This window comes from Tistrella mobilis, from assembly GCF_039634785.1.
Classification (GTDB): Bacteria; Pseudomonadota; Alphaproteobacteria; order Tistrellales; family Tistrellaceae; genus Tistrella; species Tistrella mobilis.
The window spans coordinates 1-57,488 of record NZ_JBBIAB010000028.1; the positions used below are offsets into that span (position 1 = coordinate 1).

52 protein-coding genes and 2 pseudogenes (1 of these 54 running past the window's edge) are annotated in these 57,488 nt (G+C 62.9%); 45 read left to right on the forward strand and 9 right to left on the reverse strand.

The features are described from left to right. Positions 1-162: pseudogene (locus WI697_RS24295) on the reverse strand (IS630 family transposase); the annotation flags it as partial. A gap of 282 nt (positions 163-444) precedes the next feature. Between WI697_RS24295 and WI697_RS24300 the strand changes: the two are divergent. The 6 genes from WI697_RS24300 (at position 445) to WI697_RS24325 (ending at position 8,600) form a co-directional block, all read left to right on the forward strand. Next, positions 445-1,026 carry a hypothetical protein gene (locus WI697_RS24300; RefSeq protein ID WP_345960237.1) on the forward strand — a complete coding sequence of 194 codons (582 nt, stop codon included), beginning with the start codon at positions 445-447 and terminating at the stop codon, positions 1,024-1,026. A gap of 78 nt (positions 1,027-1,104) precedes the next feature. Further along, entirely contained in the window at positions 1,105-2,136 is a 1,032-nt protein-coding gene (locus WI697_RS24305) for a hypothetical protein (RefSeq protein WP_345960238.1), read from the forward strand. 44 nt (positions 2,137-2,180) lie between these two features. Further along, a complete protein-coding gene (locus tag WI697_RS24310; RefSeq protein ID WP_345960239.1) occupies positions 2,181-4,127 on the forward strand; it encodes a dynamin family protein in 1,947 nt (648 codons plus the stop codon). Between the two features lie 34 nt (positions 4,128-4,161). Next, positions 4,162-6,093, forward strand: coding sequence for an SUMF1/EgtB/PvdO family nonheme iron enzyme (locus tag WI697_RS24315; RefSeq protein WP_345960240.1), 1,932 nt, complete (start codon positions 4,162-4,164; stop codon positions 6,091-6,093). Positions 6,094-6,197: 104 nt separating this feature from the next. Continuing rightward, positions 6,198-6,563: a diversity-generating retroelement protein Avd gene (gene avd, locus WI697_RS24320; RefSeq protein WP_345960279.1), complete on the forward strand. Its 366-nt coding sequence runs from the start codon at positions 6,198-6,200 to the stop codon at positions 6,561-6,563. Between the two features lie 345 nt (positions 6,564-6,908). Further along, positions 6,909-8,600: a dynamin family protein gene (locus tag WI697_RS24325; protein WP_345960241.1), complete on the forward strand. Its 1,692-nt coding sequence runs from the start codon at positions 6,909-6,911 to the stop codon at positions 8,598-8,600. Between the two features lie 35 nt (positions 8,601-8,635). Here WI697_RS24325 and WI697_RS24330 read toward each other — a convergent pair whose 3' ends face one another. Further along, on the reverse strand, positions 8,636-9,103 hold the full coding sequence (locus WI697_RS24330; RefSeq protein WP_345960242.1) for a helix-turn-helix domain-containing protein: 468 nt from the start codon (positions 9,101-9,103) through the stop codon (positions 8,636-8,638). 128 nt (positions 9,104-9,231) lie between these two features. Between WI697_RS24330 and WI697_RS24335 the strand changes: the two genes are divergently transcribed. From WI697_RS24335 to WI697_RS24360, 6 genes are all read left to right on the forward strand, one after another. Continuing rightward, positions 9,232-11,472, forward strand: a complete 2,241-nt coding sequence (locus WI697_RS24335; RefSeq protein ID WP_345960243.1) for a hypothetical protein — start codon at positions 9,232-9,234, stop codon at positions 11,470-11,472. A gap of 29 nt (positions 11,473-11,501) precedes the next feature. Continuing rightward, the gene (locus WI697_RS24340; RefSeq protein ID WP_345960244.1) at positions 11,502-13,565 is read left to right on the forward strand and encodes a dynamin family protein; all 2,064 of its coding nucleotides are present in this window, start codon (positions 11,502-11,504) and stop codon (positions 13,563-13,565) included. Further along, complete coding sequence (locus WI697_RS24345) at positions 13,562-14,143, forward strand: hypothetical protein (protein WP_345960245.1); 582 nt, start codon at positions 13,562-13,564, stop codon at positions 14,141-14,143. Before WI697_RS24340 ends, WI697_RS24345 begins: the two co-directional genes overlap by 4 nt. 77 nt (positions 14,144-14,220) lie before the next feature. Then, on the forward strand, positions 14,221-16,134 hold the full coding sequence (locus WI697_RS24350; protein ID WP_345960246.1) for an Hsp70 family protein: 1,914 nt from the start codon (positions 14,221-14,223) through the stop codon (positions 16,132-16,134). Between the two features lie 247 nt (positions 16,135-16,381). Beyond that, the gene (locus tag WI697_RS24355) at positions 16,382-16,570 is read left to right on the forward strand and encodes a type II toxin-antitoxin system HicA family toxin (protein ID WP_345960280.1); all 189 of its coding nucleotides are present in this window, start codon (positions 16,382-16,384) and stop codon (positions 16,568-16,570) included. Then, entirely contained in the window at positions 16,567-16,917 is a 351-nt protein-coding gene (locus tag WI697_RS24360) for a type II toxin-antitoxin system HicB family antitoxin (RefSeq protein ID WP_345960247.1), read from the forward strand. The genes WI697_RS24355 and WI697_RS24360 overlap by 4 nt, the downstream gene beginning before the upstream one ends. Before the next feature lie 444 nt (positions 16,918-17,361). On the opposite strand, the gene WI697_RS24365 is transcribed toward WI697_RS24360, so the two are convergent. After that, positions 17,362-17,742 (reverse strand): helix-turn-helix domain-containing protein, encoded by a 381-nt coding sequence (locus WI697_RS24365; RefSeq protein ID WP_062762591.1) that lies wholly within the window; start codon positions 17,740-17,742, stop codon positions 17,362-17,364. A 405-nt stretch (positions 17,743-18,147) separates the two neighbouring features. Between WI697_RS24365 and WI697_RS24370 the strand changes: the two genes are divergently transcribed. Further along, the gene (locus WI697_RS24370; RefSeq protein ID WP_345960248.1) at positions 18,148-18,444 is read left to right on the forward strand and encodes a type II toxin-antitoxin system RelE/ParE family toxin; all 297 of its coding nucleotides are present in this window, start codon (positions 18,148-18,150) and stop codon (positions 18,442-18,444) included. Positions 18,445-18,448: 4 nt separating this feature from the next. Further along, the gene (locus tag WI697_RS24375) at positions 18,449-18,769 is read left to right on the forward strand and encodes an addiction module antidote protein (protein WP_345960249.1); all 321 of its coding nucleotides are present in this window, start codon (positions 18,449-18,451) and stop codon (positions 18,767-18,769) included. 424 nt (positions 18,770-19,193) lie between these two features. On the opposite strand, the gene WI697_RS24380 is transcribed toward WI697_RS24375, so the two are convergent. Together WI697_RS24380 and WI697_RS24385 are read right to left on the reverse strand one after the other, a co-directional pair. Then, complete coding sequence (locus WI697_RS24380; RefSeq protein WP_062762587.1) at positions 19,194-19,463, reverse strand: type II toxin-antitoxin system Phd/YefM family antitoxin; 270 nt, start codon at positions 19,461-19,463, stop codon at positions 19,194-19,196. A gap of 106 nt (positions 19,464-19,569) precedes the next feature. Then, entirely contained in the window at positions 19,570-21,294 is a 1,725-nt protein-coding gene (locus tag WI697_RS24385; RefSeq protein ID WP_345960250.1) for a type IV secretory system conjugative DNA transfer family protein, read from the reverse strand. Between the two features lie 1,706 nt (positions 21,295-23,000). On the opposite strand from WI697_RS24385, the gene WI697_RS24390 reads away from it, so the two are divergent. Genes WI697_RS24390 through WI697_RS24405 form a run of 4 tightly spaced genes read left to right on the forward strand, consistent with a single transcriptional unit; the run spans position 23,001 to position 25,568 of the window. After that, complete coding sequence (locus WI697_RS24390; protein ID WP_345960251.1) at positions 23,001-23,735, forward strand: hypothetical protein; 735 nt, start codon at positions 23,001-23,003, stop codon at positions 23,733-23,735. Beyond that, a complete protein-coding gene (locus tag WI697_RS24395; RefSeq protein WP_345960252.1) occupies positions 23,732-24,010 on the forward strand; it encodes a hypothetical protein in 279 nt (92 codons plus the stop codon). The genes WI697_RS24390 and WI697_RS24395 overlap by 4 nt, the downstream gene beginning before the upstream one ends. Beyond that, complete coding sequence (locus WI697_RS24400) at positions 24,007-25,026, forward strand: CpaF family protein (RefSeq protein WP_345960253.1); 1,020 nt, start codon at positions 24,007-24,009, stop codon at positions 25,024-25,026. The genes WI697_RS24395 and WI697_RS24400 overlap by 4 nt, the downstream gene beginning before the upstream one ends. Next, positions 25,014-25,568: a lytic transglycosylase domain-containing protein gene (locus WI697_RS24405; RefSeq protein WP_345960254.1), complete on the forward strand. Its 555-nt coding sequence runs from the start codon at positions 25,014-25,016 to the stop codon at positions 25,566-25,568. The genes WI697_RS24400 and WI697_RS24405 overlap by 13 nt, the downstream gene beginning before the upstream one ends. Here the strand turns inward: WI697_RS24405 and WI697_RS24410 are convergent. Continuing rightward, on the reverse strand, positions 25,554-25,829 hold the full coding sequence (locus WI697_RS24410; protein ID WP_062765963.1) for a hypothetical protein: 276 nt from the start codon (positions 25,827-25,829) through the stop codon (positions 25,554-25,556). The genes WI697_RS24405 and WI697_RS24410 overlap by 15 nt on opposite strands. A 217-nt stretch (positions 25,830-26,046) precedes the next feature. Here WI697_RS24410 and WI697_RS24415 point away from each other — a divergent pair, with 217 nt between their 5' ends. The 13 genes from WI697_RS24415 to WI697_RS24475 are packed head-to-tail and all read left to right on the forward strand — an operon-like array spanning position 26,047 to position 35,701. Further along, positions 26,047-26,319, forward strand: a complete 273-nt coding sequence (locus WI697_RS24415; protein ID WP_296709020.1) for a hypothetical protein — start codon at positions 26,047-26,049, stop codon at positions 26,317-26,319. A gap of 14 nt (positions 26,320-26,333) precedes the next feature. Next, positions 26,334-26,693, forward strand: coding sequence for a hypothetical protein (locus WI697_RS24420; protein WP_062765969.1), 360 nt, complete (start codon positions 26,334-26,336; stop codon positions 26,691-26,693). A 25-nt stretch (positions 26,694-26,718) separates the two neighbouring features. Then, positions 26,719-29,235, forward strand: coding sequence for a VirB4 family type IV secretion system protein (locus tag WI697_RS24425; RefSeq protein WP_345960255.1), 2,517 nt, complete (start codon positions 26,719-26,721; stop codon positions 29,233-29,235). Further along, on the forward strand, positions 29,232-30,053 hold the full coding sequence (locus tag WI697_RS24430) for a hypothetical protein (protein WP_345960256.1): 822 nt from the start codon (positions 29,232-29,234) through the stop codon (positions 30,051-30,053). Before WI697_RS24425 ends, WI697_RS24430 begins: the two co-directional genes overlap by 4 nt. Before the next feature lie 11 nt (positions 30,054-30,064). Further along, entirely contained in the window at positions 30,065-30,661 is a 597-nt protein-coding gene (locus WI697_RS24435; protein WP_345960257.1) for a hypothetical protein, read from the forward strand. Next, positions 30,627-31,619 carry a type IV secretion system protein gene (locus WI697_RS24440; protein WP_345960258.1) on the forward strand — a complete coding sequence of 331 codons (993 nt, stop codon included), beginning with the start codon at positions 30,627-30,629 and terminating at the stop codon, positions 31,617-31,619. The genes WI697_RS24435 and WI697_RS24440 overlap by 35 nt, the downstream gene beginning before the upstream one ends. Then, the gene (locus tag WI697_RS24445) at positions 31,616-32,332 is read left to right on the forward strand and encodes a hypothetical protein (protein WP_062765984.1); all 717 of its coding nucleotides are present in this window, start codon (positions 31,616-31,618) and stop codon (positions 32,330-32,332) included. Before WI697_RS24440 ends, WI697_RS24445 begins: the two co-directional genes overlap by 4 nt. A gap of 5 nt (positions 32,333-32,337) precedes the next feature. After that, a complete protein-coding gene (locus WI697_RS24450) occupies positions 32,338-33,249 on the forward strand; it encodes a TrbG/VirB9 family P-type conjugative transfer protein (protein ID WP_345960259.1) in 912 nt (303 codons plus the stop codon). Next, positions 33,246-33,728 (forward strand): hypothetical protein, encoded by a 483-nt coding sequence (locus WI697_RS24455; protein WP_345960260.1) that lies wholly within the window; start codon positions 33,246-33,248, stop codon positions 33,726-33,728. The genes WI697_RS24450 and WI697_RS24455 overlap by 4 nt, the downstream gene beginning before the upstream one ends. Then, positions 33,725-34,600 (forward strand): TrbI/VirB10 family protein, encoded by an 876-nt coding sequence (locus WI697_RS24460; RefSeq protein ID WP_345960261.1) that lies wholly within the window; start codon positions 33,725-33,727, stop codon positions 34,598-34,600. Before WI697_RS24455 ends, WI697_RS24460 begins: the two co-directional genes overlap by 4 nt. Then, the gene (locus WI697_RS24465; protein WP_345960262.1) at positions 34,597-35,013 is read left to right on the forward strand and encodes a hypothetical protein; all 417 of its coding nucleotides are present in this window, start codon (positions 34,597-34,599) and stop codon (positions 35,011-35,013) included. The genes WI697_RS24460 and WI697_RS24465 overlap by 4 nt, the downstream gene beginning before the upstream one ends. After that, the gene (locus WI697_RS24470; protein WP_345960263.1) at positions 35,013-35,234 is read left to right on the forward strand and encodes a hypothetical protein; all 222 of its coding nucleotides are present in this window, start codon (positions 35,013-35,015) and stop codon (positions 35,232-35,234) included. The genes WI697_RS24465 and WI697_RS24470 overlap by 1 nt, the downstream gene beginning before the upstream one ends. Beyond that, on the forward strand, positions 35,231-35,701 hold the full coding sequence (locus WI697_RS24475) for a hypothetical protein (protein WP_345960264.1): 471 nt from the start codon (positions 35,231-35,233) through the stop codon (positions 35,699-35,701). The genes WI697_RS24470 and WI697_RS24475 overlap by 4 nt, the downstream gene beginning before the upstream one ends. 329 nt (positions 35,702-36,030) lie before the next feature. Here the strand turns inward: WI697_RS24475 and WI697_RS24480 are convergent. The 3 genes and pseudogenes from WI697_RS24480 to WI697_RS24490 all read right to left on the reverse strand — a co-directional run bounded on the left by WI697_RS24480 (position 36,031) and on the right by WI697_RS24490 (position 38,373). Further along, positions 36,031-36,955: pseudogene (locus tag WI697_RS24480) on the reverse strand (nucleotidyl transferase AbiEii/AbiGii toxin family protein). Then, complete coding sequence (locus tag WI697_RS24485; protein ID WP_345960265.1) at positions 36,952-37,740, reverse strand: type IV toxin-antitoxin system AbiEi family antitoxin domain-containing protein; 789 nt, start codon at positions 37,738-37,740, stop codon at positions 36,952-36,954. Before WI697_RS24485 ends, WI697_RS24480 begins: the two are co-directional and overlap by 4 nt. Before the next feature lie 219 nt (positions 37,741-37,959). After that, on the reverse strand, positions 37,960-38,373 hold the full coding sequence (locus WI697_RS24490; protein ID WP_345960266.1) for a DUF2442 domain-containing protein: 414 nt from the start codon (positions 38,371-38,373) through the stop codon (positions 37,960-37,962). Positions 38,374-38,483: 110 nt separating this feature from the next. Here WI697_RS24490 and WI697_RS24495 point away from each other — a divergent pair, with 110 nt between their 5' ends. The 14 genes from WI697_RS24495 to WI697_RS24555 all read left to right on the forward strand — a co-directional run. Further along, on the forward strand, positions 38,484-39,188 hold the full coding sequence (locus WI697_RS24495; RefSeq protein ID WP_386000155.1) for an XRE family transcriptional regulator: 705 nt from the start codon (positions 38,484-38,486) through the stop codon (positions 39,186-39,188). Next, complete coding sequence (locus WI697_RS24500) at positions 39,189-39,806, forward strand: RES family NAD+ phosphorylase (RefSeq protein ID WP_345960267.1); 618 nt, start codon at positions 39,189-39,191, stop codon at positions 39,804-39,806. 166 nt (positions 39,807-39,972) lie between these two features. Further along, the gene (locus WI697_RS24505) at positions 39,973-40,935 is read left to right on the forward strand and encodes a tyrosine-type recombinase/integrase (RefSeq protein WP_345960268.1); all 963 of its coding nucleotides are present in this window, start codon (positions 39,973-39,975) and stop codon (positions 40,933-40,935) included. Between the two features lie 272 nt (positions 40,936-41,207). After that, the gene (locus WI697_RS24510; protein WP_345960269.1) at positions 41,208-42,146 is read left to right on the forward strand and encodes an ArdC family protein; all 939 of its coding nucleotides are present in this window, start codon (positions 41,208-41,210) and stop codon (positions 42,144-42,146) included. An 846-nt stretch (positions 42,147-42,992) separates the two neighbouring features. Further along, positions 42,993-43,328, forward strand: a complete 336-nt coding sequence (locus WI697_RS24515) for a HigA family addiction module antitoxin (RefSeq protein ID WP_345960270.1) — start codon at positions 42,993-42,995, stop codon at positions 43,326-43,328. A gap of 63 nt (positions 43,329-43,391) precedes the next feature. Then, positions 43,392-46,904 carry a helicase-related protein gene (locus tag WI697_RS24520; protein WP_345960271.1) on the forward strand — a complete coding sequence of 1,171 codons (3,513 nt, stop codon included), beginning with the start codon at positions 43,392-43,394 and terminating at the stop codon, positions 46,902-46,904. Then, positions 46,901-48,232, forward strand: coding sequence for an AAA family ATPase (locus WI697_RS24525; protein WP_345960272.1), 1,332 nt, complete (start codon positions 46,901-46,903; stop codon positions 48,230-48,232). The genes WI697_RS24520 and WI697_RS24525 overlap by 4 nt, the downstream gene beginning before the upstream one ends. Position 48,233: 1 nt before the next feature. Then, positions 48,234-48,875 carry a retron Ec78 anti-phage system effector HNH endonuclease PtuB gene (gene ptuB / locus WI697_RS24530; protein ID WP_345960273.1) on the forward strand — a complete coding sequence of 214 codons (642 nt, stop codon included), beginning with the start codon at positions 48,234-48,236 and terminating at the stop codon, positions 48,873-48,875. Positions 48,876-48,878: 3 nt separating this feature from the next. Next, entirely contained in the window at positions 48,879-51,785 is a 2,907-nt protein-coding gene (locus WI697_RS24535; RefSeq protein WP_345960274.1) for a DUF1156 domain-containing protein, read from the forward strand. A gap of 14 nt (positions 51,786-51,799) precedes the next feature. Next, on the forward strand, positions 51,800-54,634 hold the full coding sequence (locus WI697_RS24540) for an ATP-binding protein (RefSeq protein ID WP_345960275.1): 2,835 nt from the start codon (positions 51,800-51,802) through the stop codon (positions 54,632-54,634). A 321-nt stretch (positions 54,635-54,955) separates the two neighbouring features. Then, entirely contained in the window at positions 54,956-55,642 is a 687-nt protein-coding gene (locus WI697_RS24545) for a ParA family protein (protein WP_296708594.1), read from the forward strand. Next, on the forward strand, positions 55,639-55,998 hold the full coding sequence (locus tag WI697_RS24550; protein WP_345960276.1) for a hypothetical protein: 360 nt from the start codon (positions 55,639-55,641) through the stop codon (positions 55,996-55,998). The genes WI697_RS24545 and WI697_RS24550 overlap by 4 nt, the downstream gene beginning before the upstream one ends. Positions 55,999-56,304: 306 nt before the next feature. After that, positions 56,305-56,511: a CopG family ribbon-helix-helix protein gene (locus WI697_RS27500; protein WP_372014602.1), complete on the forward strand. Its 207-nt coding sequence runs from the start codon at positions 56,305-56,307 to the stop codon at positions 56,509-56,511. A gap of 189 nt (positions 56,512-56,700) precedes the next feature. Next, positions 56,701-57,488, forward strand: the 5' portion of a protein-coding gene (locus WI697_RS24555) for a helix-turn-helix domain-containing protein (protein ID WP_345960277.1). The gene runs 601 nt beyond the window's last position; the window shows 788 of its 1,389 coding nt (coding positions 1-788); it begins with the start codon at positions 56,701-56,703; its stop codon lies beyond the right edge, outside the window.

Here is a 57,488-nt window from a genome sequence, read left to right on the forward strand (position 1 = left end):
CCCCACGCCGCCCAGGCTGGCCGCTGAACGTCGGCTGCCGCCATCATAGATCAAGGCAAGCGCCAGCAGGCGGCGTGTCTGATCGGCATCTTTCGACCGTCGGGCCAGGGCACGAAGGCCGGCGCCGTCATAATCGGGGCGAAGGGGGATCGGTGCTGCCATGGGGATCGCTCCGGCTGTTTGCCAGAGTGACTCACAATCCGCGGGTCTTGGGAATCCCCTATCGTGAGTCGGGGTCAGCGCTCTTTGGTATTACTCCCCTTGGGAGAAATCAGGCGAATCATATCTGAAGAGCAGCAGACCCGCGTCGACGTTCACCTCTCCAGTGCGTCAGCAGCGCAAAATGGGCCACTGTCGACCTCGTCTTATTCGCGCCGGACCTGCCGCTTGATGTCCCGGAGTTATCCATATATGATTTCCGAGGTAAAAATGTGAGTTGGTGCCATGCTGCAACGCATCCTCTCCAGGGTTATAGATCGGTTCCGAAGCGGCTTCGTGCTGCGGGGTTTCCGGCGTGAGCCATTGTCACGCAATGAGGTCACGCCCGCGTTGATCATGACGCCGGAGCCGGCGCCGGAGCCGGAGCCCATTCCGATTCCGCTTGAGCAAAACCTTCCGGCCATAGCGGTCCCGGAAACGATGGCAGAAGAGCCGCCTGTCGAAGATAAGATACAGGCTGCTCCGGAATACCAACCCGACTTGCGAGAACTGACAGAAGTTCTGGAGGATTGCGTCAGTTTATTCGACGAGATAGACGGTCAGATCCCCCTGCTGGATCCGTCGGCTGAAGAGATCGCCAGACATGTCTGTGATCGGTTACAGGAAATCCTGGAGCGCGCCGGGATGACCGTCATTGCCGAGGATGCCAAATTCGATCGAAGATTTCATAAACCTGAGAAAAAAACAGCCGGAGTGACGGGGGGTGACACCCGTTGGCACGCGCAGATCCTCAGTCCCGGCTTCCAGCTGAACCGCCGGGTCTATCGCCGGGCTCGTGTCCGTCTGACGTCGATCGAAGACGACTGACAACCCGAAGAAACACCGCCGACATGACCGTCATTAGATCTTGAAACCGGCAGAAACTTCCAAGCGGAGAAAGGTTCCATGATGATGTCTGACACACCTCGTGACCCCGCATCGTTGTGGTCTTCTCCCTTCGATCTGGTGACGGCACCCGCGTCGACGGTACAGTCTAAGGTGCCGGCAGCTGAACCGGTGATCGGTACGCCCCAGGCCGACGCTGTCGCCTGGAGCGGACGACAGGAGCACGACGACACCTGTGCCATCCGCTGCCAGGAATTCATCCTGCATCTGTTCACCGGCAATGATCCGGGCGAGGGCGCCTTGCTCAAGGAAGCCATGGACCATGGCTGGTATCGTCCCGGGCATGGAACCACGATCACTGATCTTGGCAAACTGCTGGAACAGCATGGCATTGCCGTCAACAGCTTTCATCATGCCAATGTCTTTCACCTCAGCAACGAGTTGGCCCAGGGGCACAAGGTTATGGTGGGGGTTCATGCCAATCACCTGTGGCGCGCTGACCCGCTACTCGACGACCTGTTCACCCGTTTGGGTTTAACCGACGCCAATCACGCCGTTGTCGTCTCCGGTATCGACACCTCCGACCCGCAGCATGTGGGCGTGATCATTGCCGATCCCGGTACGGGTGAACCGGTGGCCCGCTATCCGCTGGAACAGTTTGTCAACGCCTGGAGTGGCAGCGACTTCTTCATGGTGGCGACAAAAGATCCGGTGCCGCCATCGGCCCATCTCCCGGAGATGGCCAACTTCGACTACGCCAAGGGGCATGTCGATCATGTCTGGGGGCTGCCCTATGACATCTTCTCGACGCTCCGCGACGACGTTTCTCATTGGCTCCACACGATTCGCGACATCCTGGCCCATATGCCGGAGCCGTTTCCCGGTTTGCCCCCGAGCCATCCGGTGGAATTTCCTCTGCACGTCGGCTCGGGTCACGGTAGTTCTGCGGCCCACCACGCTGACGGTCAGGATGACCATGCCCAGGCGGGCCTGCTGCATCATATCCACCAGATCCTCGACGTGATCGCCCACCCCGGCTATCCGCATCCGCATGATCATCACCAGAACGGTCTTTCGGACGAAGCCGGCTGAGCGCGGCGGCGCGACCCTCTATTCTCCATGGAAAGAAAGATGTCATGACCAGTCTTATGGACCGGATCGGCGGTCTGCGCGCCGATACCAAGACCCTGATCGACCGCATTCGGGCGGTCAGTCAGACCTGCGACCTGCCGCCGCTGCCCGAGGCGGTGGAGGGCATTGTCGAAAAGCTTGATCAGCACCAGTATTCGGTTCCGGTCATAGGCGAGGTCAAGCACGGTAAATCCTCGTTCCTGAACGCTGTGGTCGGAAAATCGTTGTTGCCGGTGGGAGAAAAGGTCGCCACCAATCAGATCTTCCGCATCGGTAAGGCAGGTGCGTTCGCCTGCCGTCTGCGTTTCGAGGATGGTAGTGAAGAGCCGATCACCGAGAAGGACCTGGAGACCTTTGGTTCCGAGGTCTATGCGAACAGTCCGCGTGCGCGTGCAGCGGCTCGGGGCAAACTTCTGAGGTGGATTGAGATCGACGTTCCCGCCGAGGCGGCGAAATTTCTCCCGGACAACATCGTGCTGTTCGACACGCCCGGGCTCGGCTCGATCCACGTCGCCCATGGCCGCATCACTCGGCGTCTCCTTCCCTATGCAGATGGCGTCATCTTCGTTCTTACGTCTGAGCGGCCGATAACCGAGGATGAAATCGCCTGGCTCCAGGAGATCTTCGACATTACCCGGAACGTGTTCTTTATCCAGACGGGCATTGATAAAGGAACCAAACTGTACAAGGAGACCCTGAGCCGCAATCGTGAGATTCTGGTCCAGCGGTTCGGTGAGAACCTGCCCGAACCCCAGATCTGGCCGGTTTCCAGCACCAACCTGATGAAGGCGACCGAGACCAGCGATATGAGCTATCTGCAGGTCAGCCGCTTCGATGCTCTGAGCGAGGCCTTGCAGATCTTTCTGTTCCGGTCCGCCGGTGTCGAAAAGCTCGACGAAGCGACGACGATGATCGCGGCGCAGCTGCACCAGGGGCGCGAAATCCTGGATACGCGCCTGCGTAGTCTGCTGAATGAAACGCGCCAGGAACAGGCGACGATCCAGCGCCAGATCGAGGACAAGCGGCGTGCCTTCGATCAGAACTGGGGTATCCAGGGCGAGGAACGGACGCGGCTCCTGGCCGATCTTCGGCAGACCCTCCAACGTGGCCGTCGACAGTTTGAGCAGGCCCTGTATCCCTCCGGCAGTGTGGCACGGGTCATCGGCAGGGAGATCGACCAGATCGACTCCGTCAAGGCGGCTCGCATATTCGCCGAGTCGCTCAATACCAATATCCTCGAATGGGCCGAGATCGAATGGCGCAAGGCGGGCCGGGACACCCAGACGGCCTGTACCGCCCGGTTGGCACCGCTGCTCGCCGATATCAGCGATTTTGCCGCCGGCCTGGAGGAACCCGGTGGCGCCAGCATTTCCCGTACCGCCACGGTGTCGGCGCGTGGCGATCTGTGGACACGGATTGTGGGCGGTCGGGTTGCTTCTATCCAGGCAGTGATGACGACGGGGGTCGGAGCTACGCTGTTGGGCACCATCATCACCGCCGCCTGGTTTCCACCGCTCTCGCTGAGCGCGGTCGCCGCCACGGCGGTCTGGAGCTTTTTTCGCTCTTTCCGCGAAACCGGCGAGCGTGAATTGAAGAATGCCAGGGAGGAGCTGCGCCGGCATCTGATGGAGGCGTTGAATGAAGTGCGTGACCATTTCCTGCATGTCTCGGCCGGCGAGCCGAGCCCGGTCGACCGATGTTTCGGTGGCCTGGAAACACATGTCTTCAAGCAGGTCGATGATCTGATTCAGAGCAAATCCTCTCAGATGAAGGAGGAGGTGGAGCGGCTGGAAGCCGACGCCAGGCTGGACAAGGCTGCCCGCGAGACCCGGCTGGCGTCCTTGCGGGACCAGATCCGGGAATGGGGCGGGTTGATCGAGTCCGGTGATGCGCTCATCGCCGCCATTACCGGCCTGATCGAGGATCTGACCCCTCGGAAAGCCGCCCTGTAACCACCCTCGCCCATTCCGATCATGGAGGAGCCTCATGTCCAGGCACATTCTGGCGATCGATCTTGGAACCACCTATAGCAGTATGGCGACGCTCGACCCGGTCGGCGGGCGTGCGGTGGTGTTGCGGAATGCGGAGGATGAGGAAAAAACACCGTCCGTGGTGTATTTCGGTGCTGACGGCACAATGGTCGGTACGCCGGCTGAGCACATGCTGGAGGATGAGGAAGAGTCCAGGGCCGTTTTTATGGCGCCGAAGCGCTATCTGAGCGATAGCGATTTCCTGCTGGCACTTCCGGATGGTCGCATGGTGACGGCGGTGGACGCAGTGACGGCGATTCTGACCAAATTGCGGGAAGATGCCGAGGCGCTGCATTTCGGCGGTCCGGTGGGGCCGGTGGTTCTGACCTGCCCGGCAAGCTTCGGGCCTTCGGCGCGTGACGCGCTTCGCGAAGCGGCAGCACGGGCGGGGCTGGGAGATGTCCGGCTGGTGGATGAGCCCGTCGCCGCCGCGCTTGCCGGATTGCGAGACAGCCAGGGGCAGCTGGGGCAGAGCGTGCTGGCCTACGATCTTGGCGGCGGAACCTTCGATGCAGCGGTGCTGCGGCGCGACGGAAATGGCTACCGTCTGGCCGCCGAGCCTGGCGGATTGGAGTGGTGCGGCGGAAATGATTTTGATCGGGCGATCTATGATTGGTTCGACACTGCGGCTTTGAGCGAATGCGGGCAATCATTCGACAGAGCCGCAGGGGGCATCGATCTGAGCCTTCTGCGGGCCTGCCGCAGGGCGAAGGAGACCCTGTCGGCCAGGCCGACCGTGCTGTTGCGGGGATTGCTGGCCGGGCAGCAGTATAAACAGTCCCTGGATCAAATGGTGCTGGAAGAGCTGATCGGCAGGCGGATCGAACAAACGGTCGGGCTGAGCGTCGATCTGGTACAGACTGCACGCCGTCGCGGCCATGCGGTGGACAGTGTGTTGCTGGTTGGTGGTTCCTCGCGGATTCCCCTGGTCCAGAGGCGGCTCCAGGAGGAACTGGCGCCTCTTTTTGAACGGTCAAATCCGATCCGGCTGGGCGCCACCGGCTTTGCGGTGGTGTTGGGCGCAGTCTATTGCCTGGTCTCGGCGGAGGAGCCCCTGGCGCCGGTATGCTTCCAGACGGCGATGCGCGCGCCTGGCACCGTGTTCCGTGACGTTAATGCGCCGTGGTGCCCGGCGATGGTGGTTCTGCCGCGCGGCCGGTTTCAGATGGGATCGCCGGAGAATGAGCCGGGGCGGAGTAACGACGAAGGTCCGCGCCACTGGGTGGAGATCGGCTACGATCTGGCGATCGGGACCTGTGCGGTGAGTTTTGCCGAATGGGATGCTTACGCGCCATGGGGATCGGGCCGGTATTATCCCTTCGATGAAGGCTGGGGACGGGATGACCGTCCGGTGATCAATGTGTCGTATGAGGATGTGCAACATTACCTGCGATGGTTGAACGATCGCCTTGGCCTGACGGGTCGTGAGGATCGTTATCGCCTGCCGAGCGAGGCGGAATGGGAATATGCGTGCCGGGGGGGGACGGTAACACCGTTCTGGTGGGGTGAGAGGATGACGATGTTCTCGCCCTGGTGGGTGTCCCGGAACATCACGACGCGGCAGGCGAACTATCGTGGCGATGGATCGAGCGGAGACTACCGGAAGAAGACGGTTCCTGTGCGCAGTTTCGCTCCGAATCCCTTTGGCCTTTATCAAATGCATGGGAATGTCTGGGAGTTGTGTGAGGATACGTGGCATGGAAATTATGAGGGGGCACCGGCGGACGGTTCCGCCCGGGCAAAGGCTGACACCTCATCCCGCGTCCTGCGCGGCGGTTCCTGGGACAACATTCAGCGGTTCCTCCGCGCCGCGTACCACAGCAGGTACGCCTCCGGCACCCGGAGCAGCACAATCGGGTTTCGTGTGGCCAGGACACTCACCTCATAAATCTTTACATCTTTACCGTTTGTCGCCAGGAAGTGAGTCCAGAGGGCTCCGCCCTCTGGAGAAAATTTTCAGAGGAGATATTCAGGAACAGGTCATTGGATCCGATGACAGCGGACCATTCCCGCCAGACCGGGGCGGCATTGGAGGCGATGTATCAGTTTCATCTTTGGCTGGTGCCTGCGGTGGCGCGTTTCCCCCGTTCGCAGAAGTTTCTTCTGGGGGACCGGATACAGGTGACGGCGCTTGACGCGCTGGAACGGCTGATCGAGGCGACCTATACACGCAACCGGATGAAGCTGCTCAGCGAGGCTAATCTGGGGGTGGAGACGCTGCGTTTCCTGTTCCGTCTGGCCCATGATATGGCCTGTCTTGATATGCGCCGCTACGAATATGCGGCCAGACAGATCGATGGGGTTGGCCGTTTGATCGGGGGTTGGATGAGGGCACACCGTGGCTCCACCTCGGCATGACCGCCTTTTCGACGCCTCCTTTCAGGCACTGCACGCTGCCGCTTGCCGCGCCATTCGCGGCAAGCGCAGGAAACCTGGCGCCGCCGCATTCATGGCGTCTCGGGAAAAGGCGTTGTTGCGGCTGGAGCGGGCATTGTGCGACGGATCAAGGCGTCCGGGCCGCTATGTCGAGATCGAGCTGTTCGATCCCAAGCACCGCATCGTCTCTGCCGCACCGTTCCCGGACCGGGTGGTGCATCACTCCTTCGGGTTTCGTGCGGCCAGTACACTCCGCTGCCGGAGCCGGCACCGCGGCTGCCCGTGAGTCCCTTCGGAACCTACGCCATCAGACCCAGGGAGGCGCACATGATACAGAACACCGTCCGTGACGGCCTGGAGCAGGCCGCCCGGGTGCTGGAGCCTGTGGATCCGGCTGCGGCATTGGATCTGCGCCGCTTGGCCGGGGAAGTCGACAAGCCCTGCACGGTTGCCGTGGTCGGTCGGGTCAAGCAGGGCAAGAGCAGCGTCGTCAATGCCCTGCTGGACGCCGACGTGGCGATGGAGGGGACAACGGAGACCACGGCGACGATCAACCACATGGTCTATGGCGTTCCTGACACGCCGGACCGTCCGGTTCTCTGCGTCTGGCGGGACGGCTCGATCGACGCCTGCGGCCGGGATTTTCTCGACAGTCTGCAAGGGCATGATCTCGCGACGCTTCAGCGTGCCAATGGCATCAGCCGGCTTGAATACCGGCTTCCCAACCCGTTCCTGCGCCAGGCGACCCTGGTCGACACACCGGGTACAGGGGCTGCCGTCGATGAGCACCAGAACCGCACGGCAGAGTATCTGGCCCTGGAAAATGAGCTGCGCCAGCGCCATGACGCGGAAACGCGGGCGATCGAGGGGCGGGCGGATGCCATCATCTATGTCACTGGTCATGTTCCTAAGAGCAACGATCTGCGATTCCTGGAGGCATTCGGCCGTGGAACCGACGAGCCGTCGCGGGCCCTGAAAGCCGTTGCCGTCATCACCAAAATCGATTCCCGGCCCGACGTCCTGTCCAACCCGGACGAGTTCGCTGCTGAATACGCTGAGGCGCTGAAGGGGCATATGAGCGCCGTGATCCCCGTATCCGCCAGTCTGTGCCGTGCTGCACGACGCCTGCAGGCTGATGAATGGGCCGGCATGGCCCGGCTCATCGACGGTGTGCGGCGCATTCCTCCGGCGACCCTGGAGCGTCTCCTCACCAGCGAGGAGTGGCTGACCGACGACGATGTTTCCAGTGGGTTGGATTTCGCGCCGCTGTCGCGGTCCGAGGTGCTGGATCTGCGCAGCATGGTCGAGCACTGGTCGGTTTTCGTCATCATCGCCGGCATCGCCGTCAACGACCGGGGGCTCGATCCGGCCGGGGTGGGCGCGCGCCTTACTGCGCTGTCCGGCTTCGAGCGGCTGCGTATGGTGCTGGACCGGCAGTTCTTCGCGCGTGGCCACATCCTGCGCTGTTTCCGTATCATGGACGACGCCATGGCGATGTTGCGCACGCTGCGCTACGACCGTATCACGGCGCTGCATGACGCGGCGGCGGCCGCGCAGCTTCGCCATCGGCGCTTCTCTGCTCTCCTGGCCGGTGCATTCGGCGACGCCGCGGTTCGGGCGGAATTGGCCGCGTTCCTGGAAGACGCTCTCGCCGACGACGCGGCAGCCCCGGGTCGCATGGAACACGCCCTCGACAAGGCCCAGCGTCTGCTGGAGCGCGTGTACGGAACCCTGGTGAAAAACAATCACGATTTTAACGCATTGCAAACGATGATGGCGAGCGTCGATCTGTTCAGCCCGGAGGAATGGGACGAACTCGAACCCCTGTTCGGGCGCTATGGCCTGGAGCGCAGCGCCCGTCTGCCGGGCAAGGGCAAGGACCGCGCCTATTGCGCGGCGCGCCAGTCCCATTGGAGCCAGCGCGCCCACCGCGAGCGCAATCCGGAGCGCCGGCTGGTCGCACAGGCGGCCGTGGAGCGGTACGGGGTGTTGATCCGTGAAGAAGGAAGCGGACGATAGGCGCCGTTTGACGACCGGCAGGCAGCCATCGGGGGTCAGTGCCTGTCCTTGCTGTTGGACAGGATTATGGTGCTGAGCAGGGTGCCGATGACAAAGCCGACGGGCCCCCCCGTCAACAGGGCGCCGCTCACCGGCAGGCCCGATCCGGTTCTGGAGATGGCTGTCTTGGCGCCTGTGGCCTTCGGTGCGACCTCAATCTGCCGTTCGCGCAGCATCTCGCGCAGCATGTCCGCGAGGTCGAGGAATAAGCCGGGCCGGCAGTCCAGCGCCCTTGCAAGGGCATCGAGCTGCGGTACGGTGATGTCTGCCTCGCCGAGTTCGATGCGGGACAGGGTCGGCTGGGATATTTCGGACTGCTTCGCCAGCTGGTTCTGTGACCAGCCCTTTTCCCGGCGCAGCACGGCAACGATCAGCCCGACCAGGCCGGTGTAGGTAGCCTCCAGGACCTTACCTTGCTGCCGCAAGGACGCCAGCGCGCCGGCAAGGCTGCGGATGTCGTTCATTTTCACTCTTGATCTTATTCATATCTAGATTTAAATCTGTACATCAGAATAAATAGGAATGCAAGGAACAACCCCCTGCGCCTCCCCGGCAGGCGCCGGACCGCCTCCTGTCATGAGGAGATCGTAGTGTGAGTCAGTCGCTGTTTGGCGATGATCTGCCGGATCTCTCCACCGTCCGCCTGGCGGCCGGGCTTTCGGAGGCCGCTCTGGCGTACAGCGTCAACGGTATCCTGGGCGAGGATTGGTTGTCCGCCGACCAGGTCGCCGTGATCGAGCGGAGGGACCCTGCGGGTGAGGGGCTGACCCGCAGGCAGCACCGGGCCTGGTATCAGGCATGCGGGTACGGCGACAAAATGCCCCCGCTCGACCTCGGCAATCCCTATGCACCGCTGCTCCATCGCCGAGAGACCATTATCGCACAGGTTCTGGGCTGGCCAGATCCGGCGTTCGGAGAAGAGGACGCGCAGGCGGGCTTCGACAAGGCCGGAATTCTGGCTGCCATGGCGATGTGGGTGCGCTTGCCGCGGCTTCTGGTGTCGGGCGGTTTCGATGCGGGCAAGACCTTCCTGTGTAAGGCGCTGATCGGTGATCCGCCGCACGAGCAGGGCGGGCTTCTGCGCTCCAACTATGCGCCGGAGACCAGGATGATCACGGTGATCATACATGTCGATCATCGCCCGCCCTGGCTCACCCAGCCGGTCGCCCTGATGTCCGCCGCCTTCGATCTCGACCGGCTGTACGACCGGCGGCATGTCGAGGCTGAGCTGATACTGGCGGGGGATCGCGCGCTGATCGAGCGGTTCGCCGTCCATCGTAAGGAAAGGCCGGGTGGTGCTGCGACCGACCAGCCGTGGGCCAGCGATGGCGGGGGCAGTACGGCCGATGCCGATACGCGGGTGGCTGAAAACGCCGCCTACTGTCTGGTTTTTATGGCAGCCCCTTTGCTGCGATCGCTCATCCTCATCGATCCGCCAGGCTTCGACAGCGGAATGGTACTCGACCAGGAGCGGGCCCGCAAAATGGCCGGGCTGGCGGACATTGTGGTGTTCCTGTCGCAATTCGTCGGCTTTCTGAACGTCCGCGATTTCAGTCTGCTGGCCGAACAGCTGCGTGCCCTGCAACTTTATCCGCGGCGTGTCTATCCCGGCATGGGCGCCTTCCGGAACCTCTTCGTGGTTGCCACCCACGCCCGCCAGAGCCCGGCGGATATCGACCATGTCCTGTCAGAAGGCGCGCGCCGTCTGTGGGCCGATTCAGAGCGATCCTCGAAGCTGTTCCAGCGGCGCGCCGCCGAGGCGGGAGAAGCGGATGGTGCCCCGGCGCGGCTGCTGGAGCGCTTCTTCGCTTTCTATCCGAACTACCCTTTCGCTCGCGAACCGCTACAGGAAGATCTGGCCGACCTGCTGGCCGGCCCGTTTCCGCGGGCATTTAATCGCCAGGCGAAGACCGTGACGGAGAGGATCCTTGAGTCAGCCCGGCAGTATTACGCCCGTCGCGTCACCCGGTTCGACGACCTCCTCAGCGGCCGGTTCCGTCCCGCAGACGAGGTGCGCGCTGCGGAAGCCGCCCGGGACGAAGTCGACCGCAGCATCGTCGATCATCGCCGCCGGATGGAAGCCATCATCGCTGAGGCGCGCCGCGCAGGTCTTGAAGCCGCCAATAATGTGACCGACGAACTGTATGATCCGGTCCGCACCGAACAGATGCTGCGCAGCAACTTCGAGCGCTATGACGACGCGCAACGGCATCTGAGCGCCTTCATCACGGAGACCATCCATGGACGCCTGGAGGATGCGCTCAACCAGCCCCTGCAATCTTACCAATCCCTGGTCCTGGGCTTCGCGCGCAAGGTGGTGTCTGTGGACCTCTCTAAGGCCAGCGTAGACGTCGACATAGCGCAGAACGATCTGCTGACACGGCTGGCCACAGTGTTCTTCAACAATGCACCGACCACGCGAGCCATCCTGCAGGCTATCTCCCCTCGCCGTGATCCGGCTCTCTTCTTCAACCTGCTGTGGCCCGTGGCGCCGACGGTGGCTGCGGCTCTGGCGATGATGTCCATTGGCAACTACGTGACCCGGTGGCCGGACCTGGCGAAAGCCGTTGTCGGCAAGCTCAGGGATACCAATCTGCGCGTTGCCCTGACGGAAGGTGTTGAAGCGACCTGCGCGTCGCTTCGCAAAGAGTTCGATACGCTCACCGCCAAGGCGCGGGCGGATCGCCTGGCAGATCTGGCACGCAAACAGCATCGCGCACGACAGTCCGGCGACGAGGCGATGGCATGCTTCCAACGCGACCGCGCGTGTGCAGAGACAAACCGCCGACGCATCGAGACGCTGCAACGAACGCTGCGCGACAGCGATCGCTGATTTCCTTTCTTCCTCAAGGAGACGTCGCCATGGATGGCAGTCCCTACTCCCATGATCTCAGAGGCATGCGGGAGGCCGCCGGCCTGACCACCGAGGATATGGCAGAACGCCTTGGCGTTTCCCCGGAGGTGGTGACCGCTCAGGAAGCCGACCCCGATAATGTCGTCATGGAACAGATCCGCCGCTGGATGGAAGCGACCGGACATGCGGGAGGTGGCGAAGCCATCAATCCCGGCACGCCCTACGCGCTGTTCACCGGTGAAGTATTGACCACCACTCGCTACCTCCAGGGCTGGACGGAGGAGGTGCCGGGTCTGGCCGCGCGGCTTCCCTCGGCGGCGGAGCTGGCGGCGAAGCTGCGCCGTTCGGTGCGCAAGCCCCGGGTCGTGTTGTGCGGAAGCTTCGATGCGGCGAAGACAACACTGGCGTCCCGGCTCCTCGGCCTGGCACCGGGAACCCTGCCGGCGTCCTTTTCTCCGACGACTAGTCTGATGGTTGAACTGCGCCATCTCGACGACCGCCCCGACTGGCTGGATGGCGAGGTTGCATATTTCAGGGCGGGGATCGACCTGGATCGGGTCGACGAGAGCGACCATGCGACATCCTGCCTGGTGCGGCAGGATACGCTCCAGTCGCTTGGCCGTTATGCGACGCATAGGGGCGAGACCTCCGATGCCGAGGAAGCCGAATTCGCGGTGGTCTATCTGGCGGCCGAGGCATTGAAGGCGTTCCGGGTCATCGACCTGCCCGGCCTCGGTTCAGGCAACCAGGGTGACGAGGACAAGGTGGCGCGCGCCATCGGCCTGGCCGATGTCCTGCTATACCTCAGCCCAGCCATCCGGTTTCTGACCGAAATCGATTTCCTCGTCCTGCCGCTGCTGCTGCGTGCCTTGCCGCAGGTACCGGGTCTTGATCCGCTTGAGACCGTCTTCATCGTCGCCAGCCATGCCGATGGTCCGGGTGCGGGGCTGGAGGCCATTCTCGACAGTGGCGCCGTCCGCTTGCACCGTCAGTTGATCGATAGCGTGTCGCCGGAGGAGGGCGGCACCGCCATGCCGACCGAGGCGGATCTGCGTCGGCGCTTTTTCACCTTCTCGGCGCAGCAGCCGGTGCTCGCCGCAGAGCTGTCTGCGTCCCTTGAGACGCTGCTGGGCAGGACCCTGCCGGCACCGTTCATGGCACAGCTTCGCCATACAGCCGCCGATATGTTCGACAGCGCCGTTCAGAGCTGCGAAGCACAGGAGAAGGCACTTCTGGCCCTGAAGGCCGATCGCGAGGAGGCGCATCGGGAGCTTGATCGGCTGAAGGCGACGGAGATGGAACGCGATGACCTGGTCCGGCAGGGGCAATCGCGGATCACCGAACTTATCACGAACGAGTTTGCCGCGGCCAAGGAGGACGTCGATGACATCCTGGAGCGCGGGTTGACCATCGAGAGCATTGAAGAACGCATCCGGCAGAGTTTTGCCGACAACGAGAAGGATGACGCCAGAGAACGGGCCCTGCCTCTGATCGTCGGCCTGCTCCAGGCGGAGGTTTCCGGGGCAGCCATGGCCAGAATGGAGCGCATCGAGGGCGAGGTCCGGCAGTTTATCGGCGACTATAACGCCTATTTCGATCCTGGCGAGGCCATGGCCCGGCTGGAGTTGCCTCGCCTGGATACGGCCCGGATGTTCCGCGTCGGCACGGCCAGTGCCGGGTTGGTGCTTGGCACGCTGAGCACGATGGGGATCACCGTGTTGTTCCCCATCGCACCTCTGCTGGGGATGGCGCTGGCAATCTTCAGCACCTACAGTCTTATCAGAACACTGCGGCAGGGCTGGCAGCGGGTGATGGCCCAGCGTATCCGGCAACGGCTGCACGAGGCTGCGTTCGGCCCCGCCCTGCAGAAGGCTGTGCGGCGGATGTTCCGCGAGGTCGGGGAACGATTCGACCTTGGCGTCCGCGATATGGAGGTCGGTGCGAAGTCGTATCAGTCGCGTCTGGACGCGGTGCTGGATGGCGAGAGCTCGGACGAGGCCATCGACGCGATGCTGGATCTCACGCGCCGCTTCACCGTGTTCCTCCGCCTCATTCCGTGGAGCCGGTCATGAATCAGCCCGCGAGCCTACCCCATGATCTTGTGCGTGGATTCAACGCTGCTCTGGTCATTCCCGCCACGGCCTCAACCGTCAAGCAGGCGCAGCGAGAGGCGGCCCGGGAGCTTCACGTGCTCGCCGACTATCATCGCGCCGCGCGCGCCTCTGGCGGCTTGCCCGCCCTGTCGCGCGCTGAACGCCAGGCTATTTATCGGGTCGCCGAGGTTATTGCCGAGCAGGGCATCAATGGCACGACCTATCTTCTGGCGGTGAAAACCGCCGCGACGCTTGGCGGCATGGATGGCGGGATGCTGGCTCAGGTGGGCGTGACCCTGAATACGATGGTCACGCCTGGTCAGACCCAGGCCTTTAACCCCGCTCGCAGCCTGTTCCGTGGAATTGGATTTGAGCCGGACTGGCTCGCCGCGCTGCCGGACTCTGCCGTTCCACGCTTCGCGGAGATGGTCGGGCGTATTGCCGCGCGTTGTGGCTACGGCCTGGACCCGTCGCGGCAACGACCGGCTCTGCCGGTCAGAGTCGGACGCGACTGGGAGCATATGCTGACATCTGCGACCACTGGAAAGGCGGGTTGACCGGTACGGTCCGCTCCGCTCCGCCAGCGGGGCGGGCCCTGGTCCGGCATGCTGATAGTCGAGAGTGGGAACAGATCATGACATTGCGTGTACTCGGGATTGATTTCGGAACCACCTATAGCAGCATGGCGACGCTTGACCCGGTAAGCGGACGTGCAACGGTCCTTCGGAACGCGGAAGGCGAGGAAAAGACCCCGTCGCTGGTATATTTCGGTGCCGACGGCACGCTGGTGGGGACGCCGGCCCAGAATATCATGCTGGAGGATGAGGAAGAGGCGGCGTGGGTGTTCATGGCGCCGAAGCGCTATCTCGGTGACGGGGATTTCGTACGGGCGCTTCCGGATGGTCGCGTGGTGACGGCCGTGGACGCAGTGGCGGCGATTCTGACCAAACTGCGGGAAGATGCCGAGGCGCTGCATTTCGGCGGTCCGGTGGGGCCGGTGGTTCTGACCTGCCCGGCAAGCTTCGGGCCTTCGGCGCGTGACGCGCTCCGCGAAGCGGCGGCGCGGGCGGGGTTGGGGGATGTCCGGCTGGTGGAGGAGCCTGTGGCCGCCGGCCATGCCGGGTTGCGGGACCAGGGACAGCGCCTGGGTAATGTCGTGCTGGTGTACGACCTGGGGGGTGGAACCTTCGACGCTGCGGTGCTGCGGCGAGTGGAGGATGGCTACCGGGTGGTGGTGGCGCCCCGAGGGCTGGACCGGTGCGGCGGCGAGGATTTCGACCGGTCGGTCTATCGGTGGTTCGACGGGGCGGCGCGGGAGGAGCATGGAAGGTCCTTCGACGCCTCTGACGGCAGCTTCAACTCTCCTGTGCTGCGGGCCTGCCGGATGGCGAAGGAAGCCCTGTCGTCGAAGCCAAAGGTGACTTTGCGGGGGGTCCTGGCGGGACAGCGCCATAAGCAGGATCTGGATCAGGCGACCCTGGAAGGGTTGATCGACGAGCGTATCGCTGCGACGGTGCGCCTGAGCAAGGACCTTGCAGATGCGGCGGATCGGCGCGGGCATGCGATAGAGCATGTGTTGCTGATCGGGGGGTCGTCACGAATACCGCTGGTGACGCGACAGATCGTCGAGGCGCTGACAGAGCCGCGGGGTCTGCCGGAACCGTTGCGGCTCGGCGCCACCGATTTCGCAGTGGCGATGGGGGCGGTCTATGCGCTGGTTGCTCTTGACGACATGGCCCCCTCCGCTGGGTCGCCGTGGCGGGTACGGGCGCCTGGCACCGTGTTCCGTGACGTTGATGCGCCGTGGTGCCCGGAGATGGTGGTTCTGCCGCGCGGCCGGTTTCAGATGGGATCGCCGGAGGATGAGCCGGGGCGGAGTAACGACGAAGGTCCGCGCCACTGGGTGGAGATCGGCTACGATCTGGCGATCGGGACCTGTGCGGTGAGCTTTGCCGAATGGGATGCTTACGCGCCGCGGGGATCGGAGCGATATCATCCATTCGATCACGGGTGGGGACGGGATGATCGTCCGGTGATTAATGTGTCGTATGAGGATGTGCAACATTACCTGGACTGGGTGAACGATCGTCTTGGCCTGACGGGCCGTGAGGATCGTTATCGCCTGCCGAGCGAAGCGGAATGGGAATATGCGTGCCGGGGTGGTAGGGAGACACCGTTCTGGTGGGGCGGGAGCATCACGCGGCGGCAGGCGAACTATAGTGGAGACTATACTAATGCCGTCAAATGGCTTGGAGAATATTTTAAAAGGACCGTTGCTGTGCGCAATTTTGTTCCGAATCCCTTCGGTCTTTATCAGACGCATGGGAATGTTTTGGAATGGTGTGAGGATACATGGCATAAAGATTATATTGGCGTACTGACGGATGGCTCGGCATTAGTAAAAAAATCCTCACCAATCCGTATCCTGCGCGGCGGTTCCTGGAACGACGATTCGAGGAATCTCCGCTCCGCGTCCCGCAACTGGTTCCCCTCTGCCACCCGGCTCAGCTGGATTGGGTTTCGTGTGGCCAGGACACTCATCTCATAAATATTTACAATCTTTATCTTATATAGGGTGTGTTTCAGAAAAAAAAAGATCTAAATAATTGAGTCAAGACAGCAAGAAATTCCGAAGAAAATTTGTTCTTTAGAGAACATTATTTTGAACACGTAATTGGATACGACCACCCGCGGTGGAGCGCTCTCCCGTTCGCAGAAGTTTCCTCTGGGGAGGGCCGGATACAGGCGACGGCGCTTGACACGCTGGAACGCCACCGGATTTCACCTGGGGCGAGCTGGTCAGGCTGCTGGAAGGGCTGGGATACAGCGAGGCGGCGACCGGCAAGACAGGCGGGTCCCGTCGCCGGTTTATCCATGACACCGCGCCGACCATCGCATTGCACAAGCCGCACCCCGGCAACATCGTCAGGATGTACGTCATCGAGGATGTGTTGCGGGTGCTGACCGAGGAGGGTCTGATATGAGCATGATGCTGGAATATAAGGGCTATCTCGGCTCGGTCGAGTACAGTGACGAGGACGAGGTGTTGCACGGGCGGCTGGAGTTCATCCGTGATCTGGTGACCTATGAGGGCGTGGACGGAAAAGGCCTCAAGGCTGCTTTTCACGAGGCCGTGGACGATTACCTTGAGCTTTGCGCGGCTCAGGGCCGTAAACCCGATATGCCTCTGAAGGGCAGCTTCAACGTCCGGCCCGGCCGCGATCTGCACCGCCGCGCCATGCTCTATGCCAGGCGCCGGGGCGTGAATCTGAATACCGTCGTCAGTGACGCCCTGCGTCGTTTTCTCGACCACGAGGACCATGCAGCCTGATCTTCTGTGATCCGGTCGTGCTCGAAGCCGAGGTATGACCTCGGCGAGTCGAGACAGAAGGCGGAGGCAGACCAAGACCGCTGAATTATCGGTAGGGTGTTGCCTGCGGTCAGCGCCCTATATCTCCATAAAAATGCATATGCATACGAAAATTCGTTTCAAATCATGGACTTGAGCTGAATTGCCTGGCAAGGGTGCAGAGTTTAGCATAAATACATATATACATAACTGTGAAAATGTAATGTCTCCCGCCCCTGGTTCGACGCGGGCCGCAGGCCGGTCGAACCTCGCGGTAGCGAGGACGAGGGCGACGCCCCTCGTCCCGACACCTCTGGCACGGCCGCGGCGAAGGCCTCCGGTCAACCCCCGAAGCCCGCAGGCGGGACGCCGGCTCTGCCGGCGTGGGGTTGAGGGGAGGCCTTCGGTGTGGCAGATGGTTAGTGATCAACGGTCCCTGAGGGCTGCATCGACAGCGACGACCGTCGACAGGATGCCGCCACGGATCGCTGGCGGGACGGCCCACCAGGCCCTGACCAGGCGTTCAGTGTCAGGGTCGAAGGCCTTGCTTGCAGGCATCCCACCCAGACCTTCAAAGAAGAAGGCGGGGGACACACCCAGCACCTTCGCGATCAGGCTGAGGCGGTCTGCGGAGACCCGATTGCGGCCTTTCTCGTACTTCTGGACCTGTTGAAAGCTGAGGCCGATCAGCTTCCCAAGCTCGCTTTGGGACATGCCACGCCGGATCCGCAGATCACGGATCCGGGCGGCGATGATCTGGCAGTGTTCGGCCAGTTCGTGCTTCAGATCGTCATCGATATGCATCATGTCTCGCTCTCCTGAGTGGGAGGGCCCCGGGGCTATCTGGTCAACCTGAGGTATATGATATCTAAGATGATATCAAATACAACATAGATATCTAAAACGAATCGTTATTGATGCCATTGCACACATCTCTCACAATGCGCAGATGCCGCCTCGCAAAAAACTCTTTGATCATATGGTTGCCCGCTTTCCAGAGGGCACTTTTGAGCGCATCGCAGCCGTCCTCGGCCGGACAGAGGATCGGACCGATTTCGTGCGCGAAGCGGTCGAGAAGCTTTTGCAGGAGCGCGAGGCAAAGGCCAGGGGTGAGCCTCGCTCCTGAGCTTGATGGCAGACATCCCGGAGTACTCTGCATACATATGTCAACTATAATTGACGACTCTGGGGATTGTCAGGTATAGTTAGCATATGATCGACCTCATCAAGAGCGATACCTTCGACAGATGGCTTGATGCTCTTAGGGACATTCGTGCTAAGAGCCGCATACAGACGCGTATCCGGCGCCTGAGTCTCGGTAATCCGGGAGATGTGAAGCCTGTCGGCGAAGGCGTCTCTGAGATGCGGATCGATTACGGTCCCGGCTATCGAGTTTATTTCATGCGACGCGGTCCGCTGGTGATTCTGCTGCTTTGTGGCGGCGACAAATCCAGCCAGGACCGGGATATAGCCCTGGCAAAAGCCATCGCCGCAGAATGGAAGGAGTGATGATATGGCTCAGGAAGGGTTCAGCCGCTACGACACGGCTGATTATCTCAAGACTGAGGATGACATCGCAGCTTACCTGGAAGCTGTAATGGAAGATGGCGATCCCGCTTTGGTTGCGGCTGCGCTGGGAGATGTCGCACGCGCCCGCAACATGAGCCAGCTCGCTCGTGACGTAGGCATGAGCCGTGAAGGTTTGTACAAAGCCCTGTCTGGAGAGGGTAATCCTACCCTTGCCACGGTCATGAAGGTTGCGCGTGCGCTTGGGCTGCGGATGTCTTTCCAGACATCGCAGGCTCATGCGTCGAACGGCAATGAGGCAGCTTAAGCTGCCCCTGGCAACTAACATATTCTGGGTCGTCACGGCCTCCGTGAAAGAAGGCCGTGACCTATATCTCAAGCCGAATCCGGTCTCCTGAGCCTAGTCTCGTGAAATTGCTCGCGTGGAATCAGTGGCCCACAGCTCTTGTAGCCGCATCACGATCTGGCGGAACAGCCGCGGCGGCAGAAAGCCGTGGGCGTAGCGCCGTTCATTGCCCGCGATGGGAGGCAGGGTCGGCGGGCGGCGTATGTGTGATCGGCAGCACCGTGACCATCGTCTGGCCATCCTCACACTTTACCACCAGGACAATCACGCAGGGGCGATCTTTGCGGCCCTCTTCCCGTCCGGCCTGATGCTCGTGATGCCAGAGATAGGCGTAGGAAAGAACGAGACCGAGCTGGGGAGTGGGAAACGCCATACGGGAATCAGGTCACTCGTTCTCTAGCAGCGCGTCGAGATGGTCATGCTCGGCCGCCATGTGGCCGCCGGCGATCGCGGCGATGTGTTCGGCAGAAAGGTCCTTGGTCGCAAAGGAACGCTGCATGAGGTGTTTGTAGCGTTGCAGTTCCTCATACTCGACAGGCGACACGAAATAGCCTGTCGTGCGGCCATGGCTGGTCACGGCCACAGGCTCACGCTGGACGATCTCGCGGTACTGGCCAAAATTCCGAGCGAACTCGGTAGCGGACACTTCGCGCATGGAGCCTCCCTTTCTATTGTGGATTTTACGCAATATGCGGATTTTGTCAGGCCTGCGTGCTATCGATGCTCCTGTTAAATATATGCATAAGTACATAAAAGCATAATCATGCAGATGCTGCTGCCGTGACAGCCTTTGCAGCGATCACCTCGGTCTCCGGAATGCGGATCGGCTGCACCCGGACCAGGCTGGCGGTCCGCTCCGGCTGGAACAGCACGGCATGGCCCCGGGGCAGGGTCAGGATGGTGTTGGCGTGGATCAGCGGTTCTTCGATCTCGCCCACGGTCCGGCCGTCTTCCCAACGCTCGCCGCCATAGGCGCCCACCTCCGTGCGCTCCATGCGGGTGACCCGCTTGGGCCTGGTGCCGGAGGCAGCCTGGACCCATTCGGCGGTCTCGACATCGGAGCCGCCGAAGAACAGCTTCACCTGACAGTTGGTCAGGACAGCCTGGAGCACGGCGCGGCCGTCGAGGCTTTCGTCATCGGGCTTGAGCAGGTCGGCGAAGGACTGGAAGGCGAGATTGAGGTTGAGGCCGGTATAGGCGGCCGCGGCCAGGACGCGGAGGATGACCGCCGAGGCCATGAATTTCAGCTCGTCGACGAAGAGGCTGAGCGGGGCCGTGCGCTCATGGCGGAGCCTCCGGGCGAGCTGCGCCACCTCGACCAGCAGTGTGCGGGCCGCAAGCCGGATCTCGTCGTCATCGATGTCGCCGATGACATAGAGCACGGCGTTCGAGCGGATCACCCGGTCGAGATCGAGGCCACGGCCGGCCCTGGGCGTGAGGGAGGGACGCCGGGCCAGGCGTTTCAGCTTCTCACGCGGGGAGAGCAGGGCCTTCCATTCCCCCTCTGACAGGTCGCGCCGCTCAAGGGCGTCGGCGATTGCGCCGAGGCTGGTGCGCGGCAGCTCCGCCATCACCTCGCGGATGACGCTGGCGGCCAGGATCTTGTAATGGTCGGCATCGGTGCCCCGCTCCTTCAGCCCCAGAAGTTCGGTCATCCGGATGATCCGCTCCTCAAGGGGGCCGTGTTCAAGCGGCGCCCAGCGGCCGGCGCCGGTCTCGCGCAGATCGACCAGGAGGAATTCCCGGCCCATGGCTTCAGCCCGGCTTCGCAGGATCACGGGCAGGAAGTCATCGCCCTTGGGATCGACGAAGATCACGCAATCACCGCGCTGGACCGCCTGATCCGCCCAGACCTGGAAGGTGACGCCCTTGCCGAAGCGGGTGGCGCCGATGACGCATTTCATGGTCTCGAGCGCGGTCTTGACCGGGATTGAAACCGGCTGGCCGTCGGGGGCGAGGCCGGTGAAAACGAGGCCCGGGCGGTAGTGGTTGCGGGGATCAAACCCTTGCGCGTCTGCCCAGCGGGCAGCCTCGTGGCGGACATCGGACAGAGCCTCGGTTTCCTGGCTGTTGCGGTGGGCCCGCAGCTGCTTCGACAGCCAGGTCAGGCCGTAGCGGATGGCGAGGATCCGGCTGCTGACCGCAAGGCCGATCAGGGCCAGGCCGAGCAGGCCCCAGCGCCCGGCCCAGTCGACGAGGAACCAGCGTGCGGCGCCATCGCCGAGCAGCCGCTCGGCGAGCACCAGATGGCAGATGGTGAGGAGCCAGAAGAGCAGGGTGCCGGCGAAGGCGGCGATACGCAGGCGCCACCAGAGGATGGAGGCGCTGACCCGGTCATCACCCGGGCGGGCGCCGGGCAGGCCGATCGCGCAGGTCACGCTCAGGCAGAGGATCGCGAGCAGAGGCAGGCCGGGATGTCCTGCCTCCAGGGCCTGGTGCGCGAGGTGATTGCTTGCCCCTGTGACGGCTTCGGCGAAACCGGTCATCTGAAGACCTCATCTGAAGGCGCCTGCCGGCGGGGAAATCCCCGCCGGCAGGCCTTCGGCCACGGACCTTTCAAGGTCCGGGCCTTGCGTGACCATCACATGGTCAGTGCCGCCGTCGAACGGTCGGCTGTGATGGTCGCGACGACGGTCGGCCATCCGGGGGCAATGTGCCGCCGGATGGCATGACCGCCGTCCGATCTGGTGCGCGCGGCAGGGGTGCCGCTACGCATCGGTCGATCGTCATGATGTCTCCTCCTGGATGACTCATTGCCCAAGGGTGATGCCGTCTGTCGCGTCATGGCGTTTCTCCGGAAAATCAGGGGCGGCCGAAAGGCCGCGACACCATCCACCGGCCAGGGTGGATGGCACGTATCGCAACCGCGGCGGCCAGGCCGCAGCCGCTCGTCACGCTGTCTGCTTTTGGCTGTCCGGCCGGTCGGTGATGGGGGCCACCCATCATCGACCGGCGTCGCTCGGCCCGCTGCTTCGATCGAATCGCAAGCAGGCCTTTCTCGCCTCGTCGCAGACGCTCCCAGGCATAGCCGTCGCGCGCAGCCACGCGCGCATGAACCGGGTGTCAGCCGGTTCCGGCCTTAGCCTTTCCCACGTTAGTCCAGCCGGTCTTCACGAGCAGACCGCCAGTGCCTCACCGGGACGGTTAGAGCCTGAGGCTCTTTCATCGCAGATTTCAGGGGCCCGAGGTTCCAAAGCAGCTCCCTTACTCACCGTCCGGCTTCCAGCGTCGATCGCCGGCCACTGAAGGGCCGGTGCTGGCTCTTGCTCTCCGAGATGCACCCTCATGGGTGCAATGACAGGCTTGAGCTGTCCATCGATCTCGCGAGGTTGCCCCCACGAGTACCAGCCATCCCAGGTTTCCCCTGATGGCCTCCGGATGGTTTCCCACCCGGCGTGAAGCCCACCTGCTCGGCACGCGTTCGACCCTTCCGAGCCGCCCGCGGGCAGGGCTTTGAATACCTGCTCTCCAACTGGACAGGAGCACACCGCGTCACCGCGGGGTCCGTGTCCGTGTCGCCCGTCCTCCGGTATGGCCTTCTGGCGCCACCGGGGGGAAGGATTGGGTCGAACGGGGGAATTGCACCCCCGAGCGCCCGTTGCAGCCGGACGAGCCCCATTACGGGCATCCGGCTACGGCGTGACGAAGCCCGGGTTGACGGCCCGGGCCGGCGGCATGGGTTGCGTGGGTGCGGGGCCTGGCCTTCGGCTTGACCTCCTTCCTTGGGGAAGGCGAGAGCCCGCATGCATGAACGTGATCCGATCCCGCTGGCGAGGCGGGATCACGAAGGATCCCGGCCCCATCGGGCGGGGTGAGCAGTGTCGTCTCCTCAATCAGGGTGCGGCGTCGGGGACCATCCCCGGCCGCTTGTGAAAGCGTCGGATCTGGTCCCGTCGTCCGGCCCCGCTGGCGAGGCGGCCCGGTCGTCGGATCGGCTCTGGCAGTGCGGAAGATCAGGCTGGCGAGGCTCTGGTCCCGGACCCTGCGTCTGATGCCGGTCGCGTCGTGCGCAACGGCATCAGATTGAGTTTTCGGTAGGGGGCAAGCAAGCGGAAAACCGCTGTGCTTGGAACCTCTTTATATTTTTCTGCAAGTATCTCTTTCTTATTCACTGATAAAAACATAGTGAAAAAATTTGAAGCGTATTTCGTCTTCGTGCTTCCATGCGATCACTCAAAACCGGGGGGTGTGCATGGAGGTTCATGTCCACAAAGTCGGTCTGATGCAGGATGTGCTGAAGCATGTCGGGATCGGCTACACCCGGCATTTCGGCGGCATCGTACCGGTCACGAAGGTGGAAGCCTTCGCGACCAGGATGCAGCGCCTCTACCGGACCGATCTGTCGGCGGCCGAGCGGGTCCGCCGGAAAGCTCTGGGGCGCGCAAATGCGGCGCTCTTCCTCTATCCCCGTGCCGATCGCCAGGGGTTCGACTTCATCGGTCTGCTGACGGCGGGGGAGCATGTCGCGGCTGCGGCCGAGATGTTGTCGGATGCCGGAGACCGGCGCCAGCGGATCCGCTTCGAGGACCGCTATGAGCTGTTGCGTCTGACGGCTTCCGGCGGGCAGGTGCGCTGGACATGGCGCCTCACCCAGGCGGCCTTCGATGCCCAGGCGGCGGCGATCCGGGCGGCCGTCCGGCGTCAGGATGACGACCGGTCCGTGCATCAGGTGATCGCCGATCTTTACGCGATGCCCGGCTTCCGGGGGGTGCGCACGCAGATGGCCGGCCTGCTCCGCGTTCTGCATGGGGAATGGCAGCGCAGCCGCCAGGAGGCCCGCTGCCCTTACGTCTCGACCAGGCCCAAGGGCTATGTCCGCTTCCTGCCGATCCGGAAGATGCCGCTGTCCGAGGTGGTCGACCGGATGGTGATGGGACGCAAGCCGATCCCCTATGCCCGGGTTCATGAAAAAGGTGCCAAGTCATGAAACTGTCGATCCAGCCGCAATCCGACGTGCATCTGTCGATCCGGCGGCTGACCCTGACCCGCGATGCCTTTGCCGACTTCATGGCCTATAAGAAGGCCTATCGGGATGCCTATGGCGAAGACATAGCGGATGAAAAGCTCGCAGCCGAGCTGGTGACCCTGGCGCTCCGGCGGGATCGCAGCCTCCGGGCCTATAAGCGCCGGAACACGGCACCGGGCGAAGCGCCGGCGGCCTCCTCAGGCGGCCCGGCGGGCGGCGGGGAAACGGTCTCATGATCGCCGAGATCTTGAGCTATTACGGCCAGCCGATCGCCGATCTCAGGGCCGATCCTGAGATCACCGACATCATGATCAACGGCCATGAGCGGATCTTCGTCGAGCGCGATGGGCGTATCGAGCGCAGCGCCGCCCGGTTTCCGACGGCGGAGCGGCTGGACGAGTTCGTGCGGCAGATCGCGCACAATCTCGGTCAGACGATCGACGCGCGCACCCACCCGATCCTGGATGCCCGCCTGCCGGATGGCAGCCGGATCAATGCCGTGCTTCAGCCGGTCGCGATCGGCGGCACGGTCGTGACCATCCGTCCGGCGCCGCATCGTCATCTCTCGGCCGACGAGCTGGTCGCGCGGCGCATGCTCACCCCGGCCATGCTTGCGCGGATCCGGGAAGGCGTCGAGGCGGCAGAGTCCCTGCTCACCGCCGGGGGCACGGGCTCCGGTAAGACGACCTTGCTGCGCGCCTTCTCGGCCTTCATACCGGCTGAGGAACGGATCGTGACGATCGAGGACACCCATGAGGACCTGGTGCCGGGCGAACGCCATGTCGTGCGCCTGGAAGCGGCGCTCCGCCGGCGCCAGCTCGACCGCGATCAGATCACCGTCGGCATGGACCGGCTGATCGTCAATGCGCTCAGGATGCGGCCGGACCGGATCATCGTGGGCGAGATCCGCACGCCTGAAGCCGCCGAGGCCTATGTCCGGGCGATGAACACCGGCCATGGCGGCAGCATGTCGACCATTCACGCAAACAGTGCCGGCGAGACCTATCTCCGGCTGCGCGATCTTCTGACCTCTGCCGCCCCGGCCGTGCCGCCGGCGCTTCATGAGGAGACCGTGCGGGCGAATGTGCGCTTGGTCATCCATGTGGCGCGGCTGCGCATCGGCAGCGATGTCCGCCGCCGGGTGACGGCGATGTCTGAGTCTGTCCGCGGACCGGATGGTCTGCACACCCGGACGCTCTGGCGCTATGTGCCGGAGGCGGACAGCTGGGAGGACAGCCGGTGCGCGGCCTGATGTTTGTGCTCGCCCTCCTGCTCGTGCTACCGGCGGCGGCCCGGGCAGAGACCGGCTGCTTCGCCCGCGCGGCGCGGCTCGCCGGTGTGGAGGCGGATGTGCTGATGGCGCTGGCCTGGGTCGAGAGCCGCTGGCGGCCGGGGGCGGTCAATGACGGCAACCGAAATGGCAGCGAGGATGTCTGCCTGATGCAGGTGAACTCGGTCCATTACGAACGCCTGGCCCGCATCGGCATCGATCGCGACCGGCTGCTTCAGGACTGGTGTGTCTGCCTGTTGGTGGGGGCGGAAATCCTGGCGGAGATGCGGACCGCGACCGGCGGCGATCTCCGCGATGCGCTCGCAGCCTACAATGCCGGCCCGGGCAACCTCGCAGCCGGCCGGCGGCATGCCGATGAGGTGCTTCGGGTGCTTACCCGGCTGCGGCGATGGCGCGCCGGGCCGACCATCGGGTCAGCGCCGGCGCGCGAAAAAATCCGCTCAGAGGATTCGACGCAACCACACGTTGGACAACCTCCGCGATATGCGTCAGGAGGCGACTGAGCGGAGCCTCATTGTGCGCTGCAACCGGTCGAGGATGAACTCGTAGATTTCATCTTCATGGATGAATTCGTACTCCCCGGACTTCAGCGCATCCATCACCAGCCGGTCGTAGATCTCAATGCTGTGGCGGGTGACCTTGGTTCTGGTCGATTTGATGCCTTGTCGGGCGAGATCGGCTTTCAACTCGCTCAACAGCTCATAATGCGCCTTCCCGATATCCAGCGGGCGCCTGTCAGCGAGGGTTTTTCTTTCAGTCGGCATGGCCGCTCGTCTCCTTGCATGGCGAGATCGGTTGTGCCCAAGGGGGATCATTCTCCAGAAAAGAGCAAGTCTACGTTACCGAACATAAACACTAATTTGTAATTATCCCTTGAACAAAATCAACTCTTGCGCTTTCGTATCCATCAATCAAGTTAAACAGGTCCATCGAATGAGCACGAATCCTCGCACGGTCCCGATGGGCACCGAGGCATCGGCCATGGCAGGCGCTGACGAACTGCCTGTTGCAACGACCATTCTTGGTGCGCCGGCCCGTTACTTCGTCCCGGCCGTGGCCGTCGGGTTGGGGTTTGCCCTGGGCGTCAGCCTGGTTGCCGGGATCGTTCTCGGGATCCTGCTGCCGGGCGGGCTGATCCTGTTGCACCGCAAAGATCCGAGCGCGTTCGAGATCTGGGTGGCCCGCATGCGGCTGCCCTGGTGGCGCGCCTGGACCATCGGGCGGCGGCGCCGCCCCGTCATCTGGTCGGACTGAGGAGGTCTCCCCCCATGACACTGCAATCGACCATCCGGATCCCGGCCCGTCTCCGGGCTGCAGGGCTTCTGGCTGCCGCGGCGTTCGCGAGCCTGCCGGCCCGTGCGCAGCAGGTGGTGGATATCGGCACCGTCGCCTCGGGCAATGAGGGCACCACGCTCCTCACCAAATTCTTCCAGAGCTGGGTCAACTTCATGACCGGCCCCTGGGCGGTCGCGATGATGGCAGCATCGATCGCGGTCGGGGTTGCGATCTGGATCTTCATGCCGCGTGAAGGGCCGATGGGGTGGGTGGCACGTGGTGCCATCGGCGGTCTGGTGCTGCTCAATCTGGGCCCCTGGCTGGCCGATCTCGGCTATATCGGGCTCTCCTGAGGGCGGGGCCGGGATCATGTCGTCGATGCACCCGGTCACGGAGGCCTTCCAGGTCTTCGCGCCCTATGGCAGCTGGATGCTCACCCGGCGCGGCACGCTGCTGGCCGTGGTCGAGCTGGAGGGTGTTGATCCGGATGCGCTGACCCGGGCGGATCTGTCGCATGTGGCGCTGACCGCGCGCCAGGTCGCCGAACAGCTGCCGCCCGGGGCCGCAGCCAGCCAGTACTATGTGCATCTCGACCGGATCCCGGTTTATCTGCGTGATCGGGCCGATCCGCTGCGGCACCGCCTGTCCAAGGCCCGTGAGCGCTTCCTGAACGACGCGGGCGGGCTTGCCCGCAGCTTCCTCTTCCATGTCTACGAATTCGGCAGTGACCGGGCCGCGACCGGCTCGCTCGGGGCCGAGATCCGCGACCAGCTCGCCGGCGGTTTTCTGGAGCCCGAGGCGCGCCGGCGGTTCATCCGCCGGCTGCGCACGCCCGACGCCCTGTTGCTCAGCCGCGAAGGCCTCGCCCGGCTTGCCCGGGATGCGACGGACCAGCTCGACAAGATCGTGGCGATCTGGGGCAAGCTCGGGGCCGCCCGGGTGGTGGCGCCGGAGACGGCTTTCGGGCTGATGCGCTATCTCGCGAGCTTCGATCCGGCTCATCTGCTGGCCCCGCCCCGGGTGGTGCCTGAAGATGATATGGATCTGGCGCTCGCAGCCGGAGACATCGAGCCGGTCGAGATCGGCTACGACGCCTTCCTCAAGCTGCACGGGGCCGAGACCCGCTATCTGCGGATCGGGTCGGTCACCACCCTGCCGCGCCAGGCGCTGGGCTGGCTGACCGAGGGGGTGGACGCGCCCATCGCCCGTCGGGGCGATTATGTGATCGTGCACAGCTTCGAGCCGATGTCGGAGATCACCCGGGCGCTGCGCTTCTCGGAAGCCCGGGCCGCGATCGAGCGGACCCGGATGTCGCTGGTCAACATGATCCGCGGCGAGACCACCACCGAGCGCGAGGAGTGGCGGCCGAAATACCGGGCGAAGCTTGATGCGATCGCCAGGGCAGAGGCCGAGGAAGATCGCTGGGGGCTGGTTGCCACCACCCTGCTCGTGCCCGATCGCGACCCTGTGGCGGCCACCAGCCGGGCGCGCGATTTCGCCCGGATCTTCGCCGCCCGGGGCATCGGGCTGGTCTGGGAGGCGCTGGGCCTGCCCTTCGCCTTCCAGGCGGTCCAGCCGGGCGGGGCAGGGGCCTCGCGCCGGCGGAGCATCGTCACCTCCTCGCGCCATGGCAGTCTGGCGCTCGCCTTCAAGGCCCGGACCGGTCAGGAAACCGTTGCCGATCTGGGGCAGGAGGAAGCGGGGTTCATCTTCGAGACCGCGAGCGGCGAGCCCTTCCACTTCTCGCCCTTCGTCGGCGGCCGCGGCTTTGTGATCGGGGTCGGGCCGGTACGTTCGGGCAAGACCTTCCTCAAGAACACGCTTGCGACCCACTTCCTCAAATATGGCGGGCTGGTACGGGCGGTCGACATCGACCCGGGCGCCAGATGTGTGGCGGAGATCTTTTCGACCGATGGGGCCGGCTATTGCGCCCTGGGCGATGCCGGGGCGCTCAATCCCTTCGTGTCGCAGCAGGATGGCGAGGATGCCGATTTCGCGACCCATCTGGGCCAGCTGCTCGCCCTGATGCTGGAGGCGAACGACACGCCCGAGATGCGCCGGGTCTCGGCCGAGGAACAGGCGGATATCGATCAGTCGATCCGGGCCGTGATGGCCCTCGATCCGGCTTTGCGGTCGGTGCGGGCCTTGCATGCCCATCTGCACAGCGACACGCGAAGGTTGTTCGACAGGTGGTTTGATCGCGGAATGTATGCAGGCATCCTTGATGCCGAGGCCGATGCGATCGGGCGGATCGATCATCCCTTTGCAGCCTGGAATCTGGGGGCCTATCGCGACCGGCCGCAGGTCCTGCGGCCGGTGCTGCTCGACCTGTTCTGGCGGGTCACCCGGGCCTTCGAGGATCCGACCCGGCGGGGTGTGCCGAAGATGCTGGAGATCGACGAGGCGCATCATGCGCTCTCGATCCCGGTCTTTCGGGATTATGTGACGGCCAAGGTCCGGACCTGGGGCAAGTGGCAGGCCGGCGTCACACTCTGGACCCAGTCGCCGGCGGAATATGGTCAGGTGCCGGAATGGAGCGCGATCCGCTCTGCGGCCTCGACCTTCTTCTTCATGGCCGACGGGCGGATGGATGAAGACCAGTATCGCCGGGTCTTCGGCCTGCGCGACGGCGATATCGCCGCGATCCGCCGTCTGGTGCCCCGGCGCGAGGCCTATCTGGTCCAGCCGGATCTCGACATCCGCAAGGTCGTGACGCTCCGGGTCGACCCGGAACAGCACGTCATCAACACCTCCCATCCCCGGGAAGCGCAGATCCGCGACCGGCTGATCGCCGAGCATGGCCGTGACCGCGGCCTTGTGCTCGCGGCGGCCGAGATTGCGCGGCTGGGCACGTCCCGGGTTGAGGTTCCCTCCCCCGCAGGAGCAGAGGCATGAGGTACAAGATCCTGATTCTGGCGGCCGGTCTGGCCATCACCCCCGTTGCCGTTCAGGCCGGGGGCGTGCCCACCTTCGACGGCGCAGCCCTCTCACAGGATGCCCGCGCCTATGCGGAAGAGCTGGCCGAGTTGCAGCGGCTCTATAACCAGCTCGCCGAACAATCGGCTCAGGCGATCCGCAATGCCCGCCGGCTGGGCGATCTGGGTGGTCTTGCCGATGCGCTGGCCGAATATGCCGGTCTGGTCGATGACGAGGCGGCCCGGACCATCCTGCAAGAGATCTATGGCCTCGATCCCGATCGCACCGATTTCCGGCGGGAGATGTTCCGGATCCTCGGCCAGGAATACGACCTTCCGGAGGATGAGGACGACATCCGCCAGGCCTTCCGTGAGGTGGGGGCGTCGGAGGCGGTGATCGATGCGCTCATTCGGTCGAGCAGCTATTTGCAGGTCTATAAGGATCGGGTAACGGCAACATCAAAATCTCTTATCGATAGCGCTCAGAAGAGTGAAAAATCTCGCGCTATGCTTGATAGATATGGGGAGACCCTTGATTCACTTGGTGACGATTCGTTGGGCGCGAGTATGCAGCTTAATACCAGCGTGAACATTACGCAGGGATATCAGATCGATCAGATGACCAAGGAAATTAGGGAACTCCGTGAATATTTTGTAGCTCAAGAGGCTGAGAAGCTCGAAGCAAAGCAAAAAGCTCTCGAAAGGGAGCTGCGTCGGCAGGAAGAGGTGAAGCGACGCACCGAAGCGAGGCACACGCCTGTTCGCATCATGGATTGGGCAAGAGGAATGAGCCAATGAGAGCCGTACTCATGGGCAGCATGCTTGTCTTTCTTGCCTCGACATCTGTCACCTGGGCCGATGATCGAGCCGGGGTGTTTGACCAAAAATACGCACGAGCCTCCCAAGACATAAGAAGTTCTGCTCAGAAAGCATGTAATGGATCGAGAAACGTCGGGAGTATGGTCCTCTGTGAAGGCGATAAGATCCATGAAATGCGCCTTGGCAGTAATGCAATCAGAGGAACAATGAAATATTGTCATGCGCACTATGCGCCGATGGATACCCCGTCGTTGAAGCTAAAAGCGGCCGAGATTGCGCGGCTGAGGCATCAAGCCCGGACGGAATTTGCGTTTACTGGCGGTGAAGACATTGCAGGAGAGGTGTCCGTCGAGGATCTGACCACCGAATATCGCTGCGTCCATGACCTCCTTCTCGATCGCGGCGTGAAGATCGGCTTCGATCTGGGCGGCACGCATATTCCGGACGGGGAGATCTGCGAGGAGATCGACTGCCAGCCCGGCCGGTCGGCGACACGGACGCCGGCGGCTCCGGGCGCGTCGTCTGCCGGAAACCCGATCGAGGACGTGACCGATGCCCTCCGCAGCTTCAACCGCCTGTTCGATTAGGCGGGGTGCCGGGCTTGCCGCGGGGCTGGTCACGGCCGGCCTCGCGCATCCGGCCGCGGCCCACCAGCTGGGCGACGTGACCTCGTGGACGGCGATGATGTCGTCCTTCAACGCGGCCGTCGCCGAGCGGATTGCGGCGATCACCGCGGCTTCCGGCCCCTATTATCAGCTGACCATGGTCCTGATGGGGGCTTTCGCGGCCCTCCATCTCGCGGTCGCCGTCACCCGCTATGTCACCGGCAGCCGCCAGATCGCCGATCTGGCCGAGACCATCGTCTATCTGGCCCTGGTGATGGCCCTGTTCGTCACTTACGGCCTGATCGTCGATGTGGTGACCCGGGCGCCCTATGGCATCGCCACGATCATCCAGCAGGCCGCGCTTGGCTCGGACGACCTCTTCGCGCCGATGAGCTATCTCTACAAGGTGCTCGACAACATCGCCTTCGAGACCGACACCAGCTTCTGGAACCTGCTCGGCCTGGTCGAGGACGGTATCCAGTGGATGACCATCATGCTTGTCTTCCTGGCGGTCCAGCTGGTCTATGTCGTGGCGATCGCCTATGCCACGGTCTTCCCGATCATCTATCTCTTCGCGCTCAAGATCGTCGGCTATCTCGCGATCCCCTTCCTGCTCGCCGGCCCGCTCCGCTTCATCTTTGAGGGGTGGTTGCGGCAGATCTGCGCGACCGTGCTGTTCGTGATTCTGGCCCAGGGGGTGATGGTCGCGAATGTCCTGCTGATCGCCCATGCCTTCGAAATCCCCTGGGGGGCGACGGTCGAAGAGACGGTGATCCGCGGAACTTTCTCCTTTCTGCTTCTGCTCGCGGCCTTGGTGCTCGGGCCGATCGCGATCTTCCAGGCGCAGCGCGTCGCCGCGCAATGGGCCTCGGCCGCTTCCCTCGGGACCGGGGCGGCACAGATCGCCCGCGCCGTGTTCACGCGGGGTGTTGTCAAATGATGATCGATGCCGACCAGCAGGAGCGGCTTGCGCGCTCCCGCACCGTCACCGAACTCGCCCGGCTGCGGCGGGACCGCAATGCCTGGCGGCTGGCCACCCTTGCCGCCGTTGCCGTCATGGTGCCGCTCGCCTGGGGCTACAAGCTGGCCGTGGACGACTATGCCGCACATGTGCGGGTCGCCTGGGTCAAGCTGCTGCCCAATGGCGACGGCTATGCCGAATATCTCGATGATGGTGGTGAGGCCGATCGCTATTTCGACCGGGCCATCGATGCGGCGCTGACCAATTACCTGCAATGGCGGTTCCGGGTCGAGCCGCGCACCATCCGCACCGATTACGGCAATGCCTCGACCTTCCTCGGGCCGGCGGAGACCCAGAAGTTCCTCAAGGATTTCGGGGCGGCGCGGCGTGCCGCGGAGGCCGAGGGATGCGTCTCCTGCCCGACCACCGATGTCACGGTCCGCGCGCTCAATCACACGCTGCTCAGGCCGGCGGAGGGTGCCCGAGCGGCGGTCTACAAGACCGCTGCCTTCCTGACCCAGACCGACCGCGACCAGGCGGGCGGGGTCGTTACCCGCCGGCAGCTGATCGTCACTCTCGACTGGACCCTGCGGCCAGCGGCCGAAGCGGGCCGGGATCTGACCCGGCTCGCGATCAATCCGCCGGCGATTGAGATCATCTCGCAGGACATCCGGGTCGACCAGGCGGGGTAGAGGCCATGCGCATCCTTCTTCTCGCGGCCCTCGCGGCAGCGCTTCCGATCCAGCTCCAGGCCGCACGGTCTGCTCAGGCGGCCGCCGCGGCTGAGGGCCCCGGGGTTTCGGCCCCGGCGGCCGATCCGGTCTATCAGGCCTGCGGCGATCTCGTGCTCGACGGCCATGTCCGGATCAGCCTGCCGGCGCATCCGCAGGTCGCGACCCATATCACCTTCCCGGGGCCGATCGCCGACAGTTCCAATGCCGCGCCGGAACTCTGGGACGTGTTCACCGCGCCGACCGGCGGCCGCTCGCTCTGGGTGCGACCGCGGACCACCACCATCGCCGGCACCACTGTCGGCGTGACGGCGGTCGGCACCGACGGGCGGCCCTATGATTTCACCTTCGAGGTCTCGCGCGAGGTGCCCGACACCTCCTGCTGGACGATCACCGATCATCGGCCGGTCGCCGCGGCAACTGCGCGCCTTGATGCCCTCGATGCCGAGCGGGAGGCGCTTGTGGCCGAGCGGCGCCGGCTCGAAATCCAGATCGAGGATCAGCGCCGGCGCATGGATGCGCTCGACCAGGCTCGTCAGCGGGAGATCGAGGCCCTATCGGCCACGGCAGCGGAACAGGCCCGCGATGCAATCGATGCCTTCCGCTATGCCGTCAACACGGCCTATGGCTGGGGCTACAGCCAGACCCCGCCGCCTTTCGAGATCTCGGCCGCCTATGATGATGGCCGCAACACCTATATCCGGATCCTCTCCGATGCCTTCGGGGCGCCGGCGGTCGTGGGCATCCGCGGCGAAGAGGTCCAGGCCCTCAACTACAGCTATGACGATCTGACCGGGGTCTATGAGATCCAGGGGCTGCACGAGGTGATCGAGCTGCGCTTCGCCGATGTGCTCGCCCGTGTGGAGCGAAAATCATGAGCACGCCCGATGCCAAGGCGACGGGGGCCGCACCACCCGTCGAGACCCGGCCCGATCCGATCAAGCGCGGCCTGATCGCGATCGCCGGGATCTGCGGCTTCGTGGTCGTGGCGGTGGTCGTCAAGATGCTGGCGGCGCCGGCGTCGACCTCGCCTGCGGCGCCTGTGGTGACGGCGGCGCCGGCCCCGGCACCCGATCCGCGGGATGCCTTCCTGCGCCAGATCGAGGAGGCCGAGCGGCACCAGCCACCGGCTGCGGCGAAAGCCGCTTCTGCTCCGGACCAGACCCTGCCCCTGTCGCCGGCGGAACAGGCGGCCATGGATCTGCTGCGTCGGCCGATGGTGGTGAAGAGCACTGAAATCTCCCGTCGGCGGCCGGCGGAGACCGAGGCGCCGGCCGGGCAGGCGGCCGTGTCAGCCCTGCGGGCGCAGCTCGACCGGCTCAAAGGACAGGATGACCGCAAGGAGGATGGCCGATGATCCGCATGCCCCTGTTCATCTCCGGCTGTGCGCTTGCCCTTGCCCTTGCCACCCCGGCGCCGGCGCGCGACCTCGACAGTCTGCGCCGGGAGATCGAGGCGGCCCTGGCGCAGCCGGCGGCGCCGTCGCCGGCACCTGCCGCCCCGGCGGCACCGCCGCCGATCGACATGTCGGCGGCGAGCCCGGACGAGCAGTCGCGCAGCGATGTCACCAAGCCCCAGGGCTATGAAGGCATCCATGCCGTGCCCCCGGGGCATGACGGGCCGGTGGCGACGGTCGGGGTGGGCACGACCGCGCAGGCGGTCGTGAACATGACCAGCATCTCCGACTATCCGGGCCCCTGGCGGGCGACCCTGTCGCGGCCGCTGATGAATGCCGACAACACGGCGGTGATCGCGCCGGCCGGCGCGGTGGTGGTGGGGCTGACGCAGCGGGCTTCAGGGCCGAACGAGCCGATCCACAACCGCATGATCTACACCCCGCTCATGATCCGTCTGCCGGGTGCCGAGGCCCGGACCATCCCGCTGGTCGGTCAGTATCAGCTCGATGGCGCCGGCGTCGCCGGCGTGCGCGACAAGGTCGCGTATCACCTCGACATCCAGGCCGCCGCGGTGGGTGGATCCTCGATCGCCGATGCGCTGCCTTCGGTGATTGCCGAGGCGCTGGGGGTCGATCAGGTCTCGCGCGCCGGCGATGCCGTCGTCTCCAACCTCTCCGATCAGGGCAAGGTGATCCTGGAGCGGTTCACCAACCTGGTGCCGACCGTCGAGGTCCGGCCCGGGGCGGTGGTGAACATCTTCTTCATCCGCCCGGTCGAGGCACCGGTCTGGCGGACGGCGGAACGCTATGCCTTCGAAAGGCCGCGGCCATGAGTGCGCTCAGAGGTCCGGGGTGCATCGCCGGCCTCGGGCTGCTGGCCGCCGGCGTCCTCGGTGCCTGCACCACGCCGGCGCCGGCGCCGCCGGTCACGCCGCCGGTTGTCGCGGCGCCGCAGCGCCTCGATGCCCAGACCGTGCGCCTCTATCTGCCGCCATCGGTCCGGACCGTGGGCCAGGCGGCGGCCTGGCTGCTCGACGGCAGCGGTTATGACCTGGTGCTCTATTGTGCGGCCTGCCCGCCGCGGGCGGCGGAGATCGCGGCCGATCCGGTCAGCCCGCTTGCCTATGCCCGGCCGAACGAGCTGACCAGCAAGACGCGGGCGCTGCTGCTGGTTCTGGGTGGTGCCGGCCGGGTGATCATCGACGACCGGCTCCGGCTCGTGACCTTTGACGAGGAGGCGGGCTGATGCGCCGGGTGATCGTCATCGCAGGCCTCGCCTGCCAGCTCATGGCCTGTGCCGGCCCGGGGCCGGATTGGGCCGCGATCGAAACCACGCCCTATTACGCCGACCGGCACGCGCCTCTGACCCGGATCCCGGCCGGGCGGATCATTCATCGGTCGCTCGACGATGCCGCGGCAGCCCCGGCCGGGTTCGCCCCCTATCTCAGCCTGGGAGATGCAGGATGAAGCACGTCCTTCCAATTGTCGGCCTGGCCGCCCTGGCATTGGCGGCGCCACCTGCAGCCGTCCAGGCCGAGGATTACGACATCGACTGCGCCGTGATCCTGTGCATGGCCGGCGGCTTCCCGGCGAGCGCGCCCTGCTCTGCGGCCCATGGCTACATGATGAAGCGGCTGAAGAAGGGCAAACCGCCCTTCGGCACCTGTGCGATGTCGGACGGTAAGGCCTTCACTGATTACGACCTCGACATGGGCATCCACTATTATTGCGAGGCCGGGCTGGTGATGCGCTGGCCGGATGACCGCGACACCTGGAGTGGCAACCGGCCCGGCTGTTACATCGAAGAGGTGGTCGGCCGGGATGATGAGCGGCGCTACACCTATGTCCGGGCGGCGGCCGGCGGGCCGTATATGGAGATCACGATCAGCCCGGGGAGCGCTGAGGCGTACAGGTCGGGGAAGCTGTATTATTAAGGGGTTAGATCATGATGGGCGACGGGTTGTTGATGTTCGGTTCCGTTTATCCATCCAATTCCATCCATTTTCATCCGAGTCAGGGGGCGTAGCTGGCCTGTCTGGTGATGCGCTGGCCGGAGGAGTGCGGCCCCCTCTGTTCGGGTAGCGGCCGGTTGGCGTGGGCACTGCGTTGAAATACATAAAAACCATATATACGCAAAAACATTAATGTATATATGGAGAATGGGATGTGCCCCGGAATATTGTCGCGCTGCACCGACCGGGCGCTCTTCTGCACGAAGCCTGTCGCTGATCGCCTGAAACAGCGGGCAGGCCAAACGGGCTGCTCACGGGAACAGCACTTTTTCCAGCGCCTCGGCCAATTCGCGCCGCTTGTCGGCGGACAGTTTCTTGAGATTGCGCTGTTTCCATAAGACGGCGGGCAGGTTCTGCGCGCCAACGATGCCGGGCAAGGTCCAGTCCGGCTCGCCGCGCTTGAAGCTGGTAAGGAAGCGCCGGTGATCTTCTGGCATGGCGGCCACCATCTCGGCGATGATCGCCTCCCGCGCGGTCTCCAGGTCCGCAAGCGGGACAGGTTCCTGTGTCATGCCATCAAAGCCCCGCGCGAACTCCTTGTGCAGCGGCTTGCGGGTCGGGGCCAGAACTTCAGCCATCGGACGGTTGTGGCTGATGACATAAACCAGAAAGGCGCGACGCAACTCGTCGCCGACGCCCTCGTTCTCCAGCAGGCCGCGCACATCAAAGAGGTCGCGCGGGTGCTGGCGGTCAAAGGCTGCCACGATCTTGCCCGCGTAGAGATCGGCGAAGGACACGACTTGCATTTCGGCGAAGCCGAAGGTGTCCTCGACAGCGGGAACCACGCTCATGACGACAGGATCATAGACCGCACCGCGGAGCACGGGGGTTACCTCGATCTTGATCTGCACGCCGGGCGTCCGAACGATCAGCTTGGTGATGATATCCTCATCGACAGAACGCGAAGCATTGACGCTCGCGGTGGGGATACCCCGCTCGATCCGTTCTTTTATCCCCTGCATGGCGGCGTTGATTGCCGCAAGCGATGTGGCCCGGTCTTGGATCGGCAGATAAGTCAGGTCAATGTCTACGGAGAGGCGCGGCATGTCGCGCACGAACAGGTTGATCGCGGTGCCGCCTTTGAGCGCGAAAGCCTGCTCTTCCGCGACGAAAGGAAGGACGCGAATAAGCAGGGCGACCTGCTGGCGATGTGTCGAGGAAGGCCATGGAATTCACACGCATCCAAGGTCGGATGGCACGGTGATGTTGTAGCGCGGATCGAGTTTGCCGCCTTTGACGAGGGCGCGTTTGCCCGAACCCAGATCGATGCAGGACATGTCGAGCCGGGATCGCCACGTATGGCGGTGGCGGTCGGCGAAGAAAAGAAAAAGCCGCTTCACCTTCACGCTGGCGCAAGCCTCCAGCAGGGTTTGCAAGCGGCGCGGGCTTAAATCGCTCATCCCTTCCATCAAGGCATCGGCCTGATGAAAGCTCTCATGCTCGGGCAGCTCGTCGAGCAATTCGAGAACGGCGCGCTCCTTGCTGGAATATCGGATAGGTAAGGTCAGGCCGCCGGCGCCGACCATGACGGGGCTTGGCTCGGATGGCGCGTCGACATCATCGGGAAACAACCGCAGGCTGTTGTGCCAGCGAAAGGTTATATCGAGTGGCAGGCTCGCCAGCCAGGTCGGTGGACGCTTCGGTCCGTAAAGATGAACCTCGTGCACGGCTGTCGAAAGGTAATGGGCATAGCCTTGCTGTTCGAGCGCGGTGCGTCCGCCGACCGTCAACGGAAGCTCCAGCACCGTCTGGAGAGAAACGATCACCTGCTGCCAGGTGAGCGGCGTGCGCGAGCGGCGATAGACGCGCCGCGCCGGGCTATTGAGCCAGCCCGCGCGAACATACTGGCTGCGCAGCGCCGACGAGTAGCCGTGCGCCTCCATCCAGGCGGCATCAGCCAGGAGACCCTCGGGGAGTTCCTGCTGAAGTCGGTTTAATTTTCCGCCAGAATGCATATTCATGCTTAGTATTTTGCAACGTTTTTAAACCGATGTCGAGTTCGGATTTTCCAAGATTCGCTAAGTCATACTTTGTGTTTTGAGGAATATATAAACCGCGGGGAGTGCTGGAAGAGACTGCCGTTGAAAGGCGAGACTCTGTCCTCGCCCCGGGCTTAAGCCGGGGAGGGCGATACTTTGCGGGGGGCGGCCCCCGTTGCGGCCATTTTCACGAAGCGCTGGCTACCTTCGCGGGGCTCTACGTACGCGGCCTCCGGCCGCACCGAACTGGGCAGTCATCCAACGCTTTGATCCGAGCTGGCCGGCCATGAGGCCGGGCACATAGAGGTCTGCATCGAGCCGCGGCCAGTGAAGGCCCAGACCCGAGGGGCTGATTTCGATGACGGCGAGGTCTTCCGGCGCGGCGCCGGCCAAGCCCTCAGCCAAGCGCGGCGGAAAGCTGATCTGCACCTCAGTGTTGAGCTTGACCACCACACGCCCCGTGCGCCGATCATAACGGGCGGCCACGGCATAGCCCGCCTGACGATGCTCCTGGGTGCGGATCTCGGCTTGGGGGAATGCTTCCTCCGAAAGGGTCATGTCAGGCAATGTCCATCGAAGTTTCACGTTTGCCGCGGCTTGAGCGAATTTCTGCATCTCCGAATATCACATCACATATATGTTGAGTTTATGCAGAAGTTTCAGATCTTTACGAACTTGACGAATTTATCAAAGTTATCCATATAAGATCCAACGGAGGTTGGATCATGGCAGCTCCTAAATCAAAAACGGGTACGCGCAATGGCGCGGGCCGACGGCTGGCCGGAGAATCGAAGGGAACTGCCGGCTTCAAGTTTCCTGCCGCGGCATCCAAGCAGTTTACCAGTGCTCCCAAGCAGATGAAGGCACTCCTTCAAGTCTATGGGGACGCTATCGCGCGGAGCCGTCGGGCCGGCCGGCCCGTGAGTTTTCGTGTCGATGTCGACCCCGAAGGTGAGACCGTTGTGACCCCGGTCGAAGACACGACCTCTGGGTCGGAAGTCGTGAGAGAAAGTGCCGCAGCACCGGCCGGGGATCTCGAAGCGGCCCTGGCTGCGGCGCGGGAACGTGGGCGACTGCGTGCGGCCGAAATCCTGAGCGGCGGGGATATGTTGAACGCGGATGCATTCGCCAAAATGCTCGGAACAACCCGGGTGACGGTGAATACAAAACGTCAGAATGGCCAGATCCTCGGCCTTGACGGTACCAAGCGCGGCTTCCGATTCCCTGTCTGGCAGCTGGATGCGGAGGGTAAGCCTTATGCTGAACTGGCCGCACTGCATGATCTGCTCGGCAGCCCTTGGGCGATCTACCGCTTCTTGATGCAGCCGCATGGGGAACTTGACGGGTTGACCGGGCGTGAGGCCCTGGAGCGTGGGGAGGGGGATGCGGTGCTGGCGGCGGCCGAGAGTGTCGGGAGAGATTTCCGCTAAATGGCGAAGACTCCCCCACCAAAAGGCTTTGCGGAGGCGCCCCTTCGTATCTATGAAGTGCCGTCTGGTCAGGTATTTGGTCGTATCTATCTGGGGCGCTATCCCGAACCACTCGGCTACGGCAAGACACCGAGCCGCTTCAGTGACCCACGGCGGCGGCGTAAACCCGCCAACCGGTTTGGTGTGCTGTATCTCGGCGAGACCGTGAAGGTATGCTTCCTTGAAGCGGTCCTCCGAGATCAGCGTGACGGCACGATCGGCGATCTGCCGATCGGAATGTCTGAATTATATGACCGCCATTATGCGGAAATCGAAATTGCGAACCCACTCGCAATGGTCGACCTGCGTGATGACGGCGCCATTGTCATGGGTGTGCCGACTGATGTTGCAAAGGCGTCAACTCAGACGCTCGCCCGGGCTTGGTCCCTGGCGTTCTACGACCATAAGGACGAACCAGACGGGATTATTTATCCATCGCGGCTTAACGGCCATACCAACCTGGCTGTGTTTGACCGTGCCATAAGGAAGCTCCGGGTCAGGCAGAAGATGCAGCTGATCGGTGCGCCGGGGCTGGCGAGTGTGCTGGATGATTTGAAAGTCGCTCTCGTTGATTCCTGACAGCTGAGCCGCGATCGCACGCCCCACTGACGGCTGGGGCGGGCCCCTCATCAGCGTTTCTGCTCGGTCGATCTTCTCCCGCCCCTCCCTATGCCTTCGTATCTATGATAACGTCCTTTATCAGTGTTTTGAGAAGACCCCTCTCCCTCACCCACGGCACCCGCCCATGCCCCTGATCCCCGCCACACCACCCGGCCTGCCCGCCACTCCACCCCTCATCGCCGCCGCCGGCGATCTGGCCCAACTGCGCTTCCTCGAATTCTTCGTCGCCCGGATCCGCAACCCGCACACCCGGCGTGCCTATGGCCGGGCGGCCGAAGACTTCCTCACCTGGTGCAGCGGTATCGGGCTGACCGCGATCGGTCAGGTTCAGCCGCTGCATGTCGCGGCCTGGGTCGAGCTTCAGGGGCGGCACTTCGCCGCGCCGACCGTCAAGCAGCGCCTGGCCGGGCTGAAGCATCTGTTCGACTGGCTGGTGACCGGCCAGATCCTGCCCGCCAACCCGGCCGCGTCGGTGCGCGGCCCGGTGCATCGGGTCAAACGGGGCAAGACCCCGGTTCTGGAGGCGGCCGAGGCGCGGCGGATCCTGGAGGCGATCGACGTCTCAACCCCGATCGGGCTGCGCGACCGCGCCCTGATCGGGCTGATGGTCTACAGCTTCGCCCGAATCGGTGCAGCCCTGGCCATGCGGGTGGAGGACGTCTATGTCCAGAACCGTCGCCTCTGGGTGCGGCTGCACGAGAAGGGGGGCAAGCGTCACGACATGCCCTGTCACCACAATCTCGATGCCTGGCTGCACGACTATATGGAGGGTTGTGCGCTGGCGGGTGACCGGCGGAGTGCCCTGTTCCGGACCATCGCCCGCGGCACCGGCCGGCTGAGCGACCGGGCGATGCAGCAGGCCGATGCCTATGCGATGATCCGGCGCCGGGCCGCGGCGGCCGGGATCGAGACGCCGATCGGCAATCACAGCTTCCGGGCCACGGGGATCACCGCCTATCTCAAGAACGGGGGCACGCTGGAAAAGGCGGCGACCATGGCCAACCATGCCTCCACCCGCACCACCCAGCTTTATGACCGGCGGCCGGATGAGGTGACGCTGGATGAGGTGGAGCGGATCTTCGTCTGACCCTCTGGCTGACGCTCTGCGATCTCCGGCACCTGATCAAAACCCCGGCCCCTGAAGATGGGGAACCCAGGTTCCCCGCGGCGCAAGGGGCAAGCGCCGGCGGCGATGCCGCCGTCGTCGATCGCGGGGTCTCCCCAGCCTTCGGCGGCAGGCCGCCTGCAGGCCGGCGCGCCGCGCCGCCCCGGGCCTGGGCCCGGGGTGGGTGATCCCCCTCCCCGCGATCGACCCCTCTGAGCTGCGCCGCTTCCCCTCCTTCGTTCGCCACTTGGGCGTTGTCGGTCGATGAAATCGACCGACACATCAAGACGGAGGAGACCATGAAGCAGGATCTTCACGCCGAGGTGACCGCCCGCATCGTGGCGCAGCTTGAGACGGGTGTGCGGCCCTGGATGCGCCCCTGGACGACGGGGGAGAGTGTTGCAGGCCGGCCGCTTCGGGCCACGGGTGAGCCTTATCGTGGAATCAACACGCTCATTCTGTGGGAGGCGAGCCTCATCCGCGGCTATCATGCGCCGACCTGGATTACCTTCCGGCAGGCCCGGGCGGAAGGCGGCACGGTCCGTCGGGGTGAGCATGGGGCCACGGTTGTCTACAGCTCTGCCCTCACCCGTACCGATGTCGATCCGGAGACGGGCGAGGAAGCAGAGACCCGGATCCCGTTCCTGAAGAGCTATACGGTGTTCAATGTCGAGCAGTGCGACGGACTGCCGGACCGATTGACGGCCCCGCTTCCGGCGTGCCCCGAACCTGAACGGATCGCTGCCGCCGAAGCCTTCATCGCGGCGACAGGTGCTCGCATTGAGGCCGGGGGTGGGCGTGCCTTTTATGCGCCGGCCCGGGATATGATCGGCATGCCGGCACGCACTGCCTTCCGCGACGCTCATGGCTGGTACGCCACCCTTTTGCACGAGCTGACCCACTGGACCGGTCATCCCGCCCGGTGCCATCGCCAGTTCGGCCGGCGCTTCGCCGATCAGGCTTACGCCCGTGAAGAGCTGGTTGCCGAGCTTGGCGCGGCCTTCCTGTGCGCGGATCTGGGCGTTGCACTCACGCCGCGCGAGGATCATGCCGCCTATCTCGCGAGCTGGCTCGATGTGCTCAGGGCAGACAAGCGTGCGATCTTCCAGGCCGCGAGTTTTGCGGCACGGGCGGTCGACTATCTCCATGCGCTGCAGGCGGCGGCATCGGGGGTGGGGCAGGCTGTTGCGTAGCCATAAAAATGCACTTACATCACTGTATATACAGTGATGTAAGTGCATTTTTATGTATCATTGGCCCGTGATAGGCGGAAGGACAGTGACGGGCATGGAAGTGTGTTTGTCTGAAAATCTCCATCGAATGAATTCGAATAATAGATCGGGATGTATTTTTAAATCGCATACCTTCCACACAGTGTCGTCGCCGTCCTTGTCCGGCCCGCTGCGACATGAGTGGCATGCAAGAAAATCTCGATGAGATCGCCGCTTGGGTCATGTCAGGGGCGTCAGAAGTGCTCATGATGGATCGGGATCGGATAGAACACGACCGCCAGACAACATCAATATCCTGGTCCTGCGACTCAGATCCCCAGAATTTAACTCGGTCGAGAATTTGTAGCAGTTCATACAGGACAATTGGTTGCCCAAATGCATCTTCGGATCCCCCGACTGAATCATCTCATATGCTGCTATGCTTGGAGCCTGCCCTGGAAGATTATCTCCATCGGGGGGAGGCGTGGGGCTCATAGGGTCTGATTATCGCAGATTGTTACTGACTGGATGTCAAGTGTCGCTTGACGCTATTCGGCCTCCCAAATAGTGTGCGGCATGAAGATTCGGAATGCGGTCCATCCAGGCTTGAGCTCTCTCATTGCAGAGGACGAATCGGTCGGCCCGTGAGGCATCGACGTTTGCGGCGCATCCTGTCGGTTCCTTCAGGATATGGCCGGGGAATTGGAGTTTCGCGTCGGTCGGTGACGATGGGAACTTCGCGTGGCGCCGGTCGGCGCACTCACGTTCGGGATCGACTCACAGGGCGATGAGATCACGAACCTCGACTACGAAGGAAACGGCTGAAACTTGAGGGCACGCGCAATGAACGGTATCCGAATGAAAGTTCCTGCCCATCCCGGTGGCTTCGTAAAAGCCGAGGTGATCGAACCTCTAGGTTTGTCGGTCACGGCTGCCGCCGATGTTCTCGGTGTCACTCGCGCCGCTCTATCCGCCCTCCTCAACGAGCGGGCTGACTTGTCGCCGGAAATGGCAATCCGCATCGAGAAGGCGTTCGGCGTGTCAATGGAAACCCTCATGCGTATGCAAAATAGCTTTGACATTGCGGAGGCACGGAAGAAGGCAAAGGCGGTCAACGTCGCACCCTATTCGGGCAAGCCGCCGCAGCGAAATCTCCCATCATGACCCGTTCAATTTCAGAAAACTTCGGGGCAGAGGCTCGCGACCTAAAAGAAAGCCGTCCACCACATGAAGCTCGAAGAAATCAAGTCTAGCCTGGGTCTATCCGGGATCGAGCCGTCCCAGATCGTGACGGTTGTTGCCGCCGTCCCCTTGGGGGAAGACTCCGTTCAGCTCATCTACCGGACGCCGGACGGCGCGATGAAGGAACGGCTTCTCGGCAGGCGCGACGAGGTTTCGGTCAATGTCGCCACGGTCGAGCGCCCCTTCTCCTTCGACGGTGACGGCGCAGCTTTCCAACTTGCTTGTGAGGCGAAGCGGATTGACCTCGCCTTCCTCTTCGATCCGATGATGGCGGTCCATAGCTCGAATGTCGAGCCGCTGCCTCACCAGATTACCGCTGTCTATGAGTCGCTTTTGCCCCGGCAGCCACTGCGGTTCGTCCTGGCGGACGATCCCGGTGCGGGTAAGACGATCATGGCCGGCCTCTACATCCGCGAACTCATCATGCGCGCGGACTCGCATCGCATCCTAATCGTCGCGCCCGGCAGCCTAGTCGAGCAATGGCGGGACGAGATTTATGAGAAATTCGGGCTGGAGTTTCACGTTTATTCCTCGCTTATGGCGCAGACTTCGCCCAGCGGAAATCCGTTCGACGACTATCCGCGCCTTATCGTCCGGCTCGATCAGATCTCGCGGAACGAGGAACTTCAGGACAAGATCTGCGCCCCCGGCTGGGATTTGGCCATCTTCGACGAAGCGCACAAACTTTCCGCTCACTATTTTGGTTCCAATCTGGAAAAGACCGCCCGCTTCCGCTTCGCCGAGAATCTGGGCGCGCATGTCCGGCACCTGCTGTTGATGACGGCGACGCCGCACAACGGCAAGGAAGCAGACTTCCAGCTTTTCCTTTCATTGCTCGATTCCGACCGCTTCTACGGCAAATTCCGCGATGGCGTTCACAAGGTCGATGCTTCCGACCTCATGCGCCGCATGGTCAAGGAGGAATTGGTCAAGTTCGACGGCACGCCGCTCTTCCCGGAGCGCAAGGCGTACACGGTCAACTACGAACTCTCGCTCATTGAGGCGGCTTTGTACGAGGCCGTCACTCACTATGTGCAGACCGAGATGGGTAAGGCCGACCAGCTCGAAGGCGCGCGCAAGGGCTCTGTAGGCTTCGCCCTTGCCACGCTGCAACGGCGTCTCGCTTCGAGCCCCGAAGCGATCTTCCAATCGCTCAAGCGCCGCCGCGAGCGGCTTGAGAACCGGCTACGCGACGAGAAGCTCGACATCAAGGGGCGGCACGCCCTTGCCGAGACCTATGCCGGTGCGCCGGAGGACGACGACGACCTGAGTGCCGAAGAGCAGGAATCCCTCGAAGAAAATCTGATCGACGACGCGACCGCCGCCAAGACGGTCGCCGAGCTCGAGGCCGAGATCATCATCCTGAAGGGGCTGGAGGAGCAGGCCAAAGCTGTCGTTGCCTCCGGGCAAGATCGCAAATGGGATGAGCTGTCGAGAATCCTTCAGAACAATCCTGAAATGCGGGACGCTTCTGGCCGTCAGCGTAAGATCATCATCTTCTCTGAGCACCGCGACACGCTGAACTACCTTCAGGCGCGGATTGCGGGCGTGCTCGGCAATCCCGACGCCATCGTGACGATCCACGGCGGCACCCATCGAGATGAGCGCCGCCGGCTTCAGGCGCTCTTCCGCTCCGATCCCGATGTTCGAGTTCTGGTGGCGACCGACGCCGCAGGCGAAGGCGTCAACCTTCAGAACGCCAACCTCATGGTCAACTATGACCTGCCATGGAACCCGAACCGACTGGAGCAGCGGTTTGGCCGCATTCACCGCATCGGGCAGACCGAGGTGTGCCACCTGTGGAATCTGGTCGCCAAGGAAACCCGCGAAGGCGATGTCTATCACCGCCTGCTTATAAAACTGGAGGTTGAGAGTCAAGCTCTGCATGGCCGGGTGTTCGACATTCTCGGCGAGGTTTTCGAGGAAACCAGCCTGAAGGATTTGCTGGTCGAGGCAATCCGCTACGGTGATCGCCCGGATGTCCGCGCTCGTCTCACCCAGAAGATCGACAAAGCGCTCGACCACGACCACCTAAAATCGCTCTTGAACCGCAACGCGCTTGCTCAGGAGACTATGAGTCCTGAGCGCCTGTTCGCGGTGAAGGAAGAAATGGAGAAGGCGGAGGCCCGGCGGCTTCAGCCCTACTTCGTCCGAGCCTTCTTCTCCAAGGCCCTCGATGCGCTTGGTGGCACGGCACATCCGCGCGAAGCCGGACGCTACGAAATCACTCATGTTCCTTCCACAATCCGCGAACGCGACCGCCGTCTGACGGGCCGGAACCGGCGCGAGCATGAGCCCGTGCTGCGGCGCTACAGCCGCATTTGCTTCGAGCGTCAGGCCATCCAGCCGCTCGATAAGGCAGGGCTGGAGCGTGCCGTCCTCATGCATCCCGGCCATCCGCTCATGCTCGCCATGTCGGATATGATCCTGGAGCAGCACGCCAACCTCCTTCGGCAGGGCTCGATCCTCATTGACCCGTCCGATGAAGGGCTCGACCCGGCGCTGCTGTTCCTGCTGACGCATGAGATCAAGTCCGGCGACAACACCGTGCTATCCAAACGCCTGCAATTCGTGCGGGTCGGCCCGGACGGGCAGGCGAGCTTTGCCGGCTGGGCGCCCCATCTCGACCTTGAGCCTTTGCCGGAGGCGGAGCGTCCCTTGCTCAAGGACGTGCTCGACGCGCCTTGGCTGTCCTCCGGCCAGGAGGCGCGGGCCTTGGCCCTAGCTGCGACGACGCTGGTGCCGGAGCACTATGGCGAGGTCGCGCAGCGGCGAATCGACCATGTGGAGAAGACCCTGAATGCTGTCCACGAGAGGTTGAGCAAGGAAATCGCCTTCTGGCAGGATCGTTGGATGAAGCTGAAGGACGACGCCGAGGTCGGAAAGGACGTGCGGCTCAATCTTCAGAATGTCGAACGCACGCTTGGCGACCTTCAGGGGCGTTTGGACAATCGGAAGAAAGAGCTTCAGGCCATGCGCCACGTCGTGAACGGCACGCCGGTCGTGCTCGGCGCGGCGCTGATCGTGCCGGCCGGCTTGATGAACAAGCTGCACGGCGACGAGCCGGCCGATCCGGTGGCGGCGACCTTCGCGGCCGACGCGGCGGCCCGCTCGCGCATCGAGCATCTTGCCATGTCGGCCGTCCGGCTGGCCGAGGAAGCGCGCGGCTGCCGCGTCGTCGATGTCTCAGCCGCAAAGTGCGGCTGGGATTTGACTTCCTATCCCCCGGCCGTTGACGGCAGGCAGCCCGATCCCAAGCACATCGAAGTGAAGGGCCGGGTGAAGGGCGCGAGCACCATTACGATCACCCGCAACGAGATGCTCTACGCCTTCAATCAGGGCGACAAGTTCGTGCTGGCGATCGTCATCGTCGGCGAGGATGATGCGATCGACGGCCCCCACTATATTCCCAGCCCCTTCGACCGTGAACCGAGCTGGGGCGTCGCGTCCATCAACTTCCATCTGGGCGATCTGCTTGCCAAGGCGGAGGTCAGATGACCGCGCTGCGCCTCGACAAGCTATCGCTGACCAATTTCCGCTGCTTCGCCCATTGCGAGGTCGCGTTCCATTCCCGCCTGACCGTTCTGGTTGCGGAGAACGGCAGCGGCAAGACTGCCGTGCTCGACGCTGCCGGAGCTGCGCTCTCGGTCTTTGTCAACGCTCTCTATCCGTCGGAAAAGGTTCGGCGCATCGAGCGTGGCGATGTGCGCCTGATCCCGGGTCAGGAGCGCAGCATGTCCCCTTGCCTTCCGACCGAGTATGAAGCGCAGGCAACCGTTCGTGACACTGCCGTGACATGGAAGAGCGCCGTTAGAACCTACGGCGACAAAGTACGTTCTGGATTCCGGCACCTTGACCCAATGAAAGAGGCTGCGCAGCCATTCCTGTCTGACACGGCCGTTCTTCCGCTCATAGCTTACTACGGAACGGGTCGCCTCTGGAGCGAGCAACGGCAGACCGAATATCGCCGTTCCTCCGCCACCAATGTCGGTGAGCGCGTCGCCGGCTATGCTGACTGCCTCACGTCGTCATCGTCGTTCAAAGGCATTTCGGCATGGTTCGAGCATCGCTTCAGGCAGACGGCATCGCCTTTATTCCGGGAAAGCCTGCAAGCCAACCTTGCGATGATCGAAGGCGTGAAGACCGCCACCGACATGGTCCTTCAGCCGACCGGCTGGTCAAGCCTCCGCTGGGATGACGAGCTTCACACCCTGACGGCCAAGCACGAGACGCGTGGCGAACTGCCATTGTCCATGCTGAGCGATGGTGTCCGCACCATGCTTGCGCTTGTCGCCGACGTTGCGCGCCGCTGCGCCAGCCTCAATCCGCAACTGAGTGATCGGGCCGCCATCGAGACCCCCGGCATTCTTATCGTAGATGAAGTGGACATGCACCTTCATCCCCGCTGGCAGCAGCAGGTGCTCGGCTTGCTGCAAGCCGCGTTCCCGGCCCTACAGATCATTGTCAGCACGCACAGCCCGCACGTGCTGTCCACCGTCGATAAGTCGTCGATCCGCGTCCTCCATATCAACAACGGCGACGGGGTGACCGAGACGCCCCAGATTCAGACTAGAGGCGTCGAGAGCGCGGGTGTCCTGGCGACCGTGATGGACGTGGACCCCGTTCCGCAGGTCGAGGAAGCAACTGCCCTCAGCGCCTATCGCAAAATCATCGAGGCGGGAGAAGCCGAAGGGCCGGAAGCCTCCGCCTTGCGGCAACGCCTGATCGAGCACTACGGGGAAAGCCATCAGGTCATACTGGACGCCGACCGCCTCATCCGCTTCCAGCGGTTCCGGCTCGCCAAGAGCCGGCAGGAGGGCGCGTGACATGCGGAAACTTGATCGCACCGTCAGCCCCGCACCGGCTTGTCTTCACAGCTACACTTGCAGCGTTAACAGATGGGACGATGTGTCATCCATCCATAAGGAGCAGATCAGAAAGCAGCTCGAAGCCATGCAAGGCCGTCGTTGCGCCTATTGTGAAGGCAGCATCGACGGCCTTGGCCAGCATATCGAACACTTCCGGCGCAAGAAGCATCATCCTGCCCTGACGTTCGAGTGGAGCAATCTATTCTGGTCATGCAATCAGACGGATTCATGCGGTCACTTTAAGGATCGTAGAGCCGGCTCGTACAACGTAGCAGACCTGATCGACCCTTGCGCGGACGACCCGGACGACTTCTTCATTTTCTGGTCTGACGGAACTATCAGCGTAAGGAATGGCCTATCAAAGCAGGAAGAACATAGAGCGAAAGAGACTTTGCGAGTGTTTTCCTTACATCCTAACTTTGGACGCTTGAGAAACATGCGCAAGTCGGCCGTGGCTCAGTATGTCAATTATGTTGCCGATGCGTCTGAGTATGGGTTCTCGGATGAGGACATTCGCGAACTTATTGCCGGAGAGCTTCAGGTCGCCCGTGACCTCCCATTTTATACCACCATCCGGCACGTGCTGACGGAAAGACAATAAAGAATGACCGCTACCGTGAAAACCCCGAAGAAGCTGATCGAAGTCGCGCTACCGTTGGATGCGATCAATGAGGCTGCGGCGCGCGAAAAGTCGGTCCGGCACGGGCATCCGAGCACTTTGCATCTGTGGTGGGCGCGGCGGCCGCTAGCAGCGGCGCGCGCTGTGATCTTCGCGCAAATGGTCAACGATCCGTCGTGGAAATGGGAGCTTGATCATCCGGGCGAGATTCCGCCGAATAACATGAAGGCGAGCTGGGCCGCGAGCCGGAACCGACTCTTCAACATCATCAAGGACTTGGTGAAGTGGGAGAACACCACCAACGAGTCCGTGCTGCAAAAAGCGCGGGCTGAGATTCGTAAATCCTGGCGCGAGACCTGCGAACTCAACAAGGATCATCCGCAGGCGACCGAACTATTCAATCCCGAAAAGCTGCCGGCGTTCCACGATCCGTTTGCGGGCGGCGGAGCGCTGCCACTGGAAGCGCAGCGCCTTGGGCTTGAATCCTATGCGTCAGACCTCAATCCGGTCCCGGTCCTAGTCAACAAGGCGATGATTGAAATTCCCCCGAAGGTTGCGGGCATGCCGCCGGTGAACCCCGGGGCAAGGGGCAGGCACGACGCCTGGAGTCTAAATTGGGAGCGCGCACAGGGGATGGCAGAGGACGTGCGCTACTACGGCGAATGGATGGGTGAGGAGGCAAAGAAGCGCATTGGCTACCTCTACCCGCCCGTCGAAGTTACGGCTCAGATGGCGGAGGAGCGACCCGACCTTATGCCACTGGTAGGTAAAAAGCTGACCGTAATAGCTTGGATTTGGGCAAGAACCGTTAAGAGTCCGAATCCTGCCTTCCGCAATGTAGATGTCCCTCTCGTCTCAACATTCGTTCTGTCGAGCAAAGAAACTCATGGAGCCTACGTTCAAACTATTATTGAACATAACACCTATCGTTTTAGCGTAAAGGTCGGTAGGCCGCCGGAGAACGCCAAGGCCGGAACAAAACTAGGACGTGGAGCCAATTTCGCTTGCACTATGTCTGGAACGCCGATCTCCGGCGACTACATAAAGTCTGAAGGTGAAGCGGGGCGGATAGGCGTGCGTTTAATGGCCATTGTCGCCGAGGGTGCAAGGGGCCGTGTCTATATCAGCCCCACCCCAGATCATGAAGAGATCGCCAAGCAGGCGTCACCATCATGGCGACCTGAAGTATTGATATCAGGTACGACTCAATATCTTGGTGTCAAGCCTTATGGTATGCACCGTTTCGACCAGATATTTAGTGATCGGCAACTTGTTGCCCTCACGACTTTTGCAGACCTTGTCAATGAGAGCCGCGCCCTAATCCGCGCCGACGCGGTTGCTGCGGGGATCCCCATTGATGAGGAAGGTGTCGACTGTGACGGGAGGGGCGCGACCGCCTACGCCGAGGCGGTCGCGATATTCTTGTCCTTCGCGGTCAGTCGATCAGCCGATTTTTGGTCGAACGTATGCATTTGGGCAAATCAGCCGAAGAACGAACTTGTAACGCATCTTTTTGGGCGCCAAGCCATCCCGATGGCTTGGGATTTTGGGGAGGTGAACCCTTTTAGCAATTCGGGCGGAAGCTTTATAAAGAATCTCAGCTATGTCGTCAGAGCTATAGAATACCTACCTGCTGGACCGCCGTCCTTTGCTCGTCAAAGCGATGCGGCAAAGACTGAACTGAGTCACAGAAAAGTTGTGTCAACAGATCCACCTTATTATGACAATGTTCCCTATGCTGATCTTTCCGATTATTTCTATATTTGGCTTCGGCGCGCACAGCGTACGATTTTTCCGGATCTTTTCGCGACCGTAGCAGCGCCCAAGGGAGAAGAGCTGGTAGCGTTTGCCTATCGGCATGGGTCTAAGACCAACGCCAAAGACTTTTTCTTAAAGGGCATGTCACAGGCGATGCGCCGAATCACAGAAAATGCTCATCCGGCATTTCCGGCAACGATTTATTACGCTTTTAAACAAGCCGAATCCGATGAAGATGAGGGCACTTCTAGCACCGGATGGGATAGCTTCCTTGCTGCGGTTATTCGATCAGGTTTCGCGATCGTTGGGACGTGGCCCATGCGAACTGAGCGTGCGGGGCGAATGCGAGACACCGGCTCCAACGCTCTTGCTTCAAGTATTGTCCTCGTCTGCCGGCCCCGTGTAACTGCAGCGGAGACTATCTCCCGTCGTGCTTTCCTGCGTGAGCTAAATCAGATTCTCCCAGAAGCGCTCGACGAGATGACCCGTGGCTCTGGCGACGACCGTTCGCCGGTCGCGCCGGTTGACCTTTCTCAGGCGATAATCGGCCCCGGTATGGCTGTGTTCTCGAAATACGCTGCCGTGCTTGAGGCAGATGGAACGCCAATGGCCGTGCAGACCGCGCTACGGCTCATCAATCGCTTTCTCGCCGAGGACGATTTCGATCACGACTCCCAATTCTGCCTGCATTGGTTCGAGCAGTACGGTTGGAAGGAAGGTCGCTTTGGCGAGGCCGACACCCTTGCCCGTGCCAAGGGGACGAGCGTTGATGGCGTGAAGCAATCGGGCGTTCTCTTTGCCGCTGGCGGCGTTGTCAGGCTGCTGAAATGGGCGGAATACCCGTCCGACTGGAATCCGGTCGACGACGATCGGCTGCCGGTATGGGAAGCCCTGCATCATCTGATCCGCATCTTCAAAGCCGAAGGCGAGAGCGGCGCGGGCAAGGTGCTTGCAGCCGTCGCGGCTAAGGCCGAGCCGGCGCGGCAGCTTTCCTATCGCCTCTATACGCTTTGCGAACGGGCGGGCTGGGCTGAGGATGCCCGTGCCTATAACGAGATCATAACGAGCTGGAGCGCCATCGAGTCTGCCGCCGCCGCGGCACCGAAGGTGCATCAGGGCGACCTGTTTGGCTGAAGGGGGAGCCGACGATGAAACCTTGGAGAGAAGTGGCTGTACCCCATCAGGACGTGCTTGAAGGCACGTTCCAACAATCGGAGTTTGCGGCCGACATCACAGCCGTCAACACCGGCAAGGCCAGTCGCGAGTATCAGGATGCCGGCGCGTTCTTCGACCGCACTTTCATCACCGAGGGCATGGCGCAGCTGCTGACTCAGGTTGCGCAGCGGCTCGCCGGCCGGGGTGGCGAGCCGGTCGTGCAGCTTCAGACCGCCTTCGGCGGCGGCAAAACGCACACGATGCTCGCTGTCTATCACCTTGCCACCCGCAAATGCGCCTTGTCCGACCTCGCCGGCATTCCGGCGCTTGTCGATCGGACGGGCTTGATGGACGTGCCGCAGGCCCGCGTCGCGGTGCTGGACGGCACCGCGCACGCGCCGGGCCAGCCGTGGAAGCGGGGGAGCCAGATGGTCAAGACCCTTTGGGGCGAGATCGCATGGCAGCTCGGCGGCGCAGACGCCTTTGCGCTTGTCGCCGAGGCCGACGCCACTGGCACATCCCCGGGAAAGGACGTGCTGCGCGAGCTTCTTGAGCGCCATGCGCCTTGCGTCGTGCTGATCGACGAGCTGGTCGCCTATATCCGGCAATTCCCGGAATCCCAGGCGATCAGCGGCGGCAGCTACGATTCTAACCTGTCCTTCGTGCAGGCACTCACCGAAGCCGTGAAGCTGGTGCCGCGCGCCATTGTGCTCGCCTCTTTACCGGAGTCCGATCTTGAGGCGGGCAGTCAGCGCGGAGTCGCGGCGTTGCGCGCCCTCGAAAAGACGTTCGGGCGTGTGCAGGCGCTTTGGAAGCCGGTGGCGACCGAGGAGGCCTTCGAGATTGTGCGTCGCCGACTGTTCGAGCCGGTGCGCGACGAGAAGGCCCGCGAGGCCGTATGCCGCGCCTTCGCCGATGCCTATATCGCTGAGGGCGTAAAGCTGCCGGCCGAGACGCAGGAACGGCGCTACTACGAGCGTCTGTTGCACGCCTATCCGATCCACCCGGAGGTGTTCGACCGTCTCTATGAGGACTGGACAACCATCGACGGGTTTCAGCGCACGCGCGGCGTCCTGAAGCTCATGGCGAAAGCCATCTTCCGGCTGTGGAAGGACGACAACAAGGACTTGCTCATCATGCCCGGCAGTCTGCCGCTCCATGATGGCAGCAGCCGCAACGAGCTGACATATTATCTTCCGGCCGGTTGGGATGCGGTCATCGAGCGCGACATCGACGGCGACCGCGCCGAGACGACCGCTCTGGAGAACAAGGAGCCGCGCTTCGGCCAGGTCGGCGCGGCCCGGCGCATTGCACGCACAGTCTTTCTCGGCAGCGCCCCGTCATCGGTCGCCTCCAAGGTCGCCGCACGCGGCCTCGACCGCGCGCATATCATTCTCGGCTGCCTTCAGCCGGGTCAGGCATCTTCCGTCTATGCCGATGCGCTCGGCCGGCTTGCAGACCGGCTGCACTATCTCAATGCCTCCGGTGACAAGGGGCAGGATACAACCCGCTTCTGGTTTGACACCCGTGCCAATTTGCGGCGGGAGATGGAGGATCGGAAGCGCCGCTTCGACGACCGGACGGAGGTGCGCGACAAGATCGCCGAGGTGCTGAAGAAGACCGTCGGCAACGCCACGTCGTTCGATGGCGTGCATGTCTTCATCCCGCATGGTGACGTACCGGACGACACCGCCTTGCGCCTGATCGTCCTACCGCCGGAGACGTGGTATGCCCGCGAGGAACACCGGCTCGCCTTCGAGGCCGTGCTTGAGATCATCGGCAAGAACGGCGCGAAGCCGCGCTACCGCAGTAATCGGCTGATCTTCCTTGCCCCGGATCACGGGGCCACGTCCCGGCTCAGCGACGCCACGCGCGTCGCGCTCTCTTGGAGTTCGATCGTCGAGGACGTGAAGGAAGGCCGGCTCAACATCGACCTCTTGCAGAAGAAGCAGGCCGAGAACGAGCTGAAGAGCGCCGAGGACGCGCTGCCGCGCGTCGTCCGCGAATGCTACAAATGGCTGCTTTGCCCGATGCAGGATGCTCCGACTGACCCGAAGCCTGGCGTCGAGGCGTTCGCCCTGAACACGACCGGCGGCTCCATCGGCAGCGAGATCGAACGGGTTTGTGCCGACAACGAGTTGGTCATCACTACATGGTCGCCGATCCACTTGCGCGCCAAGCTCAAGGAGCTTTACTGGAAGAACGGGCAGAATGCCGCGAGCGCGGCCGGTTTTTTCGAGGATACTCTGCGCTATCTCTATATGCCGCGCCTCAAGTCGCGGGACGTTCTGGCGCAGGCGATCCGTGCCGGTGCAGCCAGCAAAGACTTCTTCGGCACTGCCTACGGCGAGGCCAATGGCAGGTTCGAGGGGTTCTCCTTCGGCGGCGGTACTGTCGTCTTCGACGACACTTTGCTTCTGGTGGAGCCTCAAGCAGCTCAAGCCTGTGAGGATGCAAATCGGCCAGCGCCGTTTCCCGCTGCTCCGGTTGACGCCACGACCGTGATTGGTGTGGCCGAGGAGCCGAGTGTGTATGTTTCCAATGGCGGGAGTGTGTTGCCGAGGCCAGTGACGGCCGCGCCTATACCGGCCGCTGCAAAGCCGAGAACCTTCTACGTTTCAGCCGAGGTCTCGCCCGAGATCGCAAAAATGCGCCTTGTGCAGATCGCTGATGAAATCGTGTCCGTGCTGACATCTGACCCGAAAGCGACCGTGCGTCTTGTGGTGGAAATTTCGGCTGAGTTTCCAGATGGAGCTGGAGACGGCATGAGGCGCACAGTTTCCGCGAACGCTGACGCCCTTGGCCTGAAATCGGCTGATTGGGAATAATAATTACGGACTATTGTGCGACCAAGTTAGCAGGATAGCGGATTATGAGTCACTCTGGAAAACAGTGGGAGCCTATCTCTATGGTATCGCCGATGCTTGTCCGCTCTAACTATGGTGGCCACTGTCTTTGGTGCCCGGGCTTAGTAATAAAAAGATGCCGATGAGGCACGTCGTTCCGGGTACAGGACTTCTGCTCTCCGCGGATGCGAGGATCGAATACTTTTTGCAGCTCAACTGACAAAGCGCATAAGCATATTTACATCCATGCATAGATACATTTAACCTGCCCCCTCGTAGTTCGCGCCAATAAGGAGACCGCCGATGCCCGTCATCGCGCTCGCCAACAGCAAAGGCGGGGTGGGGAAGTCGACCACCGCCCTGGTCCTTGCGCAGGTGTTTGCGGCCCAGGGCGCCGGGGTGACGCTGCTCGATGCCGACCCGAACCAGCCGCTTGGGGCCTGGGCGGCACGGGATCCCGAGCGGGTGCCGGCCCTGCTCCGGGTGGTGCCTGATGTGACGGAAGAAAACATCCTCGATCACATCGACAGTGCCGCGGCCCGTGATCCCTTCGTGATCGTGGATCTGGAGGGCACGGCCAATATGGCGGTGTCCTATGCGATCGGCCGGGCGGACCTGGTGCTGATCCCCATGCGCGGATCCCAACTGGATGCGGATCAGGGGGCGCGGGTCATCAAGGTGATCGCCCGCCAGGCTCAGGCCTTCCGCAGGACGATCCCCTATGCGGTCCTCTTCACCTGCACGAGCGTCCTCAGGGGACGGGACTTCCGCCATATTGCGGCCAGTCTTCAGGATGCCGGCATCCCCATTCTGCCGGCGGAGATGGTCGAGCGTGCGGCTTTCCGGGCGATCATGCAGATCGGAGGCACCATCTATGACCTCGGCCCGGGCGACGTCGCCAATCCCGAAGCGGCGATCGAGAATGCGGAAGCCGTCGCGGCGGCTGTGGTGGACTATTTGAAGGGACATGTGAAGGGAGATGGGGCATGAGCGAGAGCAAGCGCGACAGCGCCCGCAAGCGCGCCACCCTGGATCTCAGTGGCTTTGCTCCGACGCCGGCCAAGCCGGCCGCGGCCGATGTCGCTGCCGCAATCGGACGCGAGGCCGGGTTCACCTCCCGGGCGGCTTCTGTTTCCACTCCGACGCCCACTCCCACTCCGACACCCGCGCCGCGCCGTGATGCCCGCATGACCATCGTGCTGCCGGCGGGTCTGCATGACTGGCTCCGCGAGCAGGCTTTTCACCGCGGCACATCGATGCGCGGGGTGATCATGGCGGCGCTCAAGGAGGCCGGGGCGCCGGTCGATGACGACGATCTCCACGATCGACGCCAGACACGCGACTGAGTTCGGCAGAGGTCAGGCCGCAAGGGGATGGGGGCGTGTTGCCCTCATCCCCTTTGTGTTGTCCGGAAAGAGCTGGGGCGCCCCACGCGACGGTTGCGAATCATGTCTGGCCAATCTTGTTCAGAATCGGCTAGCATTCAGCCCGATGGTGATTCGACGGCGACGCAGCATCCTTTCGCGGAACCGACGAAGCCCAGATGCAACCGACAACCACCCCTTGTATCGAATCGCGATTTCTATCTCAGATTCTAGGCGGGGGACAGAAAACGGTTGCTGACTCGTACATCACGACGTTACAGATAACCGATGGCACAGAATCAGCTAGCCCTACGACAGCAAGCACATCGTGACCGGCAGGCAGCTGCCGGACGTGGTCTCTTGCATACCTATGTTCCTGGCGAGCTTCTCAGCGAGTTGGATCGTCTGAAGGAGCGAGAGGGAATGCCGAATCGGAGTGTGCTGGTTGCACAAGCGCTGAAGGAATTTATCGAACGCAGGCAGGCTGAAAAGTAAAAGCCTCGGTCGCGCCAACGACCGAGGCTTTCAGAGATTGAGTGCAAGAGCCGCGATACCGCTATCAGAACCAGCCCTACACGTACAGCTCTGATGATAGCGGTAAGCGGCCCCCTCGGCAAGATCCATCTTGCGCGAGCGGGTATCTTTGCGCCCGATCTCCGGCCTCTGGAGAGGACGGACAGGAGTATGAAAACCGCGACAGGCGCGGTGCGCGATGAGCCAGCGGCTCATGCGCGACCAGCGCATTTGAACAAGCTCGCGATGCTGGATGCGACGGACCAGCTGCAGCATCTGCCGGAGCTTGCCCATTTCACCCATGCTGATGGCAAGGTGCTGCGCCGGCTGGTGCATCATCTCTCCCAGGCTGATATCGATGCCGGCGACACTGTGGTCTGGCCGAGCGCCAGCTATGTGGCGGTTCAGGGCTGCCTGTCCGACCGCCAGGTCCGGACCTCGCTGCGGCGCCTGGCCGGAGCAGGGTTGATCGAGATCCGTCATCGAGGCCGTCGCCGGACGCCCCTGATTAGCCTTCGGGGGTTCATGGAGCGCGTCGGGGATGTGATCGAGGCCGGCCGCGCCGCCATCACTCTTATGCGCAAAGCGGAAGAGATTTCCGCGGATGACGGAAAAATTTTCCGGACAACAGAAACAGTCAGAAGAACCAGCCAATCTGTAAACACGGCCGCTTCGCGAAGCGATCAAAAAACGGCGCCGGCTACGCCGCCGCACACTCATAGCCCCGCCACAACCCTAACAACCAGCTCATCATCAGATACAATCGCCGGCATCTGCCCGCCAACGCGGGCACGTCGATCCGCTGGAAGTTCGTCGGCAACACCGGATCTCACGGCACCGCCGGTGGACGATCTGCATGCCCTGCTTGCCCGCAGTCGGACCGGCCAGATTCTGGCAGGAACCGATGACCTCATTCACCTGGATCGTCTGGAAGCACGGGCAGCCGAACATTTTGAGAG

Coding starts and splice junctions, on each gene's coding strand:
- WI697_RS24300 (WP_345960237.1), top strand. CDS start 445: ATGCTGCAACGCATCCTCTCCAGGGTTATAGATCGGTTCCGAAGCGGC.
- WI697_RS24305 (WP_345960238.1), top strand. CDS start 1,105: ATGATGATGTCTGACACACCTCGTGACCCCGCATCGTTGTGGTCTTCT.
- WI697_RS24310 (WP_345960239.1), top strand. CDS start 2,181: ATGACCAGTCTTATGGACCGGATCGGCGGTCTGCGCGCCGATACCAAG.
- WI697_RS24315 (WP_345960240.1), top strand. CDS start 4,162: ATGTCCAGGCACATTCTGGCGATCGATCTTGGAACCACCTATAGCAGT.
- avd (WP_345960279.1), top strand. CDS start 6,198: ATGACAGCGGACCATTCCCGCCAGACCGGGGCGGCATTGGAGGCGATG.
- WI697_RS24325 (WP_345960241.1), top strand. CDS start 6,909: ATGATACAGAACACCGTCCGTGACGGCCTGGAGCAGGCCGCCCGGGTG.
- WI697_RS24330 (WP_345960242.1), bottom strand. CDS start 9,103: ATGAACGACATCCGCAGCCTTGCCGGCGCGCTGGCGTCCTTGCGGCAG.
- WI697_RS24340 (WP_345960244.1), top strand. CDS start 11,502: ATGGATGGCAGTCCCTACTCCCATGATCTCAGAGGCATGCGGGAGGCC.
- WI697_RS24345 (WP_345960245.1), top strand. CDS start 13,562: ATGAATCAGCCCGCGAGCCTACCCCATGATCTTGTGCGTGGATTCAAC.
- WI697_RS24350 (WP_345960246.1), top strand. CDS start 14,221: ATGACATTGCGTGTACTCGGGATTGATTTCGGAACCACCTATAGCAGC.
- WI697_RS24360 (WP_345960247.1), top strand. CDS start 16,567: ATGAGCATGATGCTGGAATATAAGGGCTATCTCGGCTCGGTCGAGTAC.
- WI697_RS24365 (WP_062762591.1), bottom strand. CDS start 17,742: ATGATGCATATCGATGACGATCTGAAGCACGAACTGGCCGAACACTGC.
- WI697_RS24370 (WP_345960248.1), top strand. CDS start 18,148: ATGATCGACCTCATCAAGAGCGATACCTTCGACAGATGGCTTGATGCT.
- WI697_RS24375 (WP_345960249.1), top strand. CDS start 18,449: ATGGCTCAGGAAGGGTTCAGCCGCTACGACACGGCTGATTATCTCAAG.
- WI697_RS24380 (WP_062762587.1), bottom strand. CDS start 19,463: ATGCGCGAAGTGTCCGCTACCGAGTTCGCTCGGAATTTTGGCCAGTAC.
- WI697_RS24385 (WP_345960250.1), bottom strand. CDS start 21,294: ATGACCGGTTTCGCCGAAGCCGTCACAGGGGCAAGCAATCACCTCGCG.
- WI697_RS24390 (WP_345960251.1), top strand. CDS start 23,001: ATGGAGGTTCATGTCCACAAAGTCGGTCTGATGCAGGATGTGCTGAAG.
- WI697_RS24395 (WP_345960252.1), top strand. CDS start 23,732: ATGAAACTGTCGATCCAGCCGCAATCCGACGTGCATCTGTCGATCCGG.
- WI697_RS24400 (WP_345960253.1), top strand. CDS start 24,007: ATGATCGCCGAGATCTTGAGCTATTACGGCCAGCCGATCGCCGATCTC.
- WI697_RS24410 (WP_062765963.1), bottom strand. CDS start 25,829: ATGCCGACTGAAAGAAAAACCCTCGCTGACAGGCGCCCGCTGGATATC.
- WI697_RS24415 (WP_296709020.1), top strand. CDS start 26,047: ATGGCAGGCGCTGACGAACTGCCTGTTGCAACGACCATTCTTGGTGCG.
- WI697_RS24420 (WP_062765969.1), top strand. CDS start 26,334: ATGACACTGCAATCGACCATCCGGATCCCGGCCCGTCTCCGGGCTGCA.
- WI697_RS24425 (WP_345960255.1), top strand. CDS start 26,719: ATGCACCCGGTCACGGAGGCCTTCCAGGTCTTCGCGCCCTATGGCAGC.
- WI697_RS24430 (WP_345960256.1), top strand. CDS start 29,232: ATGAGGTACAAGATCCTGATTCTGGCGGCCGGTCTGGCCATCACCCCC.
- WI697_RS24435 (WP_345960257.1), top strand. CDS start 30,065: ATGGGCAGCATGCTTGTCTTTCTTGCCTCGACATCTGTCACCTGGGCC.
- WI697_RS24440 (WP_345960258.1), top strand. CDS start 30,627: ATGCCCTCCGCAGCTTCAACCGCCTGTTCGATTAGGCGGGGTGCCGGG.
- WI697_RS24445 (WP_062765984.1), top strand. CDS start 31,616: ATGATGATCGATGCCGACCAGCAGGAGCGGCTTGCGCGCTCCCGCACC.
- WI697_RS24450 (WP_345960259.1), top strand. CDS start 32,338: ATGCGCATCCTTCTTCTCGCGGCCCTCGCGGCAGCGCTTCCGATCCAG.
- WI697_RS24455 (WP_345960260.1), top strand. CDS start 33,246: ATGAGCACGCCCGATGCCAAGGCGACGGGGGCCGCACCACCCGTCGAG.
- WI697_RS24460 (WP_345960261.1), top strand. CDS start 33,725: ATGATCCGCATGCCCCTGTTCATCTCCGGCTGTGCGCTTGCCCTTGCC.
- WI697_RS24465 (WP_345960262.1), top strand. CDS start 34,597: ATGAGTGCGCTCAGAGGTCCGGGGTGCATCGCCGGCCTCGGGCTGCTG.
- WI697_RS24470 (WP_345960263.1), top strand. CDS start 35,013: ATGCGCCGGGTGATCGTCATCGCAGGCCTCGCCTGCCAGCTCATGGCC.
- WI697_RS24475 (WP_345960264.1), top strand. CDS start 35,231: ATGAAGCACGTCCTTCCAATTGTCGGCCTGGCCGCCCTGGCATTGGCG.
- WI697_RS24485 (WP_345960265.1), bottom strand. CDS start 37,740: ATGAATATGCATTCTGGCGGAAAATTAAACCGACTTCAGCAGGAACTC.
- WI697_RS24490 (WP_345960266.1), bottom strand. CDS start 38,373: ATGCAGAAATTCGCTCAAGCCGCGGCAAACGTGAAACTTCGATGGACA.
- WI697_RS24495 (WP_386000155.1), top strand. CDS start 38,484: ATGGCAGCTCCTAAATCAAAAACGGGTACGCGCAATGGCGCGGGCCGA.
- WI697_RS24500 (WP_345960267.1), top strand. CDS start 39,189: ATGGCGAAGACTCCCCCACCAAAAGGCTTTGCGGAGGCGCCCCTTCGT.
- WI697_RS24505 (WP_345960268.1), top strand. CDS start 39,973: ATGCCCCTGATCCCCGCCACACCACCCGGCCTGCCCGCCACTCCACCC.
- WI697_RS24520 (WP_345960271.1), top strand. CDS start 43,392: ATGAAGCTCGAAGAAATCAAGTCTAGCCTGGGTCTATCCGGGATCGAG.
- WI697_RS24525 (WP_345960272.1), top strand. CDS start 46,901: ATGACCGCGCTGCGCCTCGACAAGCTATCGCTGACCAATTTCCGCTGC.
- ptuB (WP_345960273.1), top strand. CDS start 48,234: ATGCGGAAACTTGATCGCACCGTCAGCCCCGCACCGGCTTGTCTTCAC.
- WI697_RS24535 (WP_345960274.1), top strand. CDS start 48,879: ATGACCGCTACCGTGAAAACCCCGAAGAAGCTGATCGAAGTCGCGCTA.
- WI697_RS24540 (WP_345960275.1), top strand. CDS start 51,800: ATGAAACCTTGGAGAGAAGTGGCTGTACCCCATCAGGACGTGCTTGAA.
- WI697_RS24545 (WP_296708594.1), top strand. CDS start 54,956: ATGCCCGTCATCGCGCTCGCCAACAGCAAAGGCGGGGTGGGGAAGTCG.
- WI697_RS24550 (WP_345960276.1), top strand. CDS start 55,639: ATGAGCGAGAGCAAGCGCGACAGCGCCCGCAAGCGCGCCACCCTGGAT.
- WI697_RS27500 (WP_372014602.1), top strand. CDS start 56,305: ATGGCACAGAATCAGCTAGCCCTACGACAGCAAGCACATCGTGACCGG.